The 57,671-nt window shown below is 45.1% G+C and carries 48 protein-coding genes (2 of these 48 running past the window's edge); 14 read left to right on the top strand and 34 right to left on the bottom strand.

Annotated elements, in window-relative coordinates:
• The 5 genes from ACK8P5_RS23915 to ACK8P5_RS23935 all read right to left on the bottom strand — a co-directional run.
• A protein-coding gene (locus ACK8P5_RS23915) for a ThuA domain-containing protein (RefSeq protein WP_422658671.1) crosses the window boundary here: on the bottom strand, nt 1-603 show its 5' portion. The gene continues 36 nt to the left of window position 1, outside the view; only the first 603 of its 639 coding nucleotides appear in the window; it begins with the start codon at nt 601-603; its stop codon lies off the left edge, out of view.
• 98 nt (nt 604-701) lie between these two features.
• Entirely contained in the window at nt 702-1,523 is an 822-nt protein-coding gene (locus ACK8P5_RS23920; protein ID WP_422658672.1) for a uroporphyrinogen-III synthase, read from the bottom strand.
• Between the two features lie 262 nt (nt 1,524-1,785).
• The gene (locus tag ACK8P5_RS23925) at nt 1,786-3,249 is read right to left on the bottom strand and encodes a catalase (RefSeq protein ID WP_422658673.1); all 1,464 of its coding nucleotides are present in this window, start codon (nt 3,247-3,249) and stop codon (nt 1,786-1,788) included.
• A 153-nt stretch (nt 3,250-3,402) separates the two neighbouring features.
• Nucleotides 3,403-4,221 carry a winged helix-turn-helix domain-containing protein gene (locus tag ACK8P5_RS23930; protein WP_422658674.1) on the bottom strand — a complete coding sequence of 273 codons (819 nt, stop codon included), beginning with the start codon at nt 4,219-4,221 and terminating at the stop codon, nt 3,403-3,405.
• Nucleotides 4,197-4,592 carry a Fur family transcriptional regulator gene (locus ACK8P5_RS23935; protein ID WP_422658675.1) on the bottom strand — a complete coding sequence of 132 codons (396 nt, stop codon included), beginning with the start codon at nt 4,590-4,592 and terminating at the stop codon, nt 4,197-4,199. The genes ACK8P5_RS23930 and ACK8P5_RS23935 overlap by 25 nt, the downstream gene beginning before the upstream one ends.
• Before the next feature lie 189 nt (nt 4,593-4,781).
• On the opposite strand from ACK8P5_RS23935, the gene ACK8P5_RS23940 reads away from it, so the two are divergent.
• The 4 genes from ACK8P5_RS23940 (at nt 4,782) to ACK8P5_RS23955 (ending at nt 8,810) form a co-directional block, all read left to right on the top strand.
• A complete protein-coding gene (locus ACK8P5_RS23940; protein ID WP_422658676.1) occupies nt 4,782-5,750 on the top strand; it encodes a D-alanyl-D-alanine carboxypeptidase family protein in 969 nt (322 codons plus the stop codon).
• A gap of 36 nt (nt 5,751-5,786) precedes the next feature.
• Nucleotides 5,787-6,482, top strand: coding sequence for a response regulator transcription factor (locus ACK8P5_RS23945; protein WP_422661568.1), 696 nt, complete (start codon nt 5,787-5,789; stop codon nt 6,480-6,482).
• A complete protein-coding gene (locus tag ACK8P5_RS23950) occupies nt 6,475-7,581 on the top strand; it encodes a sensor histidine kinase (protein WP_422658677.1) in 1,107 nt (368 codons plus the stop codon). The genes ACK8P5_RS23945 and ACK8P5_RS23950 overlap by 8 nt, the downstream gene beginning before the upstream one ends.
• 134 nt (nt 7,582-7,715) lie before the next feature.
• A complete protein-coding gene (locus ACK8P5_RS23955) occupies nt 7,716-8,810 on the top strand; it encodes a GGDEF domain-containing protein (protein ID WP_422658678.1) in 1,095 nt (364 codons plus the stop codon).
• A 92-nt stretch (nt 8,811-8,902) separates the two neighbouring features.
• On the opposite strand, the gene ACK8P5_RS23960 is transcribed toward ACK8P5_RS23955, so the two are convergent.
• The 4 genes from ACK8P5_RS23960 to ACK8P5_RS23975 all read right to left on the bottom strand — a co-directional run bounded on the left by ACK8P5_RS23960 (nt 8,903) and on the right by ACK8P5_RS23975 (nt 13,528).
• Nucleotides 8,903-9,841 (bottom strand): aldo/keto reductase family protein, encoded by a 939-nt coding sequence (locus ACK8P5_RS23960; protein WP_422658679.1) that lies wholly within the window; start codon nt 9,839-9,841, stop codon nt 8,903-8,905.
• A 78-nt stretch (nt 9,842-9,919) separates the two neighbouring features.
• Nucleotides 9,920-11,029: a Ger(x)C family spore germination protein gene (locus tag ACK8P5_RS23965; protein WP_422658680.1), complete on the bottom strand. Its 1,110-nt coding sequence runs from the start codon at nt 11,027-11,029 to the stop codon at nt 9,920-9,922.
• Nucleotides 11,026-12,138: a GerAB/ArcD/ProY family transporter gene (locus ACK8P5_RS23970; RefSeq protein WP_422658681.1), complete on the bottom strand. Its 1,113-nt coding sequence runs from the start codon at nt 12,136-12,138 to the stop codon at nt 11,026-11,028. The genes ACK8P5_RS23965 and ACK8P5_RS23970 overlap by 4 nt, the downstream gene beginning before the upstream one ends.
• Entirely contained in the window at nt 12,131-13,528 is a 1,398-nt protein-coding gene (locus ACK8P5_RS23975; RefSeq protein ID WP_422658682.1) for a spore germination protein, read from the bottom strand. Before ACK8P5_RS23975 ends, ACK8P5_RS23970 begins: the two co-directional genes overlap by 8 nt.
• Before the next feature lie 157 nt (nt 13,529-13,685).
• Between ACK8P5_RS23975 and ACK8P5_RS23980 the strand changes: the two genes are divergently transcribed.
• Entirely contained in the window at nt 13,686-15,239 is a 1,554-nt protein-coding gene (locus tag ACK8P5_RS23980; RefSeq protein WP_422658683.1) for an FAD-dependent oxidoreductase, read from the top strand.
• Nucleotides 15,240-15,307: 68 nt separating this feature from the next.
• Here the strand turns inward: ACK8P5_RS23980 and ACK8P5_RS23985 are convergent, their stop codons facing one another.
• Nucleotides 15,308-15,760, bottom strand: coding sequence for a hypothetical protein (locus ACK8P5_RS23985; RefSeq protein WP_422658684.1), 453 nt, complete (start codon nt 15,758-15,760; stop codon nt 15,308-15,310).
• A 133-nt stretch (nt 15,761-15,893) separates the two neighbouring features.
• Nucleotides 15,894-18,122, bottom strand: a complete 2,229-nt coding sequence (locus ACK8P5_RS23990; RefSeq protein WP_422658685.1) for an MMPL family transporter — start codon at nt 18,120-18,122, stop codon at nt 15,894-15,896.
• Nucleotides 18,123-18,319: 197 nt separating this feature from the next.
• Between ACK8P5_RS23990 and ACK8P5_RS23995 the strand changes: the two genes are divergently transcribed.
• Nucleotides 18,320-18,928, top strand: a complete 609-nt coding sequence (locus ACK8P5_RS23995) for a TetR/AcrR family transcriptional regulator (RefSeq protein WP_422658686.1) — start codon at nt 18,320-18,322, stop codon at nt 18,926-18,928.
• A 20-nt stretch (nt 18,929-18,948) separates the two neighbouring features.
• Here ACK8P5_RS23995 and ACK8P5_RS24000 read toward each other — a convergent pair whose 3' ends face one another.
• Nucleotides 18,949-19,476, bottom strand: a complete 528-nt coding sequence (locus tag ACK8P5_RS24000) for a diacylglycerol/lipid kinase family protein (protein ID WP_422658687.1) — start codon at nt 19,474-19,476, stop codon at nt 18,949-18,951.
• A gap of 440 nt (nt 19,477-19,916) precedes the next feature.
• Here ACK8P5_RS24000 and ACK8P5_RS24005 point away from each other — a divergent pair, with 440 nt between their 5' ends.
• Both ACK8P5_RS24005 and ACK8P5_RS24010 read left to right on the top strand, forming a co-directional pair.
• Entirely contained in the window at nt 19,917-20,276 is a 360-nt protein-coding gene (locus ACK8P5_RS24005) for a helix-turn-helix domain-containing protein (RefSeq protein WP_422658688.1), read from the top strand.
• Between the two features lie 47 nt (nt 20,277-20,323).
• On the top strand, nt 20,324-21,574 hold the full coding sequence (locus ACK8P5_RS24010) for an erythromycin esterase family protein (RefSeq protein ID WP_422658689.1): 1,251 nt from the start codon (nt 20,324-20,326) through the stop codon (nt 21,572-21,574).
• Nucleotides 21,575-21,772: 198 nt separating this feature from the next.
• Here ACK8P5_RS24010 and ACK8P5_RS24015 read toward each other — a convergent pair whose 3' ends face one another.
• The 9 genes from ACK8P5_RS24015 to cidR form a co-directional block, all read right to left on the bottom strand.
• Nucleotides 21,773-23,632, bottom strand: a complete 1,860-nt coding sequence (locus ACK8P5_RS24015) for an ABC transporter ATP-binding protein (RefSeq protein WP_422658690.1) — start codon at nt 23,630-23,632, stop codon at nt 21,773-21,775.
• The gene (locus ACK8P5_RS24020) at nt 23,629-25,359 is read right to left on the bottom strand and encodes an ABC transporter ATP-binding protein (RefSeq protein ID WP_422658691.1); all 1,731 of its coding nucleotides are present in this window, start codon (nt 25,357-25,359) and stop codon (nt 23,629-23,631) included. The genes ACK8P5_RS24015 and ACK8P5_RS24020 overlap by 4 nt, the downstream gene beginning before the upstream one ends.
• Nucleotides 25,360-25,371: 12 nt before the next feature.
• Nucleotides 25,372-25,944 carry a MarR family winged helix-turn-helix transcriptional regulator gene (locus ACK8P5_RS24025; protein WP_422658692.1) on the bottom strand — a complete coding sequence of 191 codons (573 nt, stop codon included), beginning with the start codon at nt 25,942-25,944 and terminating at the stop codon, nt 25,372-25,374.
• 150 nt (nt 25,945-26,094) lie between these two features.
• A complete protein-coding gene (rsgA, locus tag ACK8P5_RS24030; protein WP_422658693.1) occupies nt 26,095-27,207 on the bottom strand; it encodes a ribosome small subunit-dependent GTPase A in 1,113 nt (370 codons plus the stop codon).
• Between the two features lie 384 nt (nt 27,208-27,591).
• Nucleotides 27,592-29,886: an ATP-dependent DNA helicase gene (locus tag ACK8P5_RS24035; RefSeq protein ID WP_422658694.1), complete on the bottom strand. Its 2,295-nt coding sequence runs from the start codon at nt 29,884-29,886 to the stop codon at nt 27,592-27,594.
• A gap of 183 nt (nt 29,887-30,069) precedes the next feature.
• On the bottom strand, nt 30,070-30,864 hold the full coding sequence (gene pdaA, locus ACK8P5_RS24040; RefSeq protein WP_422658695.1) for a delta-lactam-biosynthetic de-N-acetylase: 795 nt from the start codon (nt 30,862-30,864) through the stop codon (nt 30,070-30,072).
• Between the two features lie 107 nt (nt 30,865-30,971).
• Nucleotides 30,972-32,012, bottom strand: a complete 1,041-nt coding sequence (locus ACK8P5_RS24045) for an oxidoreductase (RefSeq protein WP_422658696.1) — start codon at nt 32,010-32,012, stop codon at nt 30,972-30,974.
• 136 nt (nt 32,013-32,148) lie between these two features.
• Entirely contained in the window at nt 32,149-33,750 is a 1,602-nt protein-coding gene (locus ACK8P5_RS24050; protein WP_422661569.1) for a catalase, read from the bottom strand.
• Between the two features lie 153 nt (nt 33,751-33,903).
• On the bottom strand, nt 33,904-34,797 hold the full coding sequence (cidR, locus tag ACK8P5_RS24055; protein WP_422658697.1) for a cidABC operon transcriptional activator CidR: 894 nt from the start codon (nt 34,795-34,797) through the stop codon (nt 33,904-33,906).
• 120 nt (nt 34,798-34,917) lie between these two features.
• On the opposite strand from cidR, the gene ACK8P5_RS24060 reads away from it, so the two are divergent.
• The 3 genes from ACK8P5_RS24060 (at nt 34,918) to ACK8P5_RS24070 (ending at nt 38,073) form a co-directional block, all read left to right on the top strand.
• Entirely contained in the window at nt 34,918-35,289 is a 372-nt protein-coding gene (locus ACK8P5_RS24060; RefSeq protein ID WP_422658698.1) for a CidA/LrgA family protein, read from the top strand.
• Entirely contained in the window at nt 35,286-35,975 is a 690-nt protein-coding gene (locus ACK8P5_RS24065) for a CidB/LrgB family autolysis modulator (RefSeq protein ID WP_422658699.1), read from the top strand. Before ACK8P5_RS24060 ends, ACK8P5_RS24065 begins: the two co-directional genes overlap by 4 nt.
• A 232-nt stretch (nt 35,976-36,207) precedes the next feature.
• Entirely contained in the window at nt 36,208-38,073 is a 1,866-nt protein-coding gene (locus ACK8P5_RS24070; protein ID WP_422658700.1) for an LTA synthase family protein, read from the top strand.
• A gap of 87 nt (nt 38,074-38,160) precedes the next feature.
• On the opposite strand, the gene ACK8P5_RS24075 is transcribed toward ACK8P5_RS24070, so the two are convergent.
• From ACK8P5_RS24075 to ACK8P5_RS24105, 7 genes are all read right to left on the bottom strand, one after another.
• Nucleotides 38,161-39,003, bottom strand: a complete 843-nt coding sequence (locus ACK8P5_RS24075) for a carbohydrate ABC transporter permease (protein WP_422658701.1) — start codon at nt 39,001-39,003, stop codon at nt 38,161-38,163.
• Nucleotides 39,004-39,013: 10 nt separating this feature from the next.
• Nucleotides 39,014-39,889, bottom strand: a complete 876-nt coding sequence (locus ACK8P5_RS24080) for a carbohydrate ABC transporter permease (protein WP_422658702.1) — start codon at nt 39,887-39,889, stop codon at nt 39,014-39,016.
• A gap of 93 nt (nt 39,890-39,982) precedes the next feature.
• On the bottom strand, nt 39,983-41,386 hold the full coding sequence (locus ACK8P5_RS24085) for an ABC transporter substrate-binding protein (RefSeq protein ID WP_422658703.1): 1,404 nt from the start codon (nt 41,384-41,386) through the stop codon (nt 39,983-39,985).
• A gap of 23 nt (nt 41,387-41,409) precedes the next feature.
• Nucleotides 41,410-41,889 (bottom strand): YhcH/YjgK/YiaL family protein, encoded by a 480-nt coding sequence (locus tag ACK8P5_RS24090; protein ID WP_422658704.1) that lies wholly within the window; start codon nt 41,887-41,889, stop codon nt 41,410-41,412.
• Between the two features lie 16 nt (nt 41,890-41,905).
• Nucleotides 41,906-42,835 (bottom strand): dihydrodipicolinate synthase family protein, encoded by a 930-nt coding sequence (locus ACK8P5_RS24095; RefSeq protein WP_422658705.1) that lies wholly within the window; start codon nt 42,833-42,835, stop codon nt 41,906-41,908.
• 281 nt (nt 42,836-43,116) lie between these two features.
• A complete protein-coding gene (locus ACK8P5_RS24100) occupies nt 43,117-44,319 on the bottom strand; it encodes a response regulator transcription factor (RefSeq protein ID WP_422658706.1) in 1,203 nt (400 codons plus the stop codon).
• Nucleotides 44,291-46,072 carry a sensor histidine kinase gene (locus tag ACK8P5_RS24105; protein ID WP_422658707.1) on the bottom strand — a complete coding sequence of 594 codons (1,782 nt, stop codon included), beginning with the start codon at nt 46,070-46,072 and terminating at the stop codon, nt 44,291-44,293. Before ACK8P5_RS24105 ends, ACK8P5_RS24100 begins: the two co-directional genes overlap by 29 nt.
• Nucleotides 46,073-46,388: 316 nt before the next feature.
• Between ACK8P5_RS24105 and ACK8P5_RS24110 the strand changes: the two genes are divergently transcribed.
• From ACK8P5_RS24110 to ACK8P5_RS24120, 3 genes are all read left to right on the top strand, one after another.
• The gene (locus ACK8P5_RS24110) at nt 46,389-46,715 is read left to right on the top strand and encodes a hypothetical protein (RefSeq protein WP_422658708.1); all 327 of its coding nucleotides are present in this window, start codon (nt 46,389-46,391) and stop codon (nt 46,713-46,715) included.
• Between the two features lie 48 nt (nt 46,716-46,763).
• Nucleotides 46,764-48,107: a hemolysin family protein gene (locus ACK8P5_RS24115; RefSeq protein ID WP_422658709.1), complete on the top strand. Its 1,344-nt coding sequence runs from the start codon at nt 46,764-46,766 to the stop codon at nt 48,105-48,107.
• A 170-nt stretch (nt 48,108-48,277) separates the two neighbouring features.
• Nucleotides 48,278-49,867: a PTS sugar transporter gene (locus ACK8P5_RS24120; protein ID WP_422658710.1), complete on the top strand. Its 1,590-nt coding sequence runs from the start codon at nt 48,278-48,280 to the stop codon at nt 49,865-49,867.
• 98 nt (nt 49,868-49,965) lie between these two features.
• Here ACK8P5_RS24120 and ACK8P5_RS24125 read toward each other — a convergent pair whose 3' ends face one another.
• The 6 genes from ACK8P5_RS24125 to ACK8P5_RS24150 form a co-directional block, all read right to left on the bottom strand.
• Complete coding sequence (locus tag ACK8P5_RS24125; RefSeq protein ID WP_422658711.1) at nt 49,966-51,024, bottom strand: hypothetical protein; 1,059 nt, start codon at nt 51,022-51,024, stop codon at nt 49,966-49,968.
• A gap of 133 nt (nt 51,025-51,157) precedes the next feature.
• A complete protein-coding gene (fumC, locus tag ACK8P5_RS24130) occupies nt 51,158-52,546 on the bottom strand; it encodes a class II fumarate hydratase (protein ID WP_422658712.1) in 1,389 nt (462 codons plus the stop codon).
• Nucleotides 52,547-52,751: 205 nt separating this feature from the next.
• The gene (gene cydC / locus ACK8P5_RS24135) at nt 52,752-54,533 is read right to left on the bottom strand and encodes a thiol reductant ABC exporter subunit CydC (RefSeq protein WP_422658713.1); all 1,782 of its coding nucleotides are present in this window, start codon (nt 54,531-54,533) and stop codon (nt 52,752-52,754) included.
• Nucleotides 54,530-56,281, bottom strand: a complete 1,752-nt coding sequence (gene cydD / locus ACK8P5_RS24140) for a thiol reductant ABC exporter subunit CydD (protein WP_422658714.1) — start codon at nt 56,279-56,281, stop codon at nt 54,530-54,532. Before cydD ends, cydC begins: the two co-directional genes overlap by 4 nt.
• A complete protein-coding gene (gene cydB / locus ACK8P5_RS24145) occupies nt 56,281-57,294 on the bottom strand; it encodes a cytochrome d ubiquinol oxidase subunit II (protein WP_422658715.1) in 1,014 nt (337 codons plus the stop codon). Before cydB ends, cydD begins: the two co-directional genes overlap by 1 nt.
• Nucleotides 57,281-57,671, bottom strand: the end of a protein-coding gene (locus ACK8P5_RS24150; RefSeq protein WP_422658716.1) for a cytochrome ubiquinol oxidase subunit I. It continues 1,016 nt past the right edge of the window; the window shows 391 of its 1,407 coding nt (coding positions 1,017-1,407); the start codon falls outside the window, past its right edge — the gene reads right to left on this strand; the stop codon is at nt 57,281-57,283. Before ACK8P5_RS24150 ends, cydB begins: the two co-directional genes overlap by 14 nt.

Here is a 57,671-nt window from a genome sequence, read left to right on the forward strand (position 1 = left end):
TGTGATCATGGATCTCACTGGTGGCTGGATAAACGTTGGCTCGTGGTGACCTGGCATTAAGAATACGACTCTTCCAATCCCATAAGTGTGACACCAAGCTGCCGGCCAGAATTGTCCCTCATGCTCATATTGAAGCAATACGGTTTTATCTGTGAAAGGATCAAATATGAAGCGGTAGGCTTCTTCCTCAAGTTCGAACGGTTCAATCCCTTTCATAATATCATGTCCAGGTGCAGCTGGAGTGAACGACAGCTTTTGAATGGGTGGGTGGCCGTCAAATCTTGCTCCGATTAACTGAGCCAGTTCATATCGATTAGCAAGTGTAATCCCGTTATGAATGACTAGTAGTCCGCCGCCGCCACTTACATAAGACAGTAGTCCTGCCGTTTGCTGTGGAGATACCTTCTCATCCCATAAATCGCTATAAGCGATACAGAGATCGTAAGGGTACAAATTGCTTTCCTTCAACATTTTATGATTCTCAGTGCACTGCACCGTAAACTTATCATTCAATAAGTGAGAGATTTGTGTATCGATTCCTTGAAGCGGGTGAAATTTAGGATGCGTATAGCTTCCCAGTAATAGTGCTTTTTTTCTATCCATTAGATAGAGACCTCCTTGCTTAATTAAGTGTATCTTGCATACGCTCTTCTTATTACGGTACTATCAATTTTCCCGATATGCACGTAACATAGTCACATTTAAGAAGAAATCGTTGTCTGAGCAAAATATCGTCCAAGTTCAACCATCATACTGCCCATTCGTTCCTCTTCCGGCACAACCTTCACTACGACCCCTTCTTCACGGAGGCCTTGAGCCGTTACTTTACCGACAGCAACTGCGATGACATTATCTTTGAACGCATGGATTAATGCATCAAACTTGCCTTCTTTGCGGGCATGTTCAGATAAGAAGCGGAACTGAGGAGCACTGGTGAACGTTACCGCATCGACCTTACTCTCCAGAATCTCTCCGAGCAACAGTTCAAGATCTTGCTCTTCTGGCGGAATATGCTTATAGGGAAGGATCTGATCGATCTCTGCGCCTTTCTCCTGCAGCCACTGCACGAGCTTCGGAGCAGATTCGCCGTGGAGTTGTAGCATAACACGTTTTCCTTCGAGATCATGTGCTTCAAATGAACGAATTAATCCTGCGGTACTCCCGTCGTCGTCTCTTACGATCGGTGCAAGCCCTCGCTTTTTCAAAGCATTTACAGTCTTATAACCTCTTGCTGCAATCGATGTATTCGCTAATATTTCAAGCAACTTGTCCAGTACGTCCATCTGCTCGGCTGTGTTCAGAATGGCTTCTAATCCGATTCCCGTTGTAAACACATTCCAGGCCGGGGGTTCGCTAACCCAAGCAGTAATAGACGCCCGAAGCGCTTCATCATCCAAAAAAACAGTTCCCTGAGCAGGACGAAGCACTGGTGTTCCGCCCATTTTCTCTACCAGTTTCGCCATATCTGTTGCTTTACGAGGACCCGCAAGTGCGATAACCTTCCCCTTCATATGTTGCCCCAATCATTTCGCCTCCCGTTCTTGCCTTCGAATAAACCTACTGTGTTTTGTTATTTAATACAGTATACTTGCCTTGCTTATATATATAAAGCCACTTTGGTCTTATTTCCGTTTGAAACTCCTTTTGTATTTGCACTTAGAGGCGCTGTATGTATGAATCGTTTCTATAAAACCACAAAAAGCAGGCAGCAACGGGACAAACCCTTGGCTAGCCTGCTTTTATTATATGAACTGGTCAAACAACAACCAGGAGTAAATCCTTCAATTAAGCCTGAGGTGCACCTGGTACAAATGCACTTACATCCACACCAAGTCCTGCAGCAAGACGACCTCCAAGGCCAGCATCTGCACGGAAGAAGTTGCACAGTGCACGCATCTGAATATCCTGCTTCACTTGACTAAGGTCCGCAACAAGATTGCGGAGGAGATTCGCTTGCTGCTCAGCTGTAAAAGAGCGGTATAGCTCACCGGCTTGCGTAAAGTCGTCCGTCTTCTCAATCTTCTGGCGTGTGACATGACCAACCAAAGGAGCTTCGCTCTCACGATAGGATGGGTCTTCACTCAGCCCGCTTGTATAGCTGTTTGGCTCATAGTTAACCGGTGACGGATCTTGATTCACATTCATGAGTCCATCACGCTGATGATTTCTAACAGGTGCGTATGGACAGTTGATTGGTATTTGCAAATAATTCGCTCCAAGACGGTGACGCTGTGTATCTGGGTAAGAGAAGAGTCTACCTTGAAGCAATTTATCCTCAGATGGTTCAATTCCCGGCACAAGTGCACTTGGTGAGAATGCAGCTTGCTCTACCTCTGCAAAAAAGTTCTGCGGGTTCCGATTCAGTGTCATGGTACCAACAGTCACGAACGGGAAGCGATCTTCCGGCCAAGTCTTTGTTGGATCCAGTGGATCGAATGACAGGTCATCCATCTCATCTGGAGACATCATCTGGACAACCAGACGCCATTTCGGGAAGTTTCCTTCAGCGATGTTCTCGCGCAGATCTCGTGTCGCATGGTTAAAGTCCTGTCCCTGCACTTCTTGAACCTCATCCGCACTCAGTGTCTTAACACCCTGCTGGGATTCCCATTTATATTTAATGTATGTGACTTTCCCTTCCGCGTTCACCCACTTGAAGGAATGGACACTAAAGCCGTCCATTTGACGATAATTTGCAGGAGTACCGTGATCCGAGAATAACCAAGTCATCATATGAGTAGATTCCGGAGTCAAGGTCATGAAATCCCAGTAGCGTCCAGGCTCTTGAATGTTACTCTCTGGTGATGGCTTTAACGAGTGGACCATATCCGGGAATTTAATCGCATCGCGGATAAAGAATACCGGCAAATGGTTACCTACGATATCGTAGTTTCCTTCTTCCGTATAGAATTTAACGGCAAAGCCTCTCGGGTCACGAGCCGTCTCTGGTGATCCTGTTCCGTGAATTACGGTGGAGAATCGGACAAATACCGGTGTTTCTTGGCCCGCTTCTTGTAGGAAAGCTGCACGGGTATATGATTTCATACTATTCTCAACAACAAAGACACCATGTGCTCCTGCGCCGCGAGCATGAACGACCCGCTCTGGAATACGTTCTCTGTCAAAATGAGCGATTTTTTCAATCAGGTGATAATCTTCCAATAGCGCAGGACCACGGCGTCCTGCTGTTTTTGAATTTTGGTTATCGGCTACAGGAGCCCCTTGGTTTGTTGTCAAACGATGATCCATATTTATTCCTCCAATTAATCTATATTTGATTTTAGACTGAATCTAAATTTATAAATTAATTGTATCATCCCTTTATGCCCTCTTCATGATCAAAAGATGATCCTTAAATGAAGATCACATGAACAGACATCCAGCAAGATAAAAAAAGAGGAATCAGTCCGCCAAGCGGTATCCGACTCCTCTAACCGTTGTGATATAACGCGGGGAACCCGCTTTATCACCAAGCTTTTTTCGCAGACTTTTAATATGAACATCGACGACATTACTCCCCCCAAGAAAATCAGTATCCCAGATTTCACTCATCAGATCTTCTCGGGTACATACACCGCCCTCACGATTCAGCAGAAGGGTCAGAAGGCTATACTCTGTCTTCGTTAAATGGATGACTGTGCTTGCACGTTCCACTATCATTTTATCCCGATCAATGCTCAAGTCCTTGAATACTTGCTGGCCTACGCTCTTGCTCTCTTCCTTAGACAATGGGGATACCGAATATACACGAATAGCTCGCTGAATCTGATACATCGTTGTCTCTTTAGAGCGAGCTGGCCATACCATTAATTCCTCCTGTAGCAAGCTTCCGCTTGCACGACTCATCAGATCTGCACTAACCAAGTACATCACTGGAACACGCATGTGTTCGATCTGAGGAATCAACTGATTCCGCTCCACTTCAAACTGCTCAGCGTCGGTGCATCCTGTCAGATCGGCCAAGACTAATCCCGTATACAGTGCAGAATGCAGCTCCGGCTCCCACTGCCGCATCACCATGACATCAAAACAATTCTCAGACAAGATCCCAACTAATTCATGAACGCGGGCCGGATTCTTACTGATCATAGCTGCGCGAAAAATGGATACTGGACACTTATTGTCTGTCATCTCCTCGGGGGTTGGACGTCCGTAAAGACTTCCCCCTTGCCGGCCTTTCATCGGAATTCGTTCAATTACTTGTTCCGCTTGATTTGGCATTCTGGGCACACCCCCCCAAATACTACATGTGCATGATTAATAACGTACCCCGTCTCTTCTGTGACTGTTTCTGTCCACTCCTTGGGAACCTCTGTCATCACTTCATCTACCTTGCCACAGATTTCACACATAATATGCTGATGTTCATCCGTACGAGCATCGTAGCGGCTCATTCCTTCACCGAGCTTCAATTCCCGAATCAACTGTTTGTCAGTTAAGTAACGAAGTGAATTATAAACGGTTCCGTATGCCAGATTATTACCTTTCTCCACTAACCTGTTCATAATGTCTGCTGCGGTGGGATGGTCCTCTGAATGCCGGACTATATCATAAACTGCTTGTCGTTGTGTCGTTAAATTTAATGATTTCAAGGTATTCACCCTTTTTGATTTATTTTTAGATCAAGTATAAATCTTATTTCTAATCAGGTCAATCCATCTAACTGGTGTGATTCTTTAACATTTCTTAAGAAACGATTAATAAATAATTTAATCCAGTTGTCTACACTACAATTATTAGATTTATGCAAATACATATAACTGGAGGCGTTTAATTTAGCGATGGATACCATATCAAGACGATCATCGGAACCTCAAACGATATTTCAGCGGAAACGGAAAAAGCAATCTCGGCTATCACTCATCCTTCTCACGCTAGGCGTTATCTTCGTCTCTGTTTATATCATAAGAATATTCATCCCACCACAAATGAAAGTGGCATCTGCTGTGCTTATCAATGCAGATACCGGTAAGGTCCTATATTCATATAATGGAGATCAAGCACTTCCACCTGCTAGCATGTCCAAAATGATGACCGAGCTTATCGTTCTCGAAGCAATTGCCTCGAAGCAGCACACGTGGGACGAGATTGTATCGATCAGCCATTATGCTGCAAACGTCCCCGGGTCACAGATAGGGATTGAGGATGGTGAAAGTTACAGTCTGAAGCAATTGTTCGATTCTCTTGTTATCCATTCAGCTAACGATGCTGCAGTCGCCATTGCAGAACATATCAGTGGATCTGAAGCTGCCTTTGTGCGACTCATGAATACAAAAGCCCGGGCAATTGGTCTATCCGCCAAAACCGTGTACGCCAATGCCTCTGGTCTGACAGCAGATGATCTCGAAGATTTCTCCGAGGCAGCCTCTTCCTCAGATACGATGATGACGGCTCAGGATGCTGCCAAGCTCACGAGATGGCTTCTTCATAACTATCCAGAAGTACTTGAAGTGACCCGTCAGAAAGAAATCTCCATCCCTCAGCGACAAGTATCCTTACGAACGACCAATCTTATGTTGCCTGGTGAAGCTCATGCTTATCGAGGCACAGATGGTTTTAAGACTGGGTACACTCGGCAAGCAGGCTACTGCTTCACGGGAACGGCTGAGCGAGGCGGAAGCCGTCTGATCTCTGTTGTGATGGGCGCTGCTGATTCTGATGAAAGATTTACAGAAACACGTAAGCTACTCGACTATGGATTCCGCAGGCATAGTACATTATGGGATACCTTAACTTCCTTTTTAGGGTAAACTAAATGCTAGTTCTAAGTATTGGGGGCGTTTGTCATTCGAAGTATATTAGTGGTAGATGACGATAAGGAAATCGCAGGACTGATCTCAATCTATTTGGAGAACGAGGGGTTTCAAGTCATCAAAGCACATGATGGTGAAGAGGCGCTTATGCAGCTGGAGACCAGAGCAGGCTCTATTGATCTCGTTATCCTAGACGTGATGATGCCTAAATTAAATGGGATGGAGGCTTGCCGAAAGATCAGAGAAACATCATCCATTCCGATCTTAATGCTGAGTGCCAAGAGTGAGGATATGGATAAAATTCTCGGGCTCATGACCGGAGCAGATGATTATATGATCAAGCCATTCAATCCGCTGGAGTTAACTACAAGGGTGAAATCCCTTCTGCGGCGATCGCTGCAATACAATGCAGAGCAACCGCAGGCTATCCCGGATTGCCTGCACTTAGACGGACTTGAAATAAACCGTACCACACATGAAGTTTTGGCTAACGGTCTACACATATCACTCACTGCCAGAGAATTCGATATTCTGTATTTGCTTGCCCGGCAGCCAGGACGAATCTTTAGCGCGGAGGATATTTTTCAGCAGGTGTGGAAAGAGAAATATTACGTTTCGAACAATACGGTTATGGTACATATCAGCAATCTTAGGGACAAGCTAGAAAAGGAACTTGGTTATAAACTCATTCAGACGGTGTGGGGCGTTGGGTATAAGATCAATGCGTAAATTTCAGTGGAAGCTTATTACTCTCTTTTTCGTAAGTTTAGGACTGACTGTACTTATATTGTTCGGCATTCTACTCCTCGCCAGATATCTTGGACGCACCTATTGGGCTGACCCATGGATTGAATTGATATTTCGAATTAATCGCGGGACGGCTAGTTTTTTTGGATTCCCGATTCTTGCCACACTCAGTGGGATCCTGCTCTTCGTTGGGATTGTCCTCCTGCTAAGTAGAAAAACAATTGTGACGATGAATCAATTAATGGAAGGGACCAATCGTCTTGCACGGGGAGAGTTGGATCAGGAAATTCGTGTGAAATCTGATGATGAATTCGGACTCATGGCCGATCATATTAACCGAATGGCTAAACAGCTGAAACTTTCCATGGAAGAGGAGCGTATGGCTGTACAAGCTAAGAATGAACTCATCAGCAACGTATCTCATGACCTGCGCACGCCTCTAACGTCCATTATAGGTTATCTACGACTTGTTAACGAAGACCGCTATAAAGATGAAGTTGAACTTCGGTATTATACAGAGATAGCATTCGAGAAGTCGCTCAGACTTGGAAGACTGGTGAACGATCTCTTCGAATACACAAGGATGGGACACTCCCCGCTGAACCTTGCAGATATTAATCTTGTAGAACTGCTTGGTCAGCTTGCCGCTGACTTTTCCTTGGCAGGGCATACACGTCACGATAACGTGCAGGTTGTGTTCACAGCCGCTGAAGAGAAGATCATTATCCATGCAGATGGAGATAAATTAATGCGCATCTTCGAGAACCTTCTCTCCAATGCTGTTCGTCATGGAAAGGAAGCAGGTAGAATCAATCTAACCGTTAGACAAGATGCACAGCACGCTGTTGTACAGGTTATTAATTTTGGACCCCCTATACCGCCTCATGCCGTTGACCATATCTTTGAACGATTCTACCGTGCAGATGCTTCACGTACAGACAAAACAGGAGGGGCAGGTCTAGGTCTTGCAATTGTCAAAAGCATCGTAGACGCACATCACGGTATAATACGTGTAAGTAGTACGCCAGCACAGACGATATTTGAGGTTCATCTACCGTTAAAAGAAGTCACCACTCCATAAATATTAGCAACATTTTCGTATATTAATCGACAAACAATTCCATTTTCCGATAAAATAGGAAAAACGCTAACAGCATAACTAGCGAATCTATACCGTTGAAAACGGTATGTGAGAGGAATGGAATGCTTCTTATTATGATTAACATACTGTTTGCTAACTTCTGCATGTTCGTTACTTTCTTGTACATTTCAGGTTTATTGTCCCAGAGATATGTCGTAGGCGTTCAGTCTCCTTCCTATATTGTAAAGATAAATGCTGGACTGCTCTTTGGGATCTACGGCATCATTCTGATGTATTATGCATTTCCCATCAGCCCACTGTTAATTTCTGATCTCAGGCATTTAGCAATTGTTGTTATCGCGAGCTATTTAGGCTGGCTTCCGTCCCTTATTGCAGGCTTTCTGATCGGGGTTGGGCGTATGCTCTTGTTCGGTCTGACCGCTTCCTCAATAAGTGCAGCCATAGGCACTTGCCTCATCGGGATCCTATGCGGATTGGTCTCTTGTTATCGTGGAAAGCGACTCGTCAAAATGCTAATTATGAACCTGATAAGCCTGCTCATTATCTTGTTAACGCTGCTTATCAATCTGAAAGAACGAGGTAATATCTTCGAATTGTTCACGATTCAGCTAGTTATTTCTACGCTCGGTACTCTAATTATCTATACCTTAACTGAGCATATTAACGCATCTAATAAACTGTTTCTACAGATGAAAAAAAATTCAGAAACCGATCACCTCACCAGTCTGAACAATCTGCGTCAATTCGAGCAACTTCTATTAGAGCGATTCATGGAAGCTCAACATTTCAATGAAAGACTCGGTGTTCTCGCTGTCGATATTGACCATTTCAAAAAAATAAACGACACCTATGGTCATGCTGCGGGAGATGTTGTCTTGCAGCAGCTAGGCAGGTTGCTAAAGAGCCATACTCGCTCCTTGGATGAGGTGTCACGAAATGGTGGCGAAGAGTTCTCGGTCTTGGTCCCTGGAGCATCACGGGGAGAAGCGACTGCACTTGCTGAGAGAATTCGGATTGCAGTGGAGAATCATTCCTTTGAGCTACCAGACGAAACGAAGTTAAAGATCACCGTATCTATCGGAGCTGCGGTGCATCCAGATACGATACACGCTACAGATGCTAAGGATTTACTTGAGCAGGCTGACCGAGAGCTGTACAGAGCAAAGCATGCTGGACGGAATCAGGTGTGTATTGCTTCTGGTCGCTAATACGTAGATAAAAGATCAACTGGTGTTACTCACATAAACGAACGAAGGATCCGCCCATGATGGAACGGATCCTTCTTCATATACTCATCGATTTATTTCAATATTTCTTCAATCGCTGTCAGCGTATCGGGCGATAATTTAATCCCTGAAGCCTTTACATTCTCTTCTACTTGCTCTGGCCTGCTTGCACCCACAAGTGCACTAGCTACATTACTCTGCCTCAAGATCCATGCAAGTGCTAGCTGTCCCACACTAATGCCGTGCTCGTCCGCAATACGGCCAAGTGCCTGTACTTGGTGTATCCGCTCCTCACTAATCTTCAGTCGATCCGATCCAAGCTTTGAAGCACGGCTATTCTCCGGAACTTTCTCTGCAGACGCATACTTCCCAGTTAGAACGCCTTGGGCAAGTGGAGAATAGACAACTTGACCAATTCCCTTCTTCTCCCCGAGTGGAATAATCTCTTCTTCAATACTGCGTTCAAACATATTATACAGCGGTTGATTGACGACAATCCGATCCAGTAGATAACGATCCGCTACCGCTAATGCTTCCTCCATCTGAGCTGCTGTCCACCTGCTGACACCGACATACAGAACCTTGCCTTGACGAACTAGGTCATCTAGAGCACGAAGGGTCTCCTCGACCGGCGTTTCTGGATCAAAACGATGGCAATAATAAATGTCTACATAATCGGTGCCAAGACGCTTTAAGCTGGCATGGCACTGTTCCATAATATGTTTACGGGAAAGTCCCTGATCATTCGGACCGTCGCCCATCTTCCCGAATACTTTTGTCGCAAGTACATAAGATTCACGCGGAAATGCCTTTAATGTCTCTCCCACAACCACCTCAGCTGCCCCTTGTTCATAGACATTAGCTGTATCGAAGAAGTTAACACCCAGTCCATACGCTGTTTGAATGGATTTCACCGCATTCTCACGCTCTACATAGCCACCATAAGTCAACCAGCTACCCAGACTAATCTCACTTACCTTTAATCCGCTATTGCCTAATCTTCTAAACTCCATATGGGGAAAACCTCCTTGCGATAAATAAATATACTCTATATTTTAACATCATCTTGAACAATTCATAGCTACTCACGATTAGCGGTTATAGCCCGTCGATTTGATGGCGGTGTGCACTTTAACCCCGAACTTAATTCGAGGATACATCTCCCTCCACTCCTCTACCTCTGTTTCATTATTCCAATGTGTTCCGAAATAGCGAAGACCGAAGCCAAGTGGATCGACGCCGGTCTTTTGTATTTTTTCAAGCAGGTTCGTAACATCGGTTGCAATGTCTTTACTAAAACCCTGTTCAATATTAACAATATCCTGATGCGTCAATTTCCCTACCTCGTCCTTCTCCTCCAGATTCCCCATCAGCCGGATGGTGTAAGCAATCTCTTCTTGTCCAAGGCCTCCACTCTTAATGTTGAACTTCGCTCTGCTATTCGTGATGTTAGCCTCATAATGATTGCCGTCCTGCTCCATGCCGAAGTTCGTTCTCAGATCTTTGCGAAAGAGCAGATTGAATAGCTTTGTCTCTTCTGGCGACAAGATTTCCAGTACCTTCTGCTTGTCCATTAGAGCTACCTTCTTAATATCAAGCAGTGATTCATTCACCACTTCAATTACAGGCATGATTGGGTCCTTCCCCTTTTCATTCATCCTTCTTGCCAGATCAAAAGAGTACATCTTGGTGATATACGGTGAATCTGATCCGTCCTCACTCAGTGCGAGGAACAGGGAGTTACCCGCGATACGCTCTGTCTTAGGCTGTACTTTGAGCACCGCCTCAGCTGTGGGAATGGCAACCGTAGGATACATAAGCAGCTGAATATCCCTGCGCCGAATCGTCCAATCTTGGACTTTACGAATATCCCTTCGTGCGTAGGCTTCTCCGTACATTACGCCTTTGCAATGCCCAAAATCGAGCTCTTTATCGACCTTTGACTTGGCTTGCCGAATCGCCGTAGCTATATTAGTGGCATCCTCGGTCACAACCAGTAAATTAACCTCCCCAGTCTTGGGGTCGCCTGTTGGAAGTGACATTTTGAAGGAGAATCGCAGCAGATCTGAGTTATCTTCAATGACGTCCACTCCAATAGCCACCACAAATAAACGAAGGTCGATGTCACGGAATTCACAGCCTCCCAAGATCATCATCGAGGAGCACATCAGCATAACCAGATAACGCTTGAAATGCTTCATATACGCCACCTCCTCTGCAGCACGAAGTAAAACATGAGTCCTAACAAAACAATCTCGCCAACAAACCGCAAATTGAGAAACATTTGAGCCATCTGGTTCAGAGTGAACTGGTCTAATAGCCATGCACAGGCATACACAAGAGCGGAGAATACACCCAGAATCCACCACTCTAGCTTTCTTTTCTGTTGCGACAGATGTGCGGATGAAGACACAGCCTTCTTATGAAAGGACCCGAGTAATAATTCTTTGGACACATGCCAATGAATGATTGTGTTCATTAATGACAGAGACATATACACAACATAAAAGACATAGATCATTCGCTCGACAATAAAGTATCGAATCCGTAGTGAGTCTATCGTAGAGAATGCAGGATACACATGCTCACCAGCACCGTCAGCACCTAAAAAACCGATCGGCGCAAACATCGAGATGATCAACGTAAAGAAACCAATGATGCAGAACAGCCATAAATGTCTAATCTTTACCTTCTTGAATACGCGATTAAAGATCACCATATTAACGTATCCACTAAAAATAAAAGTTGCCCCAGCGATCGTCTCATAGCGCGGCATCTGCCATACATAAGTGATGATCTGCATAACGGCATCCCACTCAAAGTGCGGACTGCTAAACACCCGCCATACCATGTAAACAATAAGCGGGACCGTCATATAAAGAACAATTTCTAACGCATACAATATGGACTCCGAATCGAGCCTTGCACAAAGCCCTATCACGACCAAAAAACCAACAAGCACAACATATGGCGAGACATCGGGACTAATATAACGCACTGTAATATCTACGAATCCTACTAGTGTAAGTACACTGGACAAATACCAGATACATCCCATTACAAATAACAGCGGCCTGCTAATCCAACCTGGAAGTGCTTTACTCATGATTTCTGGCAATCCTTGCTGGGGAAATTTAGCGATCATTTTGCAAAATAAGTACAGCAGCAGTACTCCGATCGGAAGGGCAATCATTATCGAGATGATTGAACCGTTAAACCGATCCTCTATAAGTACTCGGGGAACATAGTTAACCAGATTGATAAGCGCATTCAATAGAAAGAGGTACAAGAAATAAATATTCTTAACCATTATTCTGTCCCTCCTTCGCGCTCTTATCAATGGCGAACATCTTGAAGTACGGTTTACCAAAACTCCGGAGACTGGTCAGATACATAATCATTCCAATCATCCCTAGAACGATGCCGACTAAACCGAAAAAAGTAGATAACAAGATGAAGATATATTTGGCCACTCGAATGCCAAAGCTCATCATGGTTAACGGAATTACAAAATTCGTAATGGCTACCGCGGCGACCAGGATAACCATAATATTACTGACCAGTCCTGCCTCCGTCGCTGCTGTACCCAGAATTAACCCGCCAACCGTTGTTGCCGTAGGGCCTATCGATTTCGGCAGCCGTACACTCGCTTCCATCAGAAACTCCATGGCGAGCAGCATGAATAGCACCTCGAAAAAAGACGGATATGGCACCGTAGCTCGGCTGCCCGCAATCAGCAGTGTAATCTGCATCTTGAGTATTTCGGGATTATAAGACGTAAAGGCGACATAAAGAGCAGGCAGAAGAATAGTCAGGAATAAACCGATGTAACGAATAACCTTTAGAAACCATCCGATCGGGGGCAACTGAATCTGATCATCCATCGCTGTAAAGAAATCATTAAATATAGCAGGCAATAAAAGAACGTATCCGGTTGTGTCCATAACGACCGCTATTTTCCCTTGTGATATATTCAGCACGGTTCGATCCGGACGCTCACTCAGCATAATTGTAGGAAATAACCGAAGATTCGGTTTCATTGTGAATCTCTCGATTTCCGAAGCAGATTGTACAACGTCTTCATCAATGAGTGACAGACGATGCCGGAGTTCTTTAAGCACATTCTGGTCAACTCTGCGATCGTCGTACAAAATGGCGATCCGGGTCTTAGACGTTTTGCCCAAATTCATATATTCAGATTTCAAATGGGCCGTCTGATATCTACGCCGTATCAAGTTCATGTTGGTATCAATACTCTCAGTAAATGAATCTGTGGGACCCTGAATGACATTCTCCGTTGAGGCTGGTGATACATCGGCTCCTTCCACCCATAAGGCATCAAACAAATAAATATGTTCTTTCGTAAAGACCACGACTTGTCCTTTAAGTACATTATCCAGTGCATCTTCCCCATCCTTTGCTACTTTACTGGAGGGATAAGAGCGTACGTAATCACAATATTGCTCCGTATTCTGAATTTCGTAATATCGGTTGACCAAGTTCTCACTGACAAAGTTAGGGTCACAGAGACTTTTGAAATAAATAAGCTCTATGGTCTCACTGCCATCTGAGAGGTGAACCTGCTCTTTGTCACCTATATCCTCAAGTTGCTTCAATAACCACTGCTTCGTCTGATCCGTACTGCTTATCTGACTTACCATCTCCATCACCTCGCTTTTTCCGTCTCTTAGCCGTTTCATGTTCTGTAGCCTAATGATTATCCTTTGCAAAATAGTTCCAATTTATGAGCGAGAGACTGGATTCGTTTCTTTTTTCTGGTAGGTGGTAATAATGAAGCACAGGCAATACGTAATTCCCTGGAATAATCGACTTAATATAAAGGAGGGTATGTAAACGATGGATAAACCATATACAACCCAGCAAAGTCTGCCTCAATATCCGGAATCTCTATGGAGAGCCACAACCGATCTTCCTGCTTTTCAACGACTTGCTGAGGATATTGATACGGATGTTGCTGTTGTAGGTGCGGGCATTACCGGCATAATGACTGCCCATCTACTGGCGAAGCAAGGTAAACAGGTTGTTCTTCTCGATGCAGGCCGGATATTAGATGGAACGACAGGCTTTACAACGGCCAAAGTAACAGCCCAGCATGGCATGATCTATCATGAGTTGATGCAGCATTTTGGCGAGGAGAAAGCACGGCACTACTATGATGCAAATGTTAAAGCGATGGACTTTATCCGGCAGCAAGTCAAAGAGTGGGACATTGACTGTGGGTTAGAGAAAGAGGATGCATACATATACACGCAGGATGACGAGAGGCGATCGAAGCTGGAGGATGAGTTCAAGGCATATGAGAAAATGGGTATTCCCGGGGAATGGCTGGAGAGCGTGCCGCTGCCACTACCCGTCCGGGGTGCTATCAAGATGCCAGGGCAATATCGCTTCCACCCCCTAGTCTATTTAAAACGGATGGTGGAGGAATTTTTGAAATTAGGCGGCGTGATCTATGAGAATACAACCATTGATGAAAAAGCTGAAACGGAAGGACCAATCAAGCTCACAACAAAACGAGGAAATCACAGCATCACCTGTCAATTTGCCGTATCAGCTTCGCACTTCCCGTTCTATGACGGAAAAGGTCTATATTTCACAAGACTGCATGTGGAGCGTTCTTATGCGGTTGCTGTGAAACCGGAAACGGGTTATCCCGGTGGCATGTATATCAATATTGATGCCCCCTCCAGATCCCTTCGATCTGTATCTTATAACGGCGAAGAACTGATCATTGTCGGTGGTGAAAGCCATCCTACGGGTAAAAGTGAGTGCACCCACCGCCATTACGAGAATCTTGAGAAGTTCGCTGGAGAGCTGCTGGGTGCTAGATCCATTCCCTTCCGCTGGTCTGCTCAGGATCTGATCACCTTAGATAAGCTGCCCTACATCGGGCCTATTACGTCCAAGCAGGACCGAATTCTGGTGGCGACCGGTTACCGGAAATGGGGTATGACCACGGGTACCGTGGCAGCAAAAATCATTACAGATCAGATTATGGGCAAGGATAATCCATACTCCGAACTGTTCACGCCTTCTCGGTTTCAAGCTGATCCTGCTCTGAAAACCTTTGTCGTACAAAATGCAGGGGTCGCCAAGAATTTTATTGCTGGAAAGTTCGACATGACTCACAGGAACATTGACGAGTTAAAGGCTGACGAAGGAATGGTCGTACGTCATAACGGTCAACGTTCCGGGGCTTATAAGGATGCCCAAGGCAATTTGTTTCTCGTAGACACGACTTGTACACACCTAGGTTGTGAGACTGAATGGAATGAAGGCGAGCGTTCATGGGACTGCCCTTGTCATGGATCGAGATTCAAATATGACGGTGAGGTGCTTGAGGGTCCTGCCATCGAACCACTGAAGAAGCTCGATCCTCACGGGGATTAGCCCACAAAAAGAGGCTCATGGACAAGGGAAATCCCTCGCACATGAGCCTCTATGTTCATGATCTTTATTTAAGCTGTTACCGGTGCCAGTTCAGCACGGTAGCTTTCCAGCGACTGGTCTACAATGGTTCTGATAAGGATCGGATCAATATCCATAATCCACGACATAGCGTTATTCCATGCATTTTCCTCGATTTGCAGCGCGATTGTTTTTCTCCTGAATTCATCTCCGCAGGTATCTAGTTCATCACAGAGCTTAGATAGACTTACATCAGCTGCATGCCCAAGTTCATGAGCGAACACCACAGCAAAGTATTCATACACGGGTTCCAACGTTCCAAACAGCTGCAAGCATTGTTGTTTAATGACCTCGGTATACATTGTCACGCTGTGCGCTCTCATTGCATATTTCCCGCCAATTAAACGGCCCCCTGGAAAATAAGAATGGAGCTTTACTGTGACTCCGCTACCCGACCGACGAAGCAATTCTGAAACCGTTCGGTTCAGTACGGATTTCTTCAAATCATCATGGCTCCCTTAGTGAAGATTACACATCATTATAAAAGAACCGCATGAAAATATGCAACGAAAACGCATGATTTGTTACAGAAAATGTGACCAATTCGCGTAGCTCGCCAGCTTTCTGAACGGTTATTTAAACGCGCTCTTGAACTGCTTTCGCATCTTCTACCTCAGCTGGGGCTTTGCCCGGCCAAAAAGCAGCTTTACCAAATAGCGTCGTAATCGCTGGTACAAGGAATGGACGTACAACAAAGGTATCGAGCAGCACACCGATTGCCGTAATAACTCCAAACTGTACAAGGACCTGAATTGGCAATGTAGCTAGTACAGCAAAGGTTCCAGCTAGAATCAGTCCAGCGGAAGTAATAACTGGTCCTGTCTCATGCACACCTTCGCGAATTGCCTGCTTAAGTGGCATATGGCGACTCTTCTTCCAGATGCTTGAAATCATGAAAATATTATAGTCTTCACCAAGAGCAACAAGGAATACGAACGAATACAGCGGGATGGCTCCTTGAATCGCATCAACACCCATACCATAATGGAGTACGATCCAGCCTAGACCAAGCGCAGAGAAGTAAGACAGGATAACTGTAAGTACCAGATATACGGTAGCGACAACTGAACGAAGATATAGAAGAAGAAGCAGCGTGATCATTCCGATAACAATCGGTATAATCAGCATGGTATCACGATCACCAATCTGTTCTGTATCATACTGAGTCGCGGTCTGCCCTGAAATCCATACCTTGGACTCAGGGGATGATACTCCTGCCTTCTGAAGTGAAGCTTCTGCAGTAGCACGCAAATCCGGGATATGTTCCATAGCTTCAAGGTCGTACGGATTCATTGTAAATTCTAGATCATAGGCTAGAATGTTCGGGTTTTGTGCACCTTCTACCGGGTCTCCAGCTTTGCTGATATAAGGAAGAGATGCTAGAGTTTCCTTCAGCTGCGAAGCATCTTTCCCCTCTGTATCTACCATCACTTTGACCGGAGCTAATTCACCAGGGGAGAACTGCTCTCCAATAATCGTAAAGCCTTCTCTAGATGGCATATCCTTAGGAAAAGAGGAAAGGATATCATACGTAAACTTCACTTTAGGTGTAAAGGCCGCCAAGCCTCCCAGCACAACAAGGCCGACTAAAACGACCATCCAAGGCTTACGGGTCACGATTTTGCCAATCCAGCCTTCTTTCTTGATCTTATGCGTTTTAACCGGCTTACCTTTGCTGCGAGCACGCTCCTCTTCCATCTCCGGAGTACGTGGGACGAATGGATAGAACGATACACGACCAAAAATAGCAAGCAGTGCAGGAACTAGTGTAAGGCTTGCAATAAACATAATCAGAATAGCAAAACTGAAAGGTACCGCAAAGCGGTGGTAAGCACCATATTGTGCGAACAATAGCGCAAGCATCGCGATAACAACGGTAATGCCACTCATAGCAATGGCGCCTGATGATTGTGTAATGGCTTTTAACAGTGCTGCAGTCTTACTCTTCTCTTCACGGAGATCGTGACGGAAACGGGAGATCATGAAGAGACAATAATCGGTGCCAGCTCCGAATAATAGTACGGTCATAATAGAAATTGCCTGGCCATCTACCGTAATCCATTCCTTGTCAGCCATAAAGCCTAGCACCGGACTAATTACCCCATACGCAAATCCGACGGCAACCAGCGGTATAAGAGCCAGAATAGGCGAACGGTATATCAAAAGTAAGATAATAAGGACAAGAAGTACGGTAGCTATCAATAAAGAAACGTCAGCATTACTAAACAACGCTGTTGCATCAACAGAAATCCCCGCTGGGCCGGTAACACGCGCTACAAGCTCAGGATTGTTCATATCCGTAGCGAATGGATCCACACCAAAGGTCTCCTTGACCTGGGCTTCCATCCCTTTAATTCCTTCTTCTATTTGTTCAGCTCCAGCTGTTTTATCGAAAAACACAGGAGTCACGATAGAACTTCCATCCTCGGACAATTGAGCCTTAAGCGCAGGCAGAGGCATTTTATCATACGGGACGAGTCCAACCTGATTCGGTACGGGCTTCTCAGCAAGCTTAGCAAATAGCTCCTGAATATGGCCTAGATCCTCATCAGACAATCCTCCATCCCTCTGCCATACGACTAGAGCTGGAACCCCTTCACCGCTCGGAAATTCTCGTGAAGCTACGGACTCTGCCTGTACAGATAGACTAGTGTCCGGTAAGTTCGGTGCATTGTTTTTTTCCTTCTCATTCACCATAGGCCAAATTAGATTGAGGACTGCAACCACAACAATCCATACAATCAATGTTACCCATTTGGTCTTAGGGCCTGCCACCAAGCGGCCGTACCCACTTTGTTCTTTCATCCTTATGCTCCTCCTCTTTTGTAACTCGTAGACTTGAAAAAATGACGCTCTGGTGTCAAAATCAACATCATAGTCGTTAAAAATAAACGGTAAACGCCATCCATACGAATAATTGGATTATTAATCTCTAATAATTATATATACCGTTCGGTTAATTAATCAACTTTTTTTATTTTTTTCGAAATGAGGGACTCCTAATGAAATCAAACACACCTCGAATGCCAGGCCGTCCCAAGCGGCAGGATCAAGATATGCCAGTACAGGAAACCGTGTTGTTCACCGCCTCCAGACTATTCATGGAGCTCGGTTACGAAGCCGTTTCCTTACAGCAGATTGCTAAAGCCTGCGGTGTAACTAAAGCATCCATCTATTATTACTTCGACGGAAAACCGCAGTTGTTCACAGCATCCGTTTCTGCTGTTTTGGAGCGGGCACGTACAAGTACTTCTCAAATTCTTGTTCAGCCATTGCCGCTGCGGGAACGCCTCATAAAAGTATCGGAAGCCAAGCTTGCACGCTCCCATGGTGATTTTGAGACGATTCTGCGTGAAGCCCGTTCTTCCTTAAGTCAGAAACAACTCGATGAGATCACTAGCAAAGAGGAGATGATTCATGATTGCCTTGCCGAGCATCTTATAAAGGCGATGGATGCTGGTGAAATTCGTAGAACGGATCCACTGCTCACAGCGCATGCCTTCTCAGCAGTTCTGATGCTCGGAATACGTGAAATCGCCAAGGGAACACCCGCTGACAAGCTCGCCCGAGACATTGTTGATTTATTTTGGGATGGCCTCTCAATAAGGTAAACCTAAATATACTTTAAAAATTACACTTCACCTGTTAAAAATTCGAGCGATTCCGATCTAATGGATAACTTCGCTGGAGTCTCAAGATATATCTCGCCATCCGTATCCGCCTTCATGGGCTGCTCTGTCTTCAAGGTGAGGGTTGAGGATTGAAAATACTGAATGCTATCATTTTTCGGCTCCCATTCCCCTTGCTCCTTGCGGCTAAGCAGCTCCTTCAAGAGCGGAAGTCCAGCCTCTCGAATGATCAAGACATCAAGCTTCCCATCTGTAAGAGCATCGACGGTGAAAGGCAGTGCCTGCGTACCAAGATAACGGCCATTAGACACGTAAATCATGACTGCCTCATCTTCTTGAATGCCATCGTCTGATTCCATCCAGTAACGAAATGGCTCCGCTGAGCGTACGGTTTGAAGTGTACTGATATAGTAGCTCAGACGACCTAGCGTTCCTTTTAAATCCGAGTTAATATTTTCTGAAGCTTCTGTAATCAAACCCACACCAAAGAAGTTCGTAAATACCCTCTCCCCCGCAACGCCGATGTCCACTTTTCTTTGCTAAACCCACATAAACCTAATAAAAATCTCCGTTAAGAGGAAGTCTTAATAAAAACCTTGAAAAGTCGTACAAAGTCACTTTAAGAGTGAGAACAAACAATTAAATGATTTAGTTCAAAAATTACATGGCAAGCTGATTTAGCAGTTTTGTGTTTATTTGAGTTAATAGGGTATTCAAAATATTATGTAAGGTCCGAGTATGGTATGTGCTTCACAGAAACGTATTTCAACAAACGGGCCATGTTAGGAAAATTAGACAGTTGAATCTTTTATACGTATTTGTATTAAAATACGCAATATTAAAAAGTAAAAAGTATACCTAACAGGGTTAATTTTACGTAGCAACCTAAACGCAACTGAAAATAGCGTAATAGTTGGTGGTAGCAACCATAAGAAATAGCTAAGATAAATGCATGAAAGGAGGCAAACATATGAAATATGATTTTTTAGGAGTCGCTATTTTTTGCGGAGTACTCCTGATTGGATTGGCAGTGGTGATAACATTTATCACGGTAGGTATTTTTCTTATAAAAGCACTGATTAGATATATCAAATCAGGAGATATTAGAAAAGAAAAATCAAACATTAAAAAAAACCTTGGTGAAGTTTTAAAACAACATCGAGAAGATTGTAATATGACACAAGCGTTTGTTGCCGAGGCTCTTGGTGTAAGCAGACAAGCTGTATCTAAGTGGGAGAATGGGACATCTGACCCAAGTACCTCTAATTTAATTGCGCTTTCAAAGTTATTCCAAATCTCTGCTGAAGATTTGCTAAACGAAGTGCAATAAGTATAAAATGAAGAAATTTATATTAAAAATCAGGAGAAATATTGGTTATGAATAAAAGAATGAAACATTTTAAAATGCGGTATATTGTTTTTGGATTATTAGTTTTGATGTTGGGTGCTCTACTTGTTTTTATGCATTTCGGTGGCTTTAGCACAGGAGAAAATGCCAACCCAGAAGAATTTGCGACATATGCACAATCGGTAGAGAACATTACAATACCAGAAAACTCAAAAATAATAGCTTTAGGAGAAGCTTCACATGGGAATATCGAGTTTCAAAAGCTTAAGCTCGATATCTATAAACAAATGGTGGAAAAATATAATGTAAAAGCATTTGTGCTTGAGGGTGACTATGGCGGTAGTGAATATGTAAATCGCTATATACATGGTGGTGAAGGAAATCCTAAAGAAGCTGCTGCTGCTATTGGCTTTGCCATATACCGTACTGATGAGATAGCTGAGCTTATTTCGTACATGCGTCAGTATAATGAAAGTGCGCCAGAAGGTGAAGACCTTCGCTTCTACGGTTCAGATATGCAAAGAATCTTTTATAGTTTTCAATTCTTAAATGAATCCAGCAAAGAATTGGGTGTAGACACGACTATTCTACAAAAGCTAATGGATGGAGAAGATTGGAACAGTGAGTACGATTACGATTCTCGAATCCAAATCATTACAAAGATTAAACATGAACTTATGCGCAAAGAAAACTCTACTAAAGCAATACACTTTGCAGATATGCTATTGCAGTATTGTAAACTTCAAACCCTAACAAGTTCAGAGGGAAGTACATTAAGAGATAAGTTTATGGCTGAAAATGTCCAATGGATATTACAGCAAGAGCAACAGCTTGGATATGAACGTATCTTTGTTTCAGGTCATAACAGTCACGTAGCAAAATGGGGCAGCTATGATTCTATGGGAAAGCTACTTTCTAAAAAAACAGAAAATGGTTATTACGCAATAGGTACAGATTTTTATAGAACTGAGTCCAATATGCCAACTCGATCCTCTACAAAACGTACCAATCAAGTGTTTTACTCCCATAATCCATTGGCTAAAGCTTCAAAAATGGCAGGATTTGATATTAGTTGGTTGGATTTCTCCAGTGTTCCGAAAAACTCAGAACTGGGTGAGTTGATTTCACAATATACTTACATGGGTAATCTTGGGGAAGGTTATTCTTGGTTCATGCGTATTCTTCCTCCAAGTTATCGTATATTTCAACCACCGGCTGTACTTTACGATAGTATGATATTTGTGGCAGATGCTACCCCCACACAAATAGCCACAAAATAATTAGGAGCATATATGATTAGACTTGATACATTTGATTGGCAATAAAGAGATTTTTATAATAATCAGGGGGCCAGCTGCTGAAGTAGGCGGCAATAACAAAAAGGTCGAAGGCATGGCTCAAAATGAGCCTGACTTCGACCTTTTGGATTGAATGGGACAATAGAACAATAGAAGAGGGAGAAACACAATTGTGTTCTTTTAACCTGCTTCCTGCGTTCCACTAAACTGGCTGTTATACAAATCTGCATAGAAACCATTCTGCTCAAGCAGTTCTTGATGTGTCCCCTGCTCAATGATGCTACCTTCATTCATCACCAGGATCAAATCTGCATCCCGAATCGTAGATAACCGGTGAGCGATAACGAAGCTCGTTCTTCCCTGCATCAATCGATTCATCGCCTTCTGGATATAGAGCTCGGTCCGTGTATCCACGCTGCTCGTTGCTTCGTCTAGAATGAGGATCGAAGGGTCAGCAAGAATAGCTCTTGCGATCGTCAGAAGCTGCTTCTGGCCTTGCGATATATTGGATGCTTCTTCATTCAGAATCGTATCATAGCCTTCAGGCAAGGTACGGATGAAATGGTCCGCGTGAGCCGCCTCGGCAGCCTGCACGATTTCTTGCTCCGTAACACCTGCTTTACCATAACCGATATTATCACGAATTGTACCGTTAAATAACCAAGTGTCCTGTAATACCATACCAAACATACTGCGCAGATCACTTCTCTTCATCTGCTTAATGTCGATACCATCAATTGTGATTTTACCATCATTAAGCTCGTAGAAACGCATCAGTAGGTTCACAAGTGTTGTTTTACCAGCGCCTGTAGGACCTACGATAGCCACCGTCTGCCCTGGCAATACGTCGACATTCATATCTTCGATCAACATTTTCTCCGGACTATAACCGAAGTTTACATGCTCGAAATGAACTTCGCCGCGCGGATTGGTAAGTTTCTTCGGAGCGGAATCCTCAAGTACTTCCTCTTCTTCATCCAACACCTCAAATACCCGCTCTGCGGAAGCAACTGTGGACTGAATGACGTTCGCAATATTCGCCAATTGAGTAATCGGCTGTGTGAACTGACGCGAATATTGAATAAACGCCTGAATGTCTCCGATTTCGATCGATCTCTTGGTCACAAGAATACCACCCATGACCGCGACAATAACATAGCCGATGTTTCCAATGAAACTCATCAGCGGCATAATCGAACCCGAGATGAACTGGGCACGCCAACCCGCATCGTACAGTTTATCGTTTACCTTATCAAACTCTGCGATCGATTCATTTTCACGTCCGAATGCTTTAACCACTTTATGACCTGTATACATTTCCTCTACATGGCCGTTCAGCTGTCCAAGATGTTTTTGCTGTGCTGCAAAATGCTTCTGCGAACGCTTTGCAACCAACATGGTAACAATCACGCTAAGCGGTAATGTCAGGATGACAACCAGTGTCAGCAATGGACTGATCGACAGCATCATGATGATAACCCCAACCAAGGTAACTACAGAAGTGATCATCTGGGTCAAGCTTTGTTGCAGTGTACTGCTGATGTTATCCATATCGTTCGTTACACGGCTAAGCGTCTCTCCGTGTGTTCTAGCGTCAAAGTATTTGAGCGGCAGCCGGTTCAGCTTCTCGTTCACTTCTTTACGCAGATCATACACGGTGCGCTGAGCGACACCTGCCATGACATACTGCTGAAGATAAGCAAATAGGGAGCTGACGATATACAATCCGGCAAGCCACAGCATAATACGCTGAATGGCAGTAAAGTCGATTCCCTCGCCTGACATCATGCCCTTGAACAGAAGTGTTGTTGCTTCACCTAGTATTTTCGGGCTGACGATGCTGAATATGGTACTGAGAATAGCCGCAACAAGCACCGTGATCAGCTTGCCCGAGTGAGGTTTCAAATAACGGGCTAACCGGCCGAATGTCCCTTTAAAATCCTTGGGCTTCTGAACAGGCATCCCTGGTCCATGAGGACCGCCACCGAAAGGGCCTCCGCCACCGCGGGGATGTCCACCGCTTTTTTTAGCTTCACTCATGCGATCTCCTCCTCTGACAGCTGGGATGACACAATCTCACGATACACTTCACTGTTCTCCATCAGTTCCTCATGTGTGCCGATACCAGCGATTCGGCCTTGGTCAAGTACAATAATACGGTCTGCATCCATAACCGTGCTGACGCGCTGAGCTACAATCAGTACCGTCGACTCGGTTGTTTCCTCTTTCAGTGCTGCACGCAGTTTCGCATCGGTCTTGAAATCGAGTGCCGAGAAGCTATCATCAAATACATACACTTCAGGACGGCGAACAAGTGCGCGAGCAATAGAGAGACGCTGCTTCTGTCCACCAGAGACATTACCGCCACCTTGGGATATTTCGGCTTCATAACCGCCTTCCATAGCGGAGATGAAATCAGCAGCTTGGGCAACCTCCGCTGCATGCTTCACTTCTTCATCTGTTGCATCTTCTTTACCATAGCGGATATTATCTGCAATCGAACCAGTAAAGAGAAGTGCTTTTTGTGGAACAAATCCAATTTTGGCACGAAGATCTTCCTGTTTCATATCCCGTATATCCGTGTCATCTACCAAAATTCGCCCTGATGATACCTCATAGAATCTTGGAATCAGACTGATTAAGGTGGATTTACCTGAACCGGTACCCCCAATGATGGCCGTAATTTCACCCGGTCCTGCACAGAAGGAAATATTCGATACCGCCGGCTCCTCAGCTCCTGGATAGTAGAACGTCACATCATCAAATTCAATGTATCCTTTTCTGGCAGATATTTGGTGTGCCTCTTCAGGGTCCTTGATCTCTGGCATCATATCCAGCACTTCGTTAATACGAACTGCAGAAGCCTGTGCACGCGGAATCATAACGAACATGACAGACACCATGATAAGTGAGAACATGATCATCATAGCGTATTGCAGGAATGCCATCAGATCGCCTACCATCATGTGCCCTTCATTAATACGATGTCCGCCGAACCAGACGATCGCTAGCGTTGCGAAGTTCATCACGAGCATCATGACAGGCATCATCGCACCCATAATCTTATTTACTTTAATCGCCGTCTGCGTTAAGTCTTCATTGGCATCATTAAAACGTGCCTTCTCATGCTCCGTACGGTTAAATGAGCGGATAACCCGGATTCCGGTTAAGCCCTCACGCATAACACGGCTCAGGCTATCGATCTTAATCTGGATCGCTTTAAAGAGTGGAATTCCCTTTCTAGCGATGATAAAAATAGCCAGCGCAAGTACCGGCAATGCCGCAACAAGCACAACAGTCAAGCCCGGATCACGGGATACCGCCATGATGATCCCCCCGATACACATCATTGGTGCAAGAGCCATCATCCGAAGAATCATAATCGTCACTTGCTGTACTTGCGTAATGTCATTTGTGGTACGGGTAATTAGGGACGCCGTGCCGACCTTATCAAATTCCTGCAGTGTGAAGTTCTCAACATGTGAGAACACCCGTCCACGAAGAATTTTTCCGAAGCCGGAAGCGGATTTAGATGCCAAATAACTGGCTGCAATCGAGCAGATCATACCGCCCGCTGCTACCGCAAGCATAAAGCCACCGACACGCCAAATAAAAGACGTATCTCCTTTCACAATACCGACGTTCACAATATCCGCCATTAATGTAGGCAAATAGAGTTCAGACAACGCCTGAAAAAAAGTGAATAACAGTACAAGCAACACCGCCGACCAATACGGCTTCATCATATACCGAAATAACTTCAGCATGGTTTCATCTCCTTACTTCTTCTCGTCTGGCGATAATTTAATCTCACTCTCACTCATATACTCATAAACTTTGGTTAATAAGTTAGCCAACTGATCACTGTCCTCTTCACCTAGGTATGCGACCAGTCCTTCGAAATTCGCCTTGAATGCCTCGTGTGCCTGATGAACAATCCTCTCTCCCTCATCCGTTAAGCGAACACGGACTGCACGTCTGTCTTTCTTATCCATCACGCGCTCAACAAGTCCTTTGCCCTCTAGGCCATTAATGAATTGAGTAATTGTTGGTGAAGTCACCTTCATATGATTACTAATCTCCGAGACCTTAAGACTTGGTTCACTCTCAGAACGCGATTCGAATCCTTCTGCCCCTACGGACTTTTCTTTATATTTCAGCGTCATCAGAATTCGAATCTCACCGGTCGTGTACCCTGAAATCGTACTTTGCTCCCAGTCCTTCTTCTTCTTCTTGAACAGACTGAAGCTGCGCATGAGTCTTCCTGCCGCTTCGCTGCCGAAGCTTCCGTCCTTGGAGGAGCTTCCTTCGCCAGCGAAGCCGCAGCCTTGCTGTCTATCCGTCTCTGACATGATGCACCTCTCTTTCGACAAAAATAGATAGTGTACCAATTAATTAGGTAACCTAACTATAAATCTTTTGAAAGGGTAAAGTCAAACGCACAAGATTTGGCAAGGGCAGTGCTTCTAGGTCACTTCTAGGTCAAGGCGAAAATTTCAGATTCACTCATACTCATCTACAGAGGAGGGATGCGAGGCTGCATGTTTTCCTCGACGTGATTTGGTTGCCTGAACCCGGGACTGATCCGTCTGTTTTCTGGACGTAGACCTTTCCTTGCGCGCAAGATAAGCAAGCTCCTTCTCTGTTTTCTTGTAGTTGTTAAATCGACCTTGATCAAGCACTCCTGCATGGAGCGCTTGCTGTACCGCACAACCGACTTCGGATTCATGACGACAATCACTGAACCGACATTGCCGGGCAAGCTCCTCAACCTCTGAGAAGGTCTCTTCCCAGCCCCCCGTCGCATCCCATAATTTAAGCTCTCTCATCCCCGGAGTATCAACCATAATCGCACCTTCTGGTAGTATAAACAGCTCTCGGTGGGTGGTGGTGTGTCTCCCCCTCGCATCCTCTTCACGGATTCCCTGTACCCGCTGCAAATCTTGGCCGGATAGCCAATTCAGCAATGTAGACTTGCCAGCACCAGATGAGCCGGTAATCGCTACGGTAGAACCCGGCACAAGATACGGAGCTATCGCTTCTCTCCCTTGGTCTTGTAAGGAGCTTACTGCGTGAACAGGCACGCCAGGAGCAGAATCGATAACTTTCGTCATGTACGCTTCAGGGTCATCGCACAGATCAGCCTTAGTAAGTAGCACGACAGGCTGTGCCCCACTCTCCCATACGGCGATAAGGTACCGCTCGATTTTGCGAATATTAAAATCATGGTTCAGTGCATTCACTATAAAAATAGTGTCCGTATTGGCAGCAATAACCTGCTCATCAGGTATACTTCCTGCCTCTTTTCGTGTCATCGCTTTAGCCCGTGGTAGCAGGCAATGAATAACTGCTCTCGGCTCCCCCTCTAATAGTTCTACCAGCAGCCAATCCCCAACCGCAGGGAAGTCTGCACGACTTGTAGCCTCATACTCATATTTTCCAGTCACCATCGCGATTCTCTCTCCCGATTCAGTTACAATCCGGTATTGTTTCGAGAACTGTGCTGTAACCCGCGCGGGTACAAGCTGCTTCTGTGGATCCTTTAGTTTGTCCATCATTTCTTGCCAGTGTGCATTCCAGCCATATTTCTTTAAATTGTTCTGCTCATTATTCAATTCGGATAACCCCTTTATGATTTGGTATATTTCGGGCACAAAAAAAACCACAGAAAATAATCTGCGGTTTGCTACGTCTAACAGGAATAGCCCTCATGAATCTTGTCACCGTAGGACAAGGGGGCGTGCTTAGACATAAAAAAACCGCAAGAAACCATAAATGGTCTCCTGCGGTCCGTTGTTCCTATACATCATCTCATCATCATGAGTTCATGTTAAAAACAACTTATCTTACCCGTCCGTAGAGACCGACGCCAACGTAAACTCGCTTCATCTGCTTTTTCATTGTCATCAGCCTCCTTGTTATCAAAAGTATATTCGTATTATATGGGTGGCAATCTGACATGTCAACAATTACCACCACAAATCATCATTCGCCTAATCCTATATACGCTTATAGTTCCGCCATTCCTCTGGCAATAGTAAATGATAAGGCCGATTCTGGAATCGGTCGTCCACTAGTACAAGTGTCCCTCGATCCTCTTCAGATCGAATCAGACGGCCACCTGCCTGAAGCACCTTATTCATACCAGGGTAGACGTAGGCATAATCATATCCATTCTTCTCATTTCGGTCGAAATAATCCTTAATAATATCATTCTCGAACGACAACTGAGGTAATCCCACGCCAACCACAACAACGCTTTCTAGACGCGCCCCCTTCAGGTCAATCCCTTCTGAGAAAATACCACCCATCACAGCAAAACCAATCAACGGCACCTCTGCATTGGCTTGATAAGAGCTTAGGAACAGCTCCCGCTCCTCCTCACGCATCGCGTGGCCCTGAACCTGTGTTTGAAGTTCAGGGTTAAGCTTGATAAATGCATCGTATATAGCCTGCATATAAGGATATGAGGGTAGGAATATCAAGGTATTCACAGGGTGTTCTTTAACTAGTTTGTCCAGCATATCAACAATCACATCCTTGCTGCGGTCCCTATCCTTGTACCGAGTAGACACGGGCATCAAGCGAACATCTAGCTGTTCATGGGAGAAGGGAGATGGAATCGAGAGACTATAGTCATCTTCCTCCGCCCCGAGCATATCTCTGTAATACATCAGTGGAGTTAAGGTCGCAGAGAACAGCACAGTACTGCGATAATTCTTCCCTGCTTGCTGTAGTAAATAGGAAGGATCGAGGCAAAATAGCTTCAGAAATACCTCATTACCTTCCATCTCGGCATAAGTCACGAACCGCTCATCGTACAGTTTGGAAATTCGCAGATAAGCCTGTGCTGCAAAATAACACTCCAGTAGTTCATCTACTTCATCGCCGCTTTTACCGGTTACGAGCTCCGCCTCAGCATGCATGACGAATTCTTCAAGCAGTTCATCCATCAATTCGGGCTGATGGGTCCCGACAATCCGCTCTTCCTCACCGCTAACCTTACGGAATATGATAAAACGGTTATTCACCTTTTTGGTTGCCTGATATAGTCCAGGGTTGGCCTCTTTATAAGCCCGCTGTATGTTCAGAAACATCGATTTTCTAAGCTCCGCAGAGAACATACTCCGCGCCCGGTCAACTAAGTTATGCGCCTCATCGACCAGAACCACGCTGCGCTTCTTCACTTCCTCTGGTAATCGTTTGAATGATACCCGTGGATCATACACATAATTGTAATCACAGATCACAGCATCTGCAGCATATGCGGCATCCAGTGAGAATTCGAACGGACAGACCTGATGCTTTCGAGCATAGGCTTCTATAACCGGGCGGGTCATGGTTGTTTCATTCTCTAAGAGATCCAGAATCGCCCCGTTGATCCGATCATAGTAACCTTCGGAAAATATGCAAGAATCCTGTCCGCATCCTTCTTCCTCACCGAAGCAAATCTTATCTTTTGCCGTTAAAGTTACGGTATGCATATGTAGTCCCCCCGACTCCATCAATGCCACCGCTTCCTCTGCTGCCGTACGTGTGATCGTCTTGGCTGTTAAATAATAAATCCGCTGCACCGTTCCTTCACCCATCGCTTTAATCGTAGGAAACAGCGTTGAGATGGTCTTTCCTATGCCGGTCGGCGCCTTGGCGAATAAGCGTCTACTTTCGCCAATGGTTTTATAGACAGCACCCATCAGTTTGCGCTGGCCTGCGCGGTATGCGGGGAATGGGAATGCCAGCTCTTTGATGCTCATATCCCTCTGCCGTGCATGATCCCGAAGCAGGTATGCATAGGGCGCATAAGCAGCTACTACTTCTTGCACGAACTGCTCTAGTTCTTCATAGCTAAAGGTTCGCTTAAATCGTTTCATATCTCCAGCTGGTATCTGAAAGTACGTCAACTGAACCGACATCTCCTTGGCGCTGTGTAGCTTAGCATACATGTAAGCATACATTTGAGCCTGAGCCCAGTGGACTGGATACGTATCCTCATGGATCTCGTCCAAGTTGCCCGACGTGGACTTAATCTCATCAATCATCACCGGACCATTTCCGTCTCCAATGATTAATCCATCGCAGCGTCCTTCTACGGCAAATATGAGATCCTTAAAAGGAATTTCCGCCTCAAGATGGACCTCCTTCTGATCTTGTTCACCGTATTCACGCTGAACCTGCTGATGCGCTCTCGTTCCTTCGGAAAGAGTGGTCGCTGTCCGAAAGCCAGAGGTAATACTTCCGCTGCGAAATACATATTCCACAAGCGGTCTTACGGATATTTGAATGGTATGAGACATACGCGATCTCCTTTTTTGAACAGAAACTTCTGGTCTGTATTATACCAAACATCCCTTTTCCAGGTATTAGCATCAAACTCTCTATCTGCAAAAAATAAACTCTGACACAGTATAAAAAAAGCGAGCAGATACACGGCTCCCGAGTAGCCATGTATCTGCTCGCCTGTATATAAATTCAAATCTCTACGGCGCCCGTGTCCCCATCTCATCCAAGCTCTTGAACTCATAGCCCTGCTTCCTAGCTTCGTCAATGATACGGCCTAACGCTTCCGCATTATCTCGGGAAATGGAGTGCAGGAGCATAACGGCACCCGGATGAAGCTGGGCTGTCACTTTCTCATATGCATACTGTGAACCGCGCTGGGCATTCACATCCCAATCTTTATAAGCAAGTGACCAGAATACGTTCGTATATCCAAGATCCTTACTTACAGCCAAAGAGCGCTCATTAAATATTCCCCTTGGCGTCCGAAGATACTTCATCTCCTTCTGGCCTGTTACGCTCGCTACCTCAGTCTTTACACGATTGAGTTCTTCTGTCAGTTTCTCCGCTGAAATCGTGGATACATCGGGATGGCTCCAAGAATGATTCCCTATAATATGCCCTTCTGCAGTCATTCGCTTGAGCAGCTCGGTCTGGGTCTTCACATAATGACCGGTAACAAAAAAGGTTGCAGGTACTTTCTTCGCTTTAAGCGTATCCAGAATACCTGCGGTGAATCCATTCTCATATCCGTTATCGAACGTCATATACAATTCTTTCTTCGCGGAATCGCCCATGAAGATGGCACCATGCTTCTTGAGGAGTTCCTTAAATCCTTCCTCATCAATGGATGGAAGCTTGCCGTTCACACTTCGTTTGAATCCGAAATGGAAAGGAACGCTGCCATTCGCCCAAGTCGAGCCGGAAAACCCCAGCACTAATATCATACATAGCGAAATCATAGACGTCACACGAAGGACGCTGCGTTTATTCATGCTCAAATCTCCTTCTCCGTGATTTAGTCAAATCTCCTGCCAACCGGAATCGATGACAGGGCAATATAGCATACTATCCCACGAATGAAGAAAACTTATGTGTCGTTTTAAGTTACGGTGATTGTAGCCCCTGTACGATGGCTTTCCATCGCATACTCGATCATACGAATGGTGTCTCGCGCATCTTCCGGTTTCACGGGAACTGCAGCCCCTTCCCGAATAGCTTCAGCAAGCCCCTGATAGAATGCCTGATATCTGCCCGGTAAGGTCTCGATCTCACCTTGTACAGCTAGCCCGCTCAGTTCTGTGGCCAGCTCACCATACTGATCCGGCTGATCTTCCCCCCAGCCGATATCACCCGGGTGCATTCCTTGCTTCAACTGCGATTCTTGTGGATCTTGACCGTATTTTAGAAAGCTTCCTTTATCGCCGTGAAGCTCAAACTTTGGTCCAGCCTGCCGTACCAAAGAACCGGAATGTAGGATGACTCGGTGCTTCTCATAACTGAACACGATATGGAAGTAATCGACCACCTCAGAGCCTTCCCGTTCAGCACGCATATCTGCCCATACAGTTTTCGGCTTACCGAACAAAAATAAAGCTTGGTCAATTAGATGTGAGCCTAAGTTGTACAGCTCCCCTGCTCCGGGGCCCTCCTGTTCCTTCCATCGGTGCTGAACCTTTGGACGGTAACGATTGAAATGCACCTGATAAACCGATAAGTTTCCAAGTGCTTTGGTCTCCAGCAAATTGCGTACCGTGAGAAAATCGTTGTCCCAGCGGCGATTATGATAGACGGTTAACAGAACTCCTTTTTCCCGAGCTAGTCGGATCAAAATATCCGCTTCCTCCGAGGTTACTGTAAAAGGCTTCTCCACAACCACATGCTTACCAAATTCAATAGCTCTCTTGGCATACTCGTAATGGGTTGCATTAGGGCTTGTTACGATAACAACTTCAATCTCATCGTCTTGGAGCAGCTCTTCCACATGGCTTATCACCTTCGTGTGAGGAAGATCCTTCTTCACTTTATCCGGATTGGAAGACACTACAGTATGTATTTGATAGTCCGGTATACTTGTAAGAAGAGGTGCGTGAAAGGTTGATCCGGATAATCCGTAACCGATAATCCCCACTTGTATCGTCATCTTACGATCACCACTTTCTATTAAATTACAAAGCATATGTACCTTTGAATATAGTAGCATTACAACTCATCAATCAGCAAAAAGAAAGTGCCGCCCAGCCATCGTATCTTCGGGCGGCACTTTTTTTACATCGCTATTAATACGGATCGGCCTCGTGGCCTTTTCGTTCAGCATCTTGCACAGCTTCTTCGCGCTCGCTCTGCACAGCATCCCCACCGCGATTCTTCTTCATCTGCTCGATTCCTTCTCTTACTCGGTGTCCATAATCTTGATCCGCACTCGTAAAGTACGCAATCATCTGCTCCTGAATACGGGCATCACACTGGACCAGAGCACCTGACAGATTACGGATAAGCTCATCCCGCTCCCAATCTTCAAATGCTCGGTACGTATCCCCAGCCTGCTTGAAATCAAGCGTGCGATCGATTTTCTCACGCACCAGATTCGCATGATAGTGAGGCTCATGCGGCTTAGCCGGTTGATGCGCCTCCTTCAGACCGTCTGTCATGGACGGCTCATAATCTACATGCGGGCTCTGAGATGGCGCTTTATCTACATAATACTGCATCTGCCCTCCGCGCTGGTTGGTAGCTACTCTTTTCTTAGGGGCATTGATCGGAAGCTGTAAATAATTCGTACCAACCCGGTGACGCTGAGTATCCGAGTAAGAGAACGTTCGGCCTTGAAGCAGCTTATCATCTGAGAAATCGAGTCCATCGACAAGCACTCCTGTACCAAATGCAGCTTGCTCCACCTCGTTGTAATAGTTTTCCGGATTACGATTAAGTACCATCTTGCCTACTTTTAGAAACGGGAACTGCTCTTCTGGCCACAGCTTCGTTGGATCCAGTGGATCGAACTCAAGTTCAGGATGATCATCATCACTCATGATCTGAACACATAGCTCCCACTCCGGATAATCGCCACGTTCAATCGCTTCATATAAATCTTGTGTAGCATGACTATCGTTCAGTCCCTGAATCTCACTAGCTTCCTTCTGCGTCAAGTTCTTGATGCCCTGCTGAAGTGGCTCCCAGTGATACTTCACTAACACACCGGTTCCTTCCACGTTTACCCATTTGTATGTATTTACACCGGAGCCTTGCATTTGACGATAGTTCGCTGGTATTCCCCAAGGAGAGAACAAGAATGTAATCATGTGTGTTGCTTCTGGCGTTCGGGAGACAAAATCAAACATGCCCACAGGTCCAGGGACATTCGAAACGGGGTCAGGCTTGAACGCATGAACCATATCTGGAAATTTAAGAGGATCTCGAATAAAAAAGATCTTCAGATTATTACCCACCAGATCCCAGTTGCCATCCTCGGTATAAAACTTCACGGCAAAGCCACGTGGGTCGCGAAGCGTTTCTGGAGATCCGCTACCATGAACTACAGTGGAGAAACGGACGAACACCGGAGTACGCTTGCCCGGCGTCTGTAGCAGTTTAGCCCGGGTATACTTAGAGGCAGGTTCATCACCGGCTTTACCATAGGCTTCGAAATAACCATGAGCACCCGCACCCCGCGCATGAACGACACGCTCCGGTATACGTTCACGGTCAAAGTGTGTGATTTTCTCTAGAAAGTGGTAGTTCTCTAGCGTTGTTGGACCACGATTACCTACCGTCCGCACATTTTGATTATCATGAATGGGATGTCCTTGACGATCCGTAAGTGTAAGCTCATCCTCCGTCTCTCCTACATTCTGGGCGTAATTTTCTCCCTGCCGATCCATTTCAGGGCCGCTGCCTGTATTCTCCCGCTCGCTCATTCATTCATCTCCTTTAACTGCATCTACTTGAAATGCACATGCTTACTACTATGAATATTATGTCCTCCACCTCGAAATGTATGATCATTTCATATTGGACATCATGTAGCAAGATAGCTATTCATTACTCTCACCAAGAATAGAGCGTGTAAAGGTAATCCATTCTCTAGCAGCGAAGGATAAGTAACGGTCTTTACGCCAGATCATTCCGAGCTGCCAAGGTATGGATGGGTTATCCAAGGGAATTATGGTCACTCGTGAAGCATCAATCTCTCTACAGATTGTTTCCGGAAGAAGTGCGATACCCAGATTTGCAGCAACCATCCCACTAATCAAATCCCACTGAGAGCTTTCATATACGACACGGGGCTCAAATCCAGCACTTACACATTCTCGAATGATGCGATCATGCAAGGTAAAATCCTCTCGGAACAACACGAACGATTCCCCTGACAGTTCAGATAGTGATACAGACTCTCGCCTTGCGAATCGGTGAGATGGATGAAGAAGCAATAAGAGATTCTCTTCTATGAATGAATAGTAATGGAATACTTCCTCATTCACCGGCAGCACAGCGACACCAATGTCCGTCTGTCCACTCTCTACATCAGCCTCTACCTTCTTCGCGCCATCCTCAACTAGCTGGATCGTAATCTGCGGATATTTATGATGAAACTGCCCAATGACTTCGGGAAAAAAACTCGATCCAATCATCGGAGGCAGCCCAATTCGCAAATGACCTCGCTTCAGATTCATCAGATCCTCTAGCTCGTCTGATACTCGCTGAAAGGATTCCACCATTTGCTGAGCCTGTTGATACATGATTCTACCTGCATCGGTCAGTTCTGTACGTTTGCCTTGGCGATGAAAAAGCGTAACCCCCCATTCATCTTCCATATTCCGAATCGTCTTACTAATGGTTGGCTGTGTAATGTATAAAGCCTCCGCTGCCTTCGTAAAACTTCGAAGTCGCGCTACCTCCAAAAAATACTGCAAATGCCGAATATCCACGAGCCAGCCTCCTATAATTAAACTATAGCTTTTTGGAATGCTATCGATTCAATATATTCATTTTACCTATGAAAATAATTACTGTAAAATTTTCATTAACAATGAAAGGAGAGACCGGTCATGAAACAATTGATTAAGGGAAGTCTCCAAGTGGCCGGTTTCATGCTGATATCGATATTGATGGACAAGTTAGCCGGGTGGCTTCATTTGGGCATTCCCGGAAGTATATTAGGCATCGTTCTCGTATTTATCTTGCTTGAAACCAAAGTCCTACGCTTGGAGTGGATTGAGCTAGGGGCAAACTGGCTGCTCGCTGAACTCTTATTATTCTTCATTCCAGCTGCAGTTGGCGTTATGAAATACTTTCCGCTGTTTGAAAGCGACGGAATTCAAATAATGGTGGTCGTATTGTTCAGCACCATAACGGTTATGGTCAGCTCCGGATTAATGGCCACACTGATATCCAAAAGAAAGGAGCGGAAGACCTCATGAGTTTATCCTGGCTTGCACTATTTGGCCTCCCTCTCACGGCTATCATTTATTGGGCCACTAAAAAGTTATATCAACGAAGATCGAGAGTATATTTATCGCCGCTCCTGATTACTCCGGTCATCATTATCATTATTCTGACACAGACAGGCGTTTCCTATGAGGCTTACAACGAAGGCGCCGGATGGCTAAGTAAATTACTTCAGCCCGCCACAATTGCGTTCGCCGTACCTTTATATAAGAATTTTCAGACACTTAAAAAACATGCTACCGAGATTATGGTCAGTGTCGTATCTGGATCGGTTATGGCGATTATATCGTCAGCTTTTCTTGCGAAATGGCTACATCTGAGCAGCTCACTGACGACTAGCCTTGTGCCTAGATCCATTACAACGCCAATCGCCATGAATGTCTCTCAAGTTATTGGTGGTGTGCCCAACATGACAGCAGTCTTTGTTATTATGACAGGCATACTGGGCTCCATGATCGGCCCGCTTGTGATGAAGGTATTCAGGATTAAGGGTGATATCGCCCGCGGAATATTGTTTGGCACAAGTGCCCACGGTACAGGAACTTCCAAAGCATTCGAGTTTAGTTCGCTGTCAGGCACCATTTCAAGTATTTCGATGATCGTTGCCGCATTGTTCACGCTTTGTGCAGCACCGATTCTGATGTCCTTCATTTTCTAAAATTGTTTCCTCCACCGGCTATCCACGTAGCCGGTTTTTTTACGTTCGTTATGAGTTTGTTTTCTGCTTGTTATACGAAATTGGAAATGGGTTTCTTGTCTCTTTGACAACCATAGGTTGTAGGGCGCATAATTACTTTGATCAACTTTTCTATTAAAAATAATACTAATATAGCGTAAGGGCTGGTGCGCTACTCGCTCCTCCCGCGCGACATGAAAGGAAGGCGGTACTGGTGTTCGCAACGAATCGGTTTCGTTTAACGATTACGAAACCATTTATATTCTTCTCTATTATTATGCTGCTGAAGAGCTATCTGGCTTGGATGGTCATCTTCGATGATGTCCTTCCATGGATGCCCCTCATTACCGAAATTCCCTTCATCTGGCTTGTATTCAGCTTGATTGAATGGTTTGCTTCCAAACGTAAAATGGCGGCCTATATGACCGTTAACTTACTGCTTACCGCCATATTTTTTGCAGCCATTATGTACTATAAATATTATGGTGTCATGGTAAACTACCATGCCCTGGAACAGGTTAACCAAGTAACCGCAGTTAGTAACAGTGTTTTCTCTCTGATGGATCCTTATTATTTGCTAATCTTCGCAGATATTATCGTATTGTTCGTGCTCCTGTGGAGAAGTGACAAGGTTAAGGTCTGGAAACAGAAACATTCCAAGAAAGAAAAACGAGCGCTCGCTTCCAGCGTATTCGTCATTTCACTCATGCTGTGCCTGATTCAGATTATGCCCAATCGGAGCATTATGAATGAGATTGTTAGGGCTCAAGAGATGGGTATTCTCAATTACGAAGCTTATACGATCTTTCAACAGGACAACACCGAACTAGTCGATGCGAAGTCCATTAACCAAAAAGAGGTCGACAAATTAAAAGGCATTTCTCCTGTAACTTCAGCTGCATACCAAGGTGATGCCAAAGGCAAGAATGTCATTATGATTCAGATGGAATCATTCCAGAAATTCCTTATTGGACTGAAGCTTGATGGTAAAGAAGTTACACCCGTGATGAATAAGCTTGCTCGTGAGAGCCTGTACTTCCCGAACTTCTTCCAAAATGTTGGTCAAGGGAATACATCGGATGCTGAGTTTGTCGTAAATACTTCTTTCTACATCCCGCCACGCGGAGCAGCTACACAGCACTATGCAGATAAACAGCTCCCAAGCTTGGCTAAACTGCTCAAAAAAGACGGTTACCAGTCCGCTACGTTCCATACGAATGTCGTGGAATTTTGGAATCGCGGAGAGCTCTATAAAGGGCTAGGGTTCGATCAATATTATGATAAGTCCTTCTTTGGTGAGACCGATAAAGTGTTCTTCGGAGCATCTGATGAAGTACTGTATTCAAAAACCGCAGAACAGTTGAAGAAGATGAGCGACTCTGGTAATCCGTTCTATGCTCATATTCTCTCCATGACAGCTCATCATCCGTATACTATTCCGGAAGAGAAATATAAGATGACGCTACCTGAACGCTATGAAGGCACTTTTGTAGGCGATTATATCCGTTCGCAGAATTATGCTGACTATGCCCTGGGCCTATTCATCGATCAGTTGAAGAAAGACGGCATATGGGACAACAGTCTTGTCATCGTATACGGCGATCATCAAGGTCTACCTATCTACTCGCTGGACAATGACGATAAAGAACTAATGAAAGAAATATACGGACGCGAATACGTATCCTCAGATATGATCAATATCCCAATGATGATACACGGCGAAGGATACATCGAACCGAAAGTGATGGAGCAAGTTGGCGGTCAAGTAGATATCTTACCTACCATTGCGAATTTAACAGGAGTTTCGATGAATGATCAGCTTCACTTCGGACAAGATTTACTGAACCAGAAAGATACAAATCTATTGCCTGAGCGCTACTACCTGCCATCCGGTACATTCATTAACAATACAACCTTGTTTATCCCCGGTAATGCGTTTGATGACGGTAAACAGTACACGCTGCCAGGCAAAACCGAAAAAGAACTTGAAGCATCCAAAGATGAATTCAATCGCGCGCTTCGACTTCTTCACCTCTCAGACAGCTACTTAAGACAGTTGCCTGAACATACACCAAAATGAATAAGCAAGGGGCATCTCTACAGGACTTACAGTCCTTCGGAGATGCCCCTTTGTTTTGTTCTGATTCCTTATCGCTTTGATTTAGTACTATTCCTTAACGGCGCCAATCGTAATACCGCTTGTGAAATATCTCTGGAACAAGATGAAGATGAGTAGCATTGGGATCGCAGCAACCGTAGCTCCTGCCATTTTGTAAGCAAAGTTCGGATTAAGATCCTGCATCAGCGTTGCAACCCCGACCATCAGTGTCTTCATATTCTTATCTTGACCAATGACGAGCTGCCACAGGTAGTCGTTCCACACCTGAACGAAGTTCAGAATGAACAACGCACCGATCCCTGGCTTCACAATCGGAAGCATGATTTGGAGGAACGTTCTAACTTCGCCTGCCCCATCAATCCGGGATGCTTCTCTCAAGGCATCTGGAGCAGAGTCGAAGAATCCTTTTAGCAAGAATACACCAAAGGCTGCGGCCACGTTAGGCCAGATCATACCGAAGAGATTATTCACAAGTCCAAGGTCCTGAGAAATACGGAACAACGGCACAATCATGACTTCCTTCGGAACCATGAGACTTGAGATAAAGACGATAAAGAGTACATTTCTTCCCTTAAATCTTAGTTTAGAGAAAGCATATGCGGCCATAGAGCTCGCAACGACAACGAACACAGTGGTTACTCCTGCTACGAACAAGCTGTTAAAGGTCCAGCGAAGTGCAGGCTGACTTTGAAACACCTCTGTATAGTTGGAGAAAGTGATCGTGGCAGGCCACCAGTCTGGTGGCATTTTGAGCACATCAGAACTGTTCTTAAGTGAACTTGTAAATAACCAATACAGAGGGAACAGGTTAAGGATCGCAAAGAAAATAACGACTACATTCGCAACCACATCGAACTTTTCCCGCTTCTTCCTGGTTTTCATTAGCTGCATGGTAGATCCCTCACTTATCCTTGAACATCGCTCTCAACTGCGGAATGGACAATAACAGTGTGATGATGAACATAATAACCCCTACTGCGGAAGCTACACCGATCTGGTTGTATTTAAACGCATTGTTGTAGAGATAGTACATCATGGTTACTGAGGCATTGTTCGGTCCTCCGCCGGTTAACAGTTGAATGACGACGAAAATTTTCAGTACCGCAATAATATTAATAATCGTGATATAAATGGTTGTTGGTTTAACGAGTGGAATTAGAATCTTGAAAATAACATTTAACCGGCTTGCGCCATCCACTTCGGCAGCTTCGAACAAATCCTTTGGAACTCCGATCATGGCAGCAATGTATAGGATAATGGCCTGACCGACGTTGGTCGCAAAAGTGACGAAGATGATAACCGGTAGCACTGTCTTTTTGTTACCAAGTAAATTGATATTGCCTTGGCCAAGCTCACTCGTTAAATAGGAGATTAGACCATTGGCCGGGTTAAGCAGAAAGCTCCATACCATACTCATCACGACCATAGATACCATAACCGGGATGTAATAGCTTCCCCGGATAAAGGAAACGTATCTAGCATTCTTATCAAAGATGGATGAGGCAACAAAGATAGAGAATAGAACTGTTAGTAGAACGATAAAGATAACAAAGATAACCGTATTGACTATCGATTTAAAAAATACAGGATCCTGAAATAACGTCGCATAGTTACTCAGACCGACAAAGGTTTCGTTCTGATAATCCACCCGGTACAGGCTCAGCCTAATCCCTTCGAGGATTGGATATACAGCAAAGAGGAGAAAGAGAAGGAACTGAGGCAGAATAAACAGATAACCCGTTATGTTTTCTCTTAATTGTTGATGGCGTAGTTTCATGGATATCCTTTACCTTTCTTATTCAGCAGGTCTAGGGCCGGGGAGGACCCGGTCCCAGAATAGCCGAATCAATTTGTCGGTATAGGCGAAATTTTATTTGTACACCGTGGAGCTTTCCTTCGCCTTTTGAATCACCGTATTACCTTGAGTCTGATAATCTTTAATAGCTTGTGCAGGGTCTTTCTCCCCAATGTAGATCGCTTGAAGTTCAGGGTATAACACCTGACGAAGCTGGCTGTAACCTGGTACGTTACCCGTGAAGTTGAACAAGTACTTTGAGTTCGCATCATAAGCAGCAAAGAGTGGGAATTCGCCTTTCAACTCTTCTGCAACCGAGCTTCTTACTGGAATACTGTTCTTCGAAGCTTTAACAAGCTCAGGATCGGTAGAATAGAACTTCACAAAATCTTTAGCAACCTCTGTTCTCTTCTCATTACCTGTGTTAAATACATTGGATCCAACAACATAGGTGAAGGACAATGGGTCTCCACTCTCGGAAGGAATATTAGCTAGGCGAATATCAAATTTCGGTGCTTTTCCACTTTCCATGTCAGCTTTAGCATTGTTATAAAGTACGGCGTTCGTAAAGCTGATCGCGAGCTTCTGGTTCTGGAACATCGCATTCGCATCATTAGAGGATACAGATTCCGCACCTGGATTTGTGTATCCACCTGTGTAGATTTTCTTGAGCCATTCTGCTGCTTTAACACCATTCGCATCATCGACAACAATGTTGCCTTCATCATCAAAGAACTTATTACCGAACATACGCAGGTAAGCTAGGTTCCATGTATCGCCTTGGTTATTCAGACCATACAGCGCCATTGGGCGAGCGCCTGGGTATTTTGCTTCAAGGTTATTTTTCAGACCATCCAAAATTTCTTCATATTCGCTAAGTGTCCAAGTTTTAATCTCGGTATCTCCACCAACGAATTTCTCAAGCCCTGCTGCCTTGAACATATCTGCGTTATAAGCCAGTGTGCCTGGGTTATGGGAGAACGGATAGAAATAGATATTGTCTCCGAATGTTACGTTATCCCAGTAGTTCTGAGCGATGTCTTTCTTCGATTCATCATCGATGATGTCATTCAGAGGCACAAGCGCCCCGCGGTGAGCGAAGTCTCCCATAGCAAATACGCTTTCAAAGAAAATATCTGGTGGTGTTCCACCATTCAAATTGACATTCAACAGCTCATCCCGCTGATCACCAGCAATAACCTGAACGTTCACCTTCACGTTGTATTTGTCATATTGCTTAGCAAATTTATCAGCAGCTGCTTTAAAGAAGCTGTCATAATCCGCATTTTCCTCTGAAGCCCCATATACGCCCTTCCACTGTGGAGTCAGCCACAAGGAAATCTCAACATTTTCTTTTCCATTCCCTGCTGCTTTATCTGTTCCCCCGCTTGTACCTGCGTCTTTGCCGCCACAGCCCGCAAGCAAGGTAAGCATCATAACGGATGCCGTAAACATAGCCAGAAAGCGTTTTTTAAACATGCAATAAGCCCCCTTTAATATTTTTAAGATGATTGAAATAAGTCTGTATTGATCTTCACCACAACCTTGCGTACCGTTCCCGGATCTTGAGCCGTAAGCCCTGGCCTATGAATATCCTCTGGGAATAACACCATATACATGCCCGGGGTAAGATCGACCTGCATCTCTGCAGGGATATCACCATAAAGCGCTGCATCATGCTCTGGATTATAAGGCTCAGTTGGGACAAGCTTATCATCCTGAATGCTCCAACCGATACGCTCTTCTCCTTCAATTAAATAATGAATGTCGAAGAATTGCTCGTGCTTCTCAGCGAGTTGTTCATGCTTTACCTTTGTCGTCAGCTCGATTACTCTAGCAAACATATCCTTGCCCCGAATCGGATACTGTCCGGTGACAAGCTCCGTGAAATCCGTCGCTACCAAATAGTCAATGGCTTGACGAATGACCGGATGGGCATATGCTCGCTCTGATTCCCAGTGGTCCTTGTGTCCTACGATCATGACCCTTGTCCTCTCCTTATGAACCGAGTAAAGATTTAGCCTCTTCGATATAAGCATTCAATTTATGATGAAGCTGCATCACTGCATCCTGGTCCTGATATGTAACTGGAAGCAGTGGAAGCCTCGGCTCACCGATATCCAAACCACGAAGTTTCAGAATGGCTTTACATCCGCCGTATAGAGATGGGAACTTAAGTAGTTCCGTTATGATTTCGTTAATCTTCCCTTGCCATTCTCTTGCTAATTCAAGGTTCCCGTCTACAATACACTTCTCAAGTGTCAGGAATAGCTCCGGCATGACTCCATACGTTCCACCAATACCGCCATCGGCTCCAATGCTCCGTCCTGCAAGATACTGCTCATCCGGTCCGTTGAGTACAAGGAAGTCTGAACCCCCTGCTGCCTTGAACTGTTGCAATTCATACGTGCTTTCCGAAGATATTTTGACACCGATTACATTTTCGTGCGCAGACAACTTCTTCAGCATACCCGTGGATAGATGGAAGCCTGTTAATTGTGGAATATGATAAATAATAAAAGGTAATGTCGTACTGTCAATCATCGCTCTCCAGTGACGCTCTACACTATCTGGAGATAGTCTGTAATATATCGAAGGGACCGCTGAAACAGCATCCGCATGTACAGACTCTGCATGAACGGCTAGCTCCACACTTTCACGAGTAGACGGTGCTCCAACATGAGCTATGATCGTCATTTCTCCGCCGACTTCTTCCATAACTGTTTCAAGTACTAATTTGCGTTCTGCTGTGGATTGAAGCATTCCTTCGCCGCTGCTACCTCCGACGTAAAGTCCCTTCACACCAGCGTTTTTGTAATACCGGGCTAACTCACGGACAGCTTGTGGATCTATCTCTCCCTGACTGTCATAACAACCGTAGAAAGCAACAATGACACCTCTGAACTTGTTCAAATCATGTTTTCCCATTGTGTTGCGCTCCCCTTCTTCATAGCTATCTCTTTTACTCCTTATCCATTGTAAGGGCTTACATAGAGTATAGGCTCTGCTGTGAACATACGACAGGAACGGAATTACGAACTTTATTCACAATTATTTGATAGCGCATTCATATTCACAATTTTGTGTCTACTTATTCACTATTTTTATATTCGTCCACAGAAAAAGCTGTATTTAGTAAAGACATCTACTTAATACAGCTTCTTTTTCTTGTTCTGAGAAGGAGACAGCCTTCCTAGTCTTCCTGTATATCACTTAAATTGAGATCGGTAACGCTGCGGACTTACGCCCTTTATTTTTTTGAATATACGGCCGAAGTAGTTGATATTCTCGTATCCAACTTGTAGAGCGATCTCATAGATCGGCATCTGAGAATTGATCAAGATATGAGCAGCCTTATCTACCCGAAGCATGTTCAGATAGTCTGTGAAGCCGGTTCCGGTTTCTTTTTTGAAAACATAGCTCAAATAACTCTCGCTCATATTAATGTAATCCGCTGCCTTCTTCAGCGAAATGTCGGTATCAAAATGTTCCTTCATATACTCCAGCAGACGATTAATGTCTTCCCTTGCGGTTTCTTTAATTCTACTGTCATTTAGCATGTCGTGAGCTTGTTTGTATGCCTTGTCCACTTCACTCCAGTTGTGAATAGGTCCACTTATTCCGACACTTAGCGCGATACCAAGCATTCGGCTAGAGGCACCCATGAGTTGTTCTGCAAAAGATCCATGATCAGATGGTTCTCCTTGATGCTCCAACAGCAGTAGTACAATCTCTCTTTGGGCCGTCTCTACAGGGTTACATAATAGCGACTCTCCGAGTTCGGATTGAAACAGGTGCACGAGCATCTTCATAGCTGAGGATTCCTGCACCCCTTCCCGCATCAGCTGCGGCTGCAAGATCATCAAAATACTGTTACTTAGCACCTCGTCACCAAGATCAGCTACATCTGACCCCTCAGAGATAGCCTGCTGCTCCTTTCTTATACGTCTGCTTAGTGCAGCGGTTATCGCATCCCTCTTGGAGCCCTCTTGCCCTTTTGACACAAGATCAAGTGGATGATGCTCTTTCCGTTTCGCAATTTTTCTGGAAGCCTCCATTAAGATTTGAAGTAGCTCTGCCGGCTTTAAAGATGCCTTCAAAATATAATCCTCCACACCCATCTTCATGGCCTTACGAACATAATCGAATTCATTATGACTGCTGAGCACGATAAAAAGGGTATCTGGATAATATCTCTTAGCTGTCTCAATAAGCTCAAGGCCGTCCATTCTGGGCATGATAATGTCCGTAAGCAATATATCTGGTGCTTCCTGTTCCATAAGTTCAAGGGCCTTTTCACCATCCGGTGCGTCTCCAATGAAAGAGAAACCATGCTTCTCCCACTCGATTAACGATTTAATCCCTAAGCGTACAAGTAATTCATCATCCGCTAGCATTACCTTTAAGGTCATCGTTAATCCCTTCCTCCATCTGTTTAATCGGCAGTACAAATGCTACTGTCGTCCCTTCACCCAATTTGCTAAATATTTCGATACCGAAATCAGGCCCATACTGAAGCCGAATTCGGTCATGCACATTTTTAATACCGATTCGTTCAGGAAGCTCCTCTGAACCTGCGGCTAATCTCGTGTATAGTTCTTCAAGCTTCTCTTCAGAAATACCTACGCCATTATCTTCGACAGTCAGAATAAACTTCTCTTCCTCCTGTCTTGCTCGAACTATGATCTTCCCCATCCCATTCATGGGCTCGATCCCGTGCATGAGACTATTCTCTATGACAGGTTGCAGCATAATCTTGATAACTTCTTGGCTCATAAGCTCTCCGGGAATATCATATTCCACAGACAGCTTCTCATTAAATTTCATTTTCATGAGTTCAACATAATTCTCTATATACTGAATTTCTTGGGTCAGCGGAATAATTGTGCCTCCCCGCCCGATACTCTGCTCGAGAATACCGCCCAAGTTAGATAGCATATCCCCTACTTCTTTGTTATTACGAATGTAAGCCATCCATTTAATATTATTCAGTGTATTAAGAACGAAGTGAGGATTAATCTGGGCCTGCAGCGCACGAAACCGCATGTCCTCTTTCTGCTGGTACTCATCCTTCACGCGATTTAGTAATTGGCGGATCTTGATGACCATTTTATTGTAAGTCTCAATAAGAGATGAGATCTCCTGTGGTCCTGCAACAGATAAGACCGAATGGAAGTCCTTCTCTTCGAGGACCTGCATCCGTTTCTTCAGCAGTTTAAGTGGTCTTGAGATGCCATAGGATATTGATAGCGTAATTATGGAGAATACTACGAAAATCATCAGCACAATCAAATTTTTGGTCTTGCGCAGATCATATATTTCTTTAAAGATCGCATCATAAGGAACGAGCTGCACGATCTTCCAACCGTTCAAATCGACCGTATCGAAATTGACTATATATTTGAGACCTTCTTTTTCTACATTGGTCTGTCCGCTGCTCTTCGTCCAAAGCCCCGGCATATACGATTCATGTGCTACACTCTTACCGATCATATCCCTCTGAGGACTTGAGACGATATTCCCCTCCCGGTCCACGAGGTACACGTCACCTTCAATTCCTCTTAAATATTTGCGTAAATCGCTTTCCATTACACTAAAAACAATCATCCCGATGTTCTCATTGTCTTGAATCTCTGTAATGGTCTTAACCAGCGAAATAATCGGTTCTCTGTCGGTATATAGAAACTTCTCATTATTGAACATCCAGCGAACTTGATATGGAGTGCTTATCATCTTCTGATACCATTCAGAGCCGGTATACTCCTCGTATAAGCTATCCGCAAGATATCGTGTACTGTACCAATTACCATGTGTATCGAAAAGAGTGACGTAAGTATTTGAGAAATAAGAACTGAACGAACGATTCAGATTCGCATCATTCAGCCGAAGACGTTCATAGTGTGTAAGCGCATTCGGATCTCTCAGCATCTTTTTGGTATCCGCATCCGTTGTAATATCAACGGCTGACTTTAGCATATCCTCAAGAAACAACTGAACGTTAAACGTCATAAGAACGAGTGCATTCTGTGCAGATTCCCCGATCTTTCGCTCCACCGTACGCTCCATCGGTTTGTCCAAGAACTGATTGGAGAGCAGCAGTGGAATGACCAAAAACAGAAGGATGGAGAAAAAAATCCGGTTGCGGATGGAATTAACACGTTCCATCCATTGCTTCAAGCGCCGCATCCTCATCAATCCCTCTCCCGCAGTGTTCGTGTTAGTGAAATACTACCGCTATATATACAAGTCTAGGCCCCAAGCCATAGTTTTGTAAAGGCTTTCTCAAACGTGTAAGTTGACTCCTATCCGGTCCCTGGATTTGACATAGGCACTTACTTTTTCTTATTATAGATTACATATACCTAAATTTAAGTGTACGATCGTCAAACAACAATCTTTAGGTTAATGAATTGGTAATACCATTAAAGTTTATAGGAGTGAGAATCACGAATTGGACCCCATACGAAGGATAAGCAGATTCATGTACTTGGCACTTGGCTTAAGTGTCCTTGCCTCATCCACCTCCATCACAGGGGATGATCGATCCGATTCCATTTTTGAAACTCAGGAATTGGCACTGGCTAAGAGTAATCGCGCCGCACCGGCACCGATCCCAACCAGTCCTGTACCGGAAAGGACGCTGACCGTTGCACCGCGCAAAGTGTATCTGATATCCACACGCATGAACTTCTTCAGTTTAAAGAGTGCTCACATCTTTCTGATTTTAAAGCACATGCTTCTCGAGCCTTTAAAGTTCAGGTCGAATTATGTAGATAGCCATGCATATTTGCGTCTTGCTTTGCAGTAAGCTATTAAAAAACAAATTCGTACCCGAAAAGAAAAGGATGTGTTTTGATTGGATGGCAATATAGGCCTAAATATATTTTTAGTTGTATTACTGATTGCTTTTACCGCTTTTTTCGTTATGACAGAGTTTGCGATTGTAAAGATCCGTACCAGTCGAATTGATCAGCTTGTATTAGAAGGACGCAAGAACTCACTTGCTGCCAAAAAAGTAATTTCAAATCTGGATGGTTACCTGTCTGCGTGTCAGTTAGGTATTACGATTACAGCCCTCGGCCTCGGTTATTTAGGTGAGAGCACATTCGAAGTGATCTTCCATTCCTTGTTTGATAAGCTGGGCATACCTACAGAGTTCGCAGGAGCTCTTTCATTTGTTTTTGCGTTTATCTTTATGACATATATTCACGTAGTTATTGGTGAACTTGCACCAAAGACCCTTGCCATTCAAAAGGCAGAAATGATTACACTCATGACGGCGAAGCCGATCATTGCGTTCTATCGCCTGATGTACCCGTTTATCTGGGTACTTAACGGCTCAGCTAACGGCCTTGTCCGTATTTTCGGTCTTCATCCGGCGAGCGAGCATGAAGAGGCTCACTCCGAAGAAGAGCTTCGCATGATCCTGAGCGATAGCTATGAGAGCGGAAAGATTAACCAAAGTGAATACGGCTATGTTAGCCGGATCTTCGCTTTTGACGACTTGCTTGCTAAGGAAATTATGGTGCCTCGTACCGATATGGTATGCCTTTATGTAGATAAGCCTCTTGCTGCTAACCTGCAGATTATTAAAAGAGAGCAGTATACTCGTTTCCCTGTTGTTCGCGGAGACAAGGACCAAGTTGTCGGCATGGTAAATACGAAGCAATTCTTCCTTGAGTTCGATGATAATTCCAACATTGATCTCACGAAGCTAATTCATCCAGCTATGACGGTATCTGAAGCCATTCCAATCAAGAAATTGCTCAAGAAGATGCAACAAGAAGGCACGCACATGGCCGTCTTGATTGATGAATACGGTGGTACCTCCGGTATGATTACGATTGAGGATATCTTGGAGGAGATCGTTGGTGAAATCCGTGATGAGTTCGATGATGATGAAGAACGCGATCTGCTTCAACCCGAGCCGAACCGTCTCATTGTGGACGGGAAGGTTTCGATCAATCGTGTGAACGATCTACTACAATCGGATTTGAACACTGATGACCTGGATACGATCGGTGGATGGTTGTACGGTCACAACTCCGAACTTGTTAAGGGTGACAGTTGGACGTACCGTGATCTGACTTTTACCGTGTTAGAGAAGAAGACACACCGTTACACGAAATTGGAAATTCTCAAAGAAGCAACAGAGCAGCAAGAAGCCGAAGCGGCCGCCGCTTTAACAGAGAACGAATAATATAACCTATGAGATGCCGGGTGGAGAATCTTTTCTCCACCCGGCATCTTTTAGTTATGAATGTGTTATCCCCCTCAGCTACATAGACTTCAATTTTCTCCCTTTAATAGAGTACAACAGTACTGTAATATAGTATATTATGCTCAATTTAGATGGGGGATAGGGTAGAGATGCATCGACAAATCGCAATTATAGGAAGCAGTGGAGGAAACCTCTACAATCTGGGTGGTAAAGAACCGCAAAAGTTGCTGGAAGAAATACTACTGCAAATGGAAAGCGCCGGCCTGTCTTGTGCAGCACTCCAATTTATCGCTGCGCAGGCTTCTATGGACTCAGCCAAGGAAACAACGCTTGCCACATTATATAGTTGGAGTATATCCCAAGGCGCACCGGTCGTTATAGCGGAAGGTACCCTAAAGGAGATCAATGAAACCGCCAAGCACCTGGATCGTGAAATCGCGGAACAGATCGAACTCGGCGAAATTGAAGGTCTGATTGTGATGAGCGCAGATCCGGAGAACTCCAACCGTCATACTTTTGAAGCAGCTGCGAAACACCACCTGCCTGTCACAGGCACTGGGGGCACCTCCATGGCTATGCTCCAGTCCAAAGGAGTCCGTGTTATCTCCGCTTCAGGTACAACGGGCACAACGAACCGTACACGCGCTGTTGCATTCGTTACCTCTCTATCTAAGCATTGGCGATTATCCTATCGTCCGGTTATCGGTGGCACAGCAGCATCAGCTATCAATGCAGCATCAAACACATCACCGTGGAAGCGGATCAATATTCGGGGAATCATGATGGCATCCCTACCCGGCTTTATCGGAATGGCTCTGATTCTAGCAGCCAGCAAAATTCCCGGTCTTTCAGCTCTCACCTCTATATTTGACCTTATGATTAAAGCACTACCGGTTATCGTTGCTGTTATTGCAGCGAAACAAATATCAGAACTCGACGAAGTATCCATCGTTGCTGGAATTGTTGCTGGTGTTCTGTCCGTGGAAGGCGGACTTATCGGCGGCTTGATTGGTGGTATCGGAGCAGGTCTGATCGTCCACTACGTATTCCGTAAATGTGTAGAATGGCGTTTCCCAGCTACTACGGTTAATATTGTTGCCGGCGGTGTATCCGGTCTGATCGCTGGATTATTCGTTTATTTCCTCATTGCACCCGTGGCATTGTCTGCAGGAGAGGGAATTCGATTTCTGATTGAGACACTGGTTTCCTGGAACCCTGCCATCGCAGGTCTCATTGCTGGAATTCTGATCTGGCCTGCAATTATTGGCGGCGTATATCATGCAGCTATTCTACCGATCGTATTGCTTGAGATGGAACTCACAAGTAACAGCTTCCTTGGAGCCGTGGATATGGTAGGTCTGGTTATGGTATCTGCCGGTATTACACTTGCTAATATTATCGCTCCACGCGATAAAGGAGAAGCAGCCGTAGCTGCACCCGGATTTGCAATTAATATGGGATTCGGCACGTTTGTTGAGGCTGCCTATCCATTCATGTTCTCGAACAAGCTGGTATTTGCCGGTGCAATTGCCTCTGCTGGGCTCGGTGGTCTTCTTGTCGGTATGTTCGAGGTGAGAGGAACTGCATATGTACCTTCATTCCTAGGACCGGTGACTTCCAACAATACCTCCGGCTTTCTGATCTCGATGGCGGCGAGCCTGCTCTGTTCATTCTTGATTACATTCTTCGTGAACAAACTGTCTGTATATCGAGAATCTAAACAGACGTTAAGTATGTAGGCAATGACTGAGAATATAAAGCGATAATATCAAAACTCCCTCCGTACGTTTTTATGACACGGAGGGAGTTTCTTATATGGATTATGATAATCTCAAGCCTAATTCTTAGTTAAATCACGGATCTCCAAGCTGCTTGCCGATGTAATCTCTGAAATATCATCCACTCTGAATATATGTGTCTGTTTCCCTTCATTAAATCCTTGATCGAAAGTCCCTTTCTTAAGCTTCTTCATATTACCAGGGGTATTCAATTTGGCTGGGTAATAGTCAATCTCTAGTGCAGTTTCCCCTTTCATCATCACTTCAGGCATACGCTGGATCAGCTCCGATACGTGTTCCTTCTCTGCCTCTAAGTTATCTGCTGTAAGATCAGCAAATACCGACAGCTTGACGAGCTGACTGCTAACAGATATCCTCTTCTCGCCGTCCAGGTTATTGTAATTCTTCTCAACCACTTGGTTATTATCTGCGTTCACCCATGCATAAATGAATGCCTGCTCAGGATAGAGCTCATCTATCAAAGGAGTCAGATTGTCTTTGAGCTGATGCGACCAAAGCGCATTCAAGTATCTATCATTCGAAATGTTCGGAGGGTTACCGTTACTGCTATCAAGGCTAAACTCCATATCAGAGTTCTGTTCAGGATGAGCCTTGAGAGAATAAGAGCCAATCGCCCATATATACCTCACTTCCGAAACTGTAAAGGATTCGTTGTACTTGTTCTCCAAGTAGCTTTCGGCTGCTTCACGTACAACCTTCTTTTCTGCAGATGTCTTGGAGAATGGAGCCATCCCTTGGGTATAACCCCCATAAACGGCAACGATAAAAATAACCAAACCAATCACGGTCCGCAGTCCGATCTTCCACGAAGAGGAAAGCTGTCGTTCTCTGCGCTGTGCTTTGTTCGGATCTATAAAATTTCTTCGTCTAAAATACATGAGCGTTACAATGATCCCCACACTATGTACGAGCAGTGCAAAAGGCAATATAATAGCCCCTAGAAATCCGAGTGTCATAAAAAAAATGTAAAGTGAGATACCCTGGAGTGCCATCAGAATAACAGCATTTATGATCATTCCTGGCGTTCCAATATAGAACATGCCCAGTCCCGTAAAGACTAAAGAAAGAAGTGTAGCAATCCACTGATGTTTTCTCAAGTGTACCAACCATCCTTCACCCATAAATTAGTAGATACCATTCCATTAGAAGTCCTTATTATACAGCGGCACTTATAACAAATAAAGAACCCAGTATCACCGTGGTGATACTGGGTTCTACAATCAACTTCCTCTATTCCTTCGGGTGAATCATCTCTTCTGGTCTCACGACCCGGTCGAATTCCTCGCCGCTTAGCAGCCCACTCTGCACCGCAGCTTCCCGCAGGGTTAATCCTTCTTTATGTGCCTTCTTAGCAATACTTGCTGCATTCTCATAGCCGATATGAGGATTGAGCGCAGTCACCAGCATAAGCGAACGTTCCATGTTGCCTCGAATAACATCCAGATTAGCCTCAAGCCCTACAGCACAGTTTCGATTGAAGGATTCCATAGCATCACCAAGGAGGCGAGCCGATTGAAGGAAGTTGTAGATAATGACCGGCTTGAATACGTTCAGCTCAAAATTCCCTTGGCTAGCCGCAAAGCCAATCGCCGCGTCATTGCCCATCACCTGGCAGACAACCATGGTCAATGCCTCACTCTGGGTGGGGTTCACCTTGCCTGGCATGATGGAACTGCCCGGCTCGTTCGCTGGGATGCTCAACTCCCCAATACCAGAGCGTGGACCACTAGCCAACCAGCGTACATCATTCGCAATCTTCATCAAATCGGCCGCAAGTGCTTTGAGAGCTCCATGTGCAAACACCAACTCGTCATGGCTGGTTAGTGCATGGAATTTATTCTTAGCACTTGTAAAGCTCTTGCCTGTTTCCTTACTGATCTCCGTGGCTGTCATATCACCGAAGTCCGGATGAGCATTAATCCCGGTTCCAACAGCAGTACCACCAATGGCAAGCTCTCGCAGCGGCTCCATTGAGGAAGCCAGCATAAGCTCACATTTCTCCAACATCCGATGCCAACCACTAATCTCCTGTCCTAGCGTCAGCGGGGTCGCATCCTGCAGGTGGGTACGTCCGATTTTGATCAAATCCTGATATTTCTCAGCCTTTTCGGCCAGTGTATACTTCAATCGTTGTAATGCTGGAAGAACTTCTTCTTCCACAGCAATCAGTGCTGCCATATGCATTGCCGTAGGGAAGGTGTCGTTCGAGCTTTGTGATTTATTGACATCATCATTCGGATGGATGGTGTGTGAGAGGCCTTTCTCTTGGAGCAACTGATTCCCCCGGTTAGCAATCACTTCATTCATATTCATGTTGGACTGAGTGCCACTACCCGTCTGCCATACGACAAGAGGGAAATGATCATCCCACTTTCCACCTCTAATCTCATCAGCCGCAGCTGCGATGGCACCTGCTTTATCCTTATCCAGCTTTCCAAGCTTGGCATTAACTGTGGCCGCACTCTTCTTCAGAATAGCGAAAGCCCGGACAATCTCAACTGGCATCCGTTCCGTACCAATCCGGAAATTTTCGAAACTCCGCTGAGTTTGGGCAGCCCACAGCTTATCTGCTGGTACCTTGATCTCACCAAGGGTGTCTTTCTCAATACGGTAATCCATTTCATTATCCTCCTCTGGCATAAATAGAATGATGCAGTACTCATAAATATTTTGAAAAACAAGTAATTCTTACGAAGTCTTATCATTCTCTCTTACCCTATTATGGCACAGTCTCAACCTATAAAGACCTGTACAAAGACCATATGTAAAAAAGAGAGCCATCCCAAGAAGGGCTGACTCTCTTCATCCATTATCATATCGTTTATTACACAAGTGGACGATCTAACTCATACAGATGGCGATAGCGTGGATAACGCTCAAGCAATTGTGCATGCGTGCCGCGCATGACAATACGGCCCTCTTCCATAAATACAATCTCATCCATATGCTCTACACCAACCAGATGATGCGTCACCCAGATCAGCGTTTTGCCCTGCAGGCTTGTAAACATCGTGGACAATAGTTCACGCTCTGTCTTCGGATCAAGCCCGACTGTCGGTTCATCGAGAATAACAACCGGTGTATCCTGCAGCAAAATACGCGCTAATGCTACACGCTGCCGTTCTCCGCCAGAGAAACGCTGTCCGGTCTCCTGCATTCGGGTTTCAAGCCCTTCTGGCAAAGATTCTACAAGATCTCCAAGCCTCGCTCGCTGAACAGCATCTCGAAGCGCTTCATCGGAAGCATCTAATTGACCCAAACGAATGTTATTCGCAAGCGTTGTGTCAAACAGATGTGGGCTTTGATTCAGTACGGACACGACCGAAGCAATCCCATCTCCAAAAAGGGAAGCATCCGTACCATTGATCGTAACGCGCCCTTTTGATGGGGACAATACGCCTTGGATTAGACCCAATAGTGTTGACTTACCTGCACCAGACCTGCCAATCACAGCTACCTTGGACCCTTGATTAATGCTTAGTGATAGCTCACTAACAGCACTAACAGCCATCTGGTCAGAGGCCACACCACCGTGTCCTCCGTAACGGAAAGACACATGATTTACATCAACGTGAACTCCGCCCTTCGCAATAGCCGATGCTTCCTCTCTAGTCATACCATGCTCGTTATTTCTATCCACATCTGCTCTCGGAACTTCTTCCTTGATCGCATTTAACCGCTGAATAGACTGCTCATACTGAGGAATCCGTTCTATCGCTTCAGAGATTGGCAGAAATGCATCCATTAACGGAAACACAACAAGCACAAATGCAGCGATAAGCGTAACATCAATACGACCATCAGCATATTGCTGACTTGACCATACGATCATAGATAGCACAACGGCAGCCACGACACACTGACTAATAAAACCGCGAACCCGGCCCCATCGTTTCAAGGATCGATCTGTACGGTCTACACTCGCTTCATCTTGTTCATAACCCGTAAGGAAATCCTGTTGACGACCGCTGATGAACCACTCACCCATACCAAGCACGGCATCCGTGAGTTTCTGATAGAGCGCAGCACGCTCCTTCTTCATGGCAAGGTTCTTACGCTTCGTTATAAGCAGTGAAGCAATTGGCAAGATAAACAGTAGGAGAAACACGTAGGCAGCCATGAGCAGTGCAAACATGGGATCGAATAAGCCAATCGCAATAATAGCACCACCATAGAGCACCAAGGCAACGATGGCTGGGAACACAGTTCGGATGTAAACATCTTGTAAGTGTTCAATATCATCAGCAAGCACACCAAGCAGATCACCTGTCTTAAAGCGAGTGGAGAAACGCAGTGCCTGGGGCTCCAACAGATGATATAACCGGACACGCATTTTGGATAGAATCCGCAAGATCGTATCATGTCCCACTAGCCGCTCGACGTAGTGAACAACTGCCCGACTAATCCCAAAGGTTCGCACACCAACAACGGGCACATACACCATCAGGATATTCTCCGGTCTAAGTGCTGACTTCGAGATCAAGTATCCCGAAGTAAACATGAGCATCGACGCGGACAGAATGGTCAGCACACCTAGGATCACAATCAGCAGAAACCGCCAGAAATTAGCCGTTACATACGGACGAAACCACTGTTCCTGCTTCAATGTACTCCCTCCCATTGCGATGTGATGAGGCCGTAATACACACCTTTACGTGCCATTAACTCTTCATGTGTGCCTGATTCAGCAAGCCGTCCCTGATCCATCACCAGAATGTAATCCATTTCCGTCATCCAGTGAAGACGATGCGTTGCAAGGAATACCCACTTATCTTTAAAGAGCGAGGCTAACGTCTCTTTCAGCTCATACTCGGTTTCGATATCCAGATGCGCGGTTGGCTCATCCAGTAACAGAACAGGACGCTGACTTAAAAAAGCCCTTGCCATAGCAACCCGCTGCGCCTGTCCTCCACTTAAACTGCGACCCCCACCGCCAATCATTTCATTCAATCCGTTGGGCAGTGATTTAACCAAGCTGGACAATCCGGCTGCTTCCACAGCCCGCTCCACCTCTTCATCAGAGGCATTCGGAGCATAAAACCGAATATTATCAGCCAGTGAGCAGCCGAATAAATACGGATGCTGAGGAATATAGGTCATATGGCTGCGCCATTCTTTAGAAGCGGTATTGCGGAGCTTTACACCATCTAGAACAACTTCACCACTGCTCGGCGCAAGAAATCCACCTAAAATATCAATAAGTGTAGATTTACCTGCTCCACTCTCCCCAACAATACCGATCGATGCTCTACCCTTTAAGCGGAAGCTAACGTCCGCTAGAGATGCAGGTCCTTCCTCGTCATGATGCATACCTATACCAGACAAGCTCAGCTCACTATCTTCCTTCCACGTCAGCTGAGGCAAAGGCTCATTGTCCACTCCCGTCCCTGTATCCTCATTCAACCCTTCACTAGTCTCATCCTTGATCATCTCTTGGATCGCTTCACCTGCTTGTTTGCCGTCTAATGTAGCGTGGAAATCCGCCCCTACCATACGAACAGGCAAGAAATATTCAGGTGCAAGAACAAGAATCGTCAGTGCAGGCAGCAGATCCAGACTGCCATGGATGAGCCGTAGTCCGAGATTTACAGCTACCACTGCAACAGACAACATCGTGAAGAAATCGAGTGCAAAAGACGAGAGAAAAGCAACACGAAGTGTACGCATTGTAGCCTTTCGATAGCTCTCACTTACCTGCCCTATGCTCTCACCGTGTCTCTTGCTTTGACCCAGAAACTTCAGCGTCACAAGTCCACGGAGTGAATCTACAAAATGATTGGACAACATACGATACGTATGCAGCTGACGCTCTGTCTGCTTACGTGCAGCAAGGCCAACCAGAATTAGAAATACGATCAGAATCGGCATCGTCACAAGCAGAATGACTGCTGAAATACGATCAATATAGAATACATACAGCCAGACCAATGCAGGTGTAAAAGCGACCCCCATCATACGGGGTATGGTCAGTTCTACATACTTTCGAAACTTGGATATACCCTCTAGCACAAGCGTAACCACATTACCTGTTCCTTCGGACCGGACAAATCTTGGGCCCATATGGAACAGCTTATCCATGAGCTGCTTTCTCAGGTCCGTGCCCGTTTCCTCCGCGAACCGTTGTGCCACGCCCTGTTGCACGAGTCCAATACCGTGACGTGCCAGAAAAGCAAGCAGGAACAATACCATTGTCATGTATTGTTCCTGTAAAGAGGATCCGGCAAACAGGGCGGAGATAACCTCCGCCAACCATTTTGCCTGTAATATGATGGCCATGCTTTGTGCCAGGGTACATATGGCAACGACGAGAAAAACCGTCTTAACTCCTTTGTATCCCAGCAGATCTTTACCCATCAGTACTCTAAATGCTCCTTCTCATGTACCCGTTTATGGAAAACGAAGTAACTCCAAATTTGGTATCCCAGAACGAATGGCAGCAGCGTTACTGCCACAATGGTCATAATCTTCAAAGAGTACTGTCCTGAAGCGGCATTGTGAATCGTCAGGTCGAACGCGCTGTTGATCGAGCTGATCATTACGCGCGGGAACAACCCTATGAATACGGACATCACGGACAGAGCAATAACGGCTCCAGTCATACCGAATGCCCAGCCATCTTTTTTAATTTTCATGAAATAACCAGCTAACAAGAATGCAATCACACCGACAACCAGCATGATGGATAATAATCCACCACGAACCTCAAACACATCTGTCATGAAATACGTCATGATTCCAAATAGAAGTAGCAGTGCAGCAACTGGGATCAACAAGCGACGAGCCATAATGCGAGCACGTTCTTGCAAATCACCTACAGTGCGAAGGGTTGTAAACATCAATCCATGCAGTAAGCATAGCATAACAACGGTCACCCCGCCTACTACGGTATACAGATTAACAACATCGAAGAATCCAGCTTTCATCTGCATGGCTTCGTCAATCGGTAGACCTTGAATCAAGCAGGCAAATACGACACCTAGTAAGAATGGTGGCAAGATGCTTCCCGTGAAAATTGCGATATCCCACACCTTTTTCCACCGTGCATTCCCGACTTTACCACGAAATTCAAAAGCAACTCCACGTCCGATCAAAGCAAGTAAGAGGAATACTAGTGGAATATAGAAGCCACTAAAAAGCGTTGCATACCAATTCGGGAAGGCGGCGAACATCGCGCCACCTGCCGTGAGTAGCCATACTTCATTCGCATCCCAGAAAGGACCAATGGAGTTAATGAGAACTCGCCTTTGGCTATCATTTTTGGCTAAGAACTGTGTAGACATACCTACACCGAAGTCGAAACCTTCCAAGAAGAAAAACCCGATAAACAGAACGGCAACTAGTACGAACCACAACTCATTTAGAGACATTGCCGTATCCCTCCTTATTGAATGGGTCAGCTGCGTTGTGATCGTCTTCTTCCGCAGCAAATGGCCCTTTCTTAATTACTTTAACGAACAGATAAGCCATTACCGCAGCCAATACAGCGTAAATCGTGCTGAATGCAATGAGTGAGAACAGGATGGAACCTGCGCTTACATTCGGTGAAATACTATCTGCTGTCTGAATTAATCCGAAAACAGTCCAAGGTTGACGTCCAATTTCTGTCATAATCCATCCAGCTGTATTTGCGATGAACGGCAGTGAAATACTAAACAGCAATGCATACCAGAACCATTTGCCTGCTTTTTCTACTTTCTTACGGAACGTCAGCCATGCGCCATACAAGCCCAGCAGAATCATAGCG

This window comes from Paenibacillus sp. EC2-1 (assembly GCF_049311625.1).
Lineage (GTDB): Bacteria > Bacillota > Bacilli > Paenibacillales > Paenibacillaceae > Paenibacillus_AQ.

Bases quoted from the DNA above. Each gene is read 5' to 3' on its own strand.
- pdaA (WP_422658695.1), bottom strand. From the start codon at position 30,864: ATGAATAAACGCAGCGTCCTTCGTGTGACGTCTATGATTTCGCTATGT.
- ACK8P5_RS23975 (WP_422658682.1), bottom strand. From the start codon at position 13,528: ATGAAACGGCTAAGAGACGGAAAAAGCGAGGTGATGGAGATGGTAAGT.
- ACK8P5_RS23930 (WP_422658674.1), bottom strand. From the start codon at position 4,221: ATGCCAAATCAAGCGGAACAAGTAATTGAACGAATTCCGATGAAAGGC.
- ACK8P5_RS23965 (WP_422658680.1), bottom strand. From the start codon at position 11,029: ATGAAGCATTTCAAGCGTTATCTGGTTATGCTGATGTGCTCCTCGATG.
- ACK8P5_RS24010 (WP_422658689.1), top strand. From the start codon at position 20,324: ATGAATAAAAGAATGAAACATTTTAAAATGCGGTATATTGTTTTTGGA.
- ACK8P5_RS23970 (WP_422658681.1), bottom strand. From the start codon at position 12,138: ATGGTTAAGAATATTTATTTCTTGTACCTCTTTCTATTGAATGCGCTT.
- ACK8P5_RS24025 (WP_422658692.1), bottom strand. From the start codon at position 25,944: ATGTCAGAGACGGATAGACAGCAAGGCTGCGGCTTCGCTGGCGAAGGA.
- ACK8P5_RS23925 (WP_422658673.1), bottom strand. From the start codon at position 3,249: ATGGATCATCGTTTGACAACAAACCAAGGGGCTCCTGTAGCCGATAAC.
- cydD (WP_422658714.1), bottom strand. From the start codon at position 56,281: ATGGGTAAAGATCTGCTGGGATACAAAGGAGTTAAGACGGTTTTTCTC.
- ACK8P5_RS24120 (WP_422658710.1), top strand. From the start codon at position 48,278: ATGCATCGACAAATCGCAATTATAGGAAGCAGTGGAGGAAACCTCTAC.
- ACK8P5_RS23980 (WP_422658683.1), top strand. From the start codon at position 13,686: ATGGATAAACCATATACAACCCAGCAAAGTCTGCCTCAATATCCGGAA.
- ACK8P5_RS24080 (WP_422658702.1), bottom strand. From the start codon at position 39,889: ATGAAACTACGCCATCAACAATTAAGAGAAAACATAACGGGTTATCTG.
- ACK8P5_RS23955 (WP_422658678.1), top strand. From the start codon at position 7,716: ATGATTAACATACTGTTTGCTAACTTCTGCATGTTCGTTACTTTCTTG.
- ACK8P5_RS24050 (WP_422661569.1), bottom strand. From the start codon at position 33,750: ATGGATCGGCAGGGAGAAAATTACGCCCAGAATGTAGGAGAGACGGAG.
- ACK8P5_RS24090 (WP_422658704.1), bottom strand. From the start codon at position 41,889: ATGATCGTAGGACACAAGGACCACTGGGAATCAGAGCGAGCATATGCC.
- ACK8P5_RS24005 (WP_422658688.1), top strand. From the start codon at position 19,917: ATGAAATATGATTTTTTAGGAGTCGCTATTTTTTGCGGAGTACTCCTG.
- ACK8P5_RS23990 (WP_422658685.1), bottom strand. From the start codon at position 18,122: ATGAAAGAACAAAGTGGGTACGGCCGCTTGGTGGCAGGCCCTAAGACC.
- ACK8P5_RS24045 (WP_422658696.1), bottom strand. From the start codon at position 32,012: ATGACGATACAAGTGGGGATTATCGGTTACGGATTATCCGGATCAACC.
- ACK8P5_RS24105 (WP_422658707.1), bottom strand. From the start codon at position 46,072: ATGGAACGTGTTAATTCCATCCGCAACCGGATTTTTTTCTCCATCCTT.
- cydB (WP_422658715.1), bottom strand. From the start codon at position 57,294: ATGTCTCTAAATGAGTTGTGGTTCGTACTAGTTGCCGTTCTGTTTATC.
- ACK8P5_RS24075 (WP_422658701.1), bottom strand. From the start codon at position 39,003: ATGCAGCTAATGAAAACCAGGAAGAAGCGGGAAAAGTTCGATGTGGTT.
- ACK8P5_RS24015 (WP_422658690.1), bottom strand. From the start codon at position 23,632: ATGAGTGAAGCTAAAAAAAGCGGTGGACATCCCCGCGGTGGCGGAGGC.
- ACK8P5_RS23940 (WP_422658676.1), top strand. From the start codon at position 4,782: ATGGATACCATATCAAGACGATCATCGGAACCTCAAACGATATTTCAG.
- ACK8P5_RS24110 (WP_422658708.1), top strand. From the start codon at position 46,389: ATGTACTTGGCACTTGGCTTAAGTGTCCTTGCCTCATCCACCTCCATC.
- ACK8P5_RS24095 (WP_422658705.1), bottom strand. From the start codon at position 42,835: ATGGGAAAACATGATTTGAACAAGTTCAGAGGTGTCATTGTTGCTTTC.
- ACK8P5_RS23995 (WP_422658686.1), top strand. From the start codon at position 18,320: ATGAAATCAAACACACCTCGAATGCCAGGCCGTCCCAAGCGGCAGGAT.
- ACK8P5_RS24020 (WP_422658691.1), bottom strand. From the start codon at position 25,359: ATGCTGAAGTTATTTCGGTATATGATGAAGCCGTATTGGTCGGCGGTG.
- ACK8P5_RS23960 (WP_422658679.1), bottom strand. From the start codon at position 9,841: ATGGAGTTTAGAAGATTAGGCAATAGCGGATTAAAGGTAAGTGAGATT.
- ACK8P5_RS24065 (WP_422658699.1), top strand. From the start codon at position 35,286: ATGAGTTTATCCTGGCTTGCACTATTTGGCCTCCCTCTCACGGCTATC.
- ACK8P5_RS24085 (WP_422658703.1), bottom strand. From the start codon at position 41,386: ATGTTTAAAAAACGCTTTCTGGCTATGTTTACGGCATCCGTTATGATG.
- ACK8P5_RS23950 (WP_422658677.1), top strand. From the start codon at position 6,475: ATGCGTAAATTTCAGTGGAAGCTTATTACTCTCTTTTTCGTAAGTTTA.
- ACK8P5_RS24035 (WP_422658694.1), bottom strand. From the start codon at position 29,886: ATGTCTCATACCATTCAAATATCCGTAAGACCGCTTGTGGAATATGTA.
- fumC (WP_422658712.1), bottom strand. From the start codon at position 52,546: ATGGATTACCGTATTGAGAAAGACACCCTTGGTGAGATCAAGGTACCA.
- ACK8P5_RS24060 (WP_422658698.1), top strand. From the start codon at position 34,918: ATGAAACAATTGATTAAGGGAAGTCTCCAAGTGGCCGGTTTCATGCTG.
- ACK8P5_RS24100 (WP_422658706.1), bottom strand. From the start codon at position 44,319: ATGACCTTAAAGGTAATGCTAGCGGATGATGAATTACTTGTACGCTTA.